Origin of the sequence: Citrobacter sp. CK188 (assembly GCF_030333525.1) — a bacterium.
GTDB classification, from domain to species: Bacteria; Pseudomonadota; Gammaproteobacteria; order Enterobacterales; family Enterobacteriaceae; genus Citrobacter_B; species Citrobacter_B koseri.
In genome coordinates this window covers 1-57,671 of sequence record NZ_JAOWFU010000033.1, presented here as the reverse complement: position 1 = coordinate 57,671, position 57,671 = coordinate 1, and the positions used below count along the sequence as shown (strand labels likewise).

The following is a 57,671-nucleotide window of genomic DNA, read 5'->3' as shown; positions in this document are numbered from 1 at the left end:
TTACCAGCTGCTTGCCGTCAACCTGATAGCTGACGTTTTCCATCTCGAAAACAATCTTGCCGGAGCGGGCCGCTTCTTCGACCTGCATCTTCGCCGTCCCCATCACTTCACGACGTTCGCTGCGCTCGCGGCGCATCGCTTTCAGGGCACGTACGCGACCTTCATTGCGGGTACGGCGCGCTTTAATACCCTGGCGGATCCAGACTTCTTCCTGCGCCAGTTTGCGATCAAACTCGGCATTCTGTAACTCTTCCACGCGCAGGGCTTCTTCTTTCTCCAGCAGATACTGATCGTAATCTCCCGGATAAGAAACCAGTTTGCCGCGATCGAGATCGACGATGCGGGTAGCCATATTGCGGATAAACGAACGGTCGTGGGAAATGAAAATAATCGTCCCGTTGAAAGATTTCAGGAACGTTTCCAGCCAGTCGATCGTTTCAATATCCAGGTGGTTGGTCGGCTCATCCAGCAGCAATACGCGAGGGTTGCTGACCAACGCCCTGCCCAGCGCCGCTTTACGCAGCCAGCCGCCGGAAAGCGAAGAGAGCGCCGCGTTAGGATCGAGCCCAAGCTGCGCCAGCACTTCATTAATACGGTTTTCCAGTTGCCACAGGTTGTGGTGGTCGAGCTGTTCCTGCACTCGCGCCATCTCATTGAGATTTTTATCGCTGGGGTCGGTCATCACCAGGCGGGAAATATCGTGGTAACGTTTCAGGTATTCAGCCTGCTCCTCGATCCCTTCCGCAACGAAATCATAAACGCTGCCTTCGACATTACGCGGCGGATCCTGTTGCAGACGCGCGACGATCAGATCCTGCTCATAAATGATGCGTCCGTCATCCAGTCCCTGTTCGCGGTTGAGGATCTTCATCAGCGTTGACTTCCCGGCGCCATTACGGCCCACCAGGCACACGCGTTCGTTATCCTCGATATGCAGCTCTGCGTTATCGAGAAGCGGCGCGTCGCTAAACGACAGCCATGCGCCATGCATACTGATTAATGACATTTACTTTTCCTTTCAGGCTGCGGTAATCAGCCAGCAGTTGTGGATCTGACGATTACGGGCAAAGTCCTGAGAAAGCGTTTTTTGCGTAATTTCTTGTGCTTTCAGTCCCAGCGCCGCCAGGCCGTCCAGATCCATACGGAATCCGCGTTTGTTGTTGGAGAACATGATCGTGCCGCCTTTGCGCAGCAGACGTTTCAGATCTTTCATTAACACCAGGTGATCGCGCTGCACATCAAACGACTCGTCCATCCGTTTTGAGTTGGAGAACGTCGGCGGATCGATAAAAATCAGATCGAACTGTTCATTCGCCTCACGCAGCCAGCCCAGGCAATCGGCCTGAATCAGGCGGTGCGCACGGCCGCTCAGCCCGTTCAGACGCAGGTTGCGTTCAGCCCACTCCAGATAGGTACGCGACATGTCCACCGTAGTGGTGCTGCGTGCGCCGCCCAGCCCCGCATGTACGCTGGCGCTGCCGGTATAGGAGAACAGGTTAAGGAAATCTTTGCCTTTGCTCATCTGACCCAGCATCCGGCGCGCAATACGGTGATCGAGGAACAGACCGGTATCAAGATAGTCGGTCAGGTTAACCCATAAACGCGCGTTATATTCGCTGACTTCAATGAACTCACCTTTCTCGTTCATCTTTTGATACTGGCTTTTGCCTTTCTGCCGCTCACGGGTTTTTAACACCAGTTTATTCGGCGCAATCTCCAGTACCAACAGCGTGGCGGCGATGATGTCGAACAGACGCTGACGCGCTTTCTGCGCATCAACCGTTTTCGGCGGCGCATATTCCTGAATCACCACCCACTCGCCGTAGCGATCGACCGCCACATTGTATTCCGGCAGATCGGCATCATACAGGCGATAGCATTCGATCCCTTCCTGGCGCGCCCATTTCTCCAGCTTCTTAATATTTTTGCGCAGGCGGTTGGCGTAATCTTCCGCCACCGTCGCAGGCTTGCTGTCTGGCGTTTTTTCCGCCAGATGATAGTTTTTCTGCACGCAGTCCAGCGGGCCGTTTTTGGCTTTGAATTGCTTATCCGCGCGCAGTTGCAGGCAGTTCAGCAGATCCGGCGAGGCGCTGAACAGCGACAGGCTCCAGCCGCCGAACTGATTTTTCATGGTGCGCCCCAGCAGGCTGTGCAGCGCAATCAGCGCCGGTTCGCTGTCCAGACGCTCACCATACGGCGGGTTGCTGATTACCGTACCGTACGGCCCTTTCGGCAGCGGATTGCTCAGTTGGGCGACATCTCTTACCTCGAAGGTAATCAACTCACCGATGCCTGCGCGACGGGCGTTGCTGCGCGCACGTTCAATCACGCGGGCATCGCTGTCAGAACCATAAAAATGCGAGCTATATTCCGCAAGCCCTTTACGGGCGCGGGTTTGCGCTTCTGCTTTGACTTCCTGCCAGATAGCCTCATCATGCTGCGCCCAGCCGCTAAAGCCCCAGTGACCACGATGCAGACCCGGCGCGCGATCGGTCGCCCACATTGCGGCCTCGATCAGCAGCGTACCGGAACCACACATCGGGTCGAGCAGCGGCGTTCCCGGCTGCCAGCCGGAACGCATCACGATGGCCGCCGCCAGCGTCTCTTTAATTGGCGCCAGACCGGTACGATCGCGATAGCCGCGCAGGTGCAGGCCATCGCCGCTCAGATCGAGGGCAATGCTGGCAGTGTCTTTGTTCAGCCAGACGTTAACGCGAATATCTGGAGATTCACGATCGACATTAGGACGCGGCAGGTTTTTACGCGTGAACGCATCAACAATCGCATCCTTTACTTTCATCGCACCATACTGGCTGTTGCGAATGGTGTCGTTCAGCCCACTAAAATGCACGGCAAAGGTGGCATCTGGATTAAAAATCTCTGTCCAGTTGATTGCCTGCACGCCGAGGTACAGGTCTAAATCGCTGTAGACCTTGCACTCTCCCATCGGCAGCATAATGCGCGAGGCCAGGCGGCTCCACATTAAACTCTGGTACACAAGCCGCGTGTCGCCCTGAAAATGGACACCACCCTGAACCACCTGGCAATCCGCAGCGCCCAGGTTTTCAAGTTCAGTTTTTAACAGCTCTTCCAGCCCGCGGGCCGTACTGGCAAACAGAGAATTCATATTGTCACTTTTACTCTAAGAAAATTGCTGCGCATTATACACAAAATCTTTCGCGTTGCCTCGCAGCGACAAGCGTGAAGGATGGGGCTTATATAGCTAATCTGGCGCTCATGTCATAAGATTGAAGGCTTATTTCCGTTCGAGGGCTGTACAGTGGTGACGTTAACCCGGCTTTTTATTCATCCGGTCAAATCGATGCGCGGCATCGGCCTGACGCATGCGCTGGCAGACATCAGTGGCCTGGCTTTCGATCGTATCTTTATGGTTACCGAACCTGATGGCACCTTTATTACCGCCCGCCAGTTTCCGCAAATGGTGCGCTTTACGCCTTCTCCGCTACACGACGGATTACATCTTAGCGCCCCGGATGGCAGCAGCGTGGTGGTGCGCTTTGCTGATTTCGCCGCGCAGGATGCGCCAACCGAAGTCTGGGGAAACCATTTTACTGCCCGTATCGCCCCGGACGCGATAAATCAGTGGTTAAGCGGATTCTTTTCCCGTGACGTGCAATTACGCTGGGTCGGCCCCCAACTTACGCGCAGAGTCAAACGCCGCGACGACGTGCCGTTGTCATTTGCTGATGGTTATCCCTTTCTGCTGGCCAACGAAGCCTCACTGCGCGACTTACAGCAACGTTGCCCGGCTGGCGTGAAAATAGAACAGTTTCGTCCCAATCTGGTCGTTTCCGGCGCGGCGCCCTGGGAAGAAGACACCTGGAAGGTCATTCGTATCGGCGACGTCGTCTTTGATGTCGCAAAACCGTGCAGCCGTTGTATTTTCACCACCGTCAGCCCTGAGAAAGGACAAAAGCACCCAACGGGTGAGCCGCTGGCAACCTTGCAAACCTTTCGCACGGCGCAGGACAACGGCGATGTTGATTTCGGGCAGAACCTGATTGCGCGTAACAGCGGCGTCATTCGCGTAGGCGATGAGGTTGACATTCTCGCAACCGCCCCCGCCAAACCTTATGGCGCCGCAAATTCTGATGATGCGGTGGCGCCGGAAAAACAGCCTGATACGGCAGTCACTATCGACTGGCAGGGGCAAACCTTTCGTGGGAATAACCAACAGGTGCTGCTTGAACAACTGGAGAATCAGGGTATCCGCATCCCTTATTCATGTCGGGCCGGAATCTGCGGCAGTTGCCGGATAACGCTGCTGGAAGGCGAAGTGAGTCCGCTGAAAAAATCAGCGATTAACGATGACGGAACGATTCTTAGCTGTAGCTGCGTGCCAAAAACCGCGCTCAGGCTGGGAAATTAAACCGCTTGTTCAAGGCTGAAGCTGGCGAGTCGCTGTTGCGGCTTCAGTCTGTCGTTCATGATCTTAATCGCATCGCCGAGCTGCATAGTGCGTCCAGCCACGACGACACCGGGCTGGGCCAGCAGGCACAGCGCCGCGTTTTCACCCGGCTCAACCACCAGTAAATTCACCTGTTCTTCGGTGTCGCTAAGCCACACGCAGGCGGCATCACCCACCGTTGGCGTCCAGATCTCGCCGTGTGCGACAAAATGCCAGCTTTTTGGCATCTGTGGTTTCAGATAACGGATCGCCACCAGCGCATTGAGCACCAGTTCCGCTTTTTGTTCTTTCGATAATTCGAGGTCGCGACATTTTTCTTCAAAAGAGAAATAGAGCGCGGCGTCATCGACACAAAAACCAGACGGCGAAAATGCATCCGGCGTGAGCATTTTGCGAGCAAAGCGCGAGCGAAATAACATGCCATTGGCTAAATCGAGCATCATTCGGTCATGCTCTTCATCATAATACCAGCGCCAGTTATCGTCAGGTTTAATTCGCATTGTACTCTCTCCCGTTTCCATCACCCTGTTGCAAAAATGTCCTTTTTCACCGCTTCGTTTATTACCTTAATAAGCAAAGCCTAAAATGTTTAAATAAGCAACAATGAAGGAATATAAAACAACCAGGGCCGGAAATAAAGCCCTGGTTGTCTGATAATGAGAGAAAAGAATCAAATATGGGTAACGATTTCTTTAATCAGTTGCGGGCCTTTAAAAATAAAGCCGGAATAAATTTGTACCAGCGTAGCGCCAGCAGCCATCTTCTCACGCGCCGCGATGACAGAATCTATCCCGCCGACGCCAATAATCGGTAACTGTCCTTTCAATTCCTGGGACAGTCGGCGAATAATTTCTGTACTTTTTAACTGTAATGGTCGACCGCTTAAACCACCCGTTTCATCGCAATTTTTCATTCCCTGAACCAGAGAACGATCGAGCGTCGTATTTGTCGCAATCACACCATCAATATTATGGCGAACTAAACTGTCGGCCACCTGGATCAATTCGTCCTCAGAAAGATCCGGGGCGATCTTTACCGCGATCGGAACATATTTATGGTGGATCGTCTGGAGATCATTTTGCTTATTTTTAATTGCCGTCAGCAAATCATCCAGCGCCTCGCCATATTGTAGCGTACGTAACCCTGGGGTATTTGGCGAAGAGATATTAATGGCGATATAACCGGCATATGCATAGATTTTTTCCATACAAATCAGATAGTCATCTTTGCCATTCTCTACCGGCGTATCTTTATTTTTGCCGATATTAATTCCGAGGATACCGTCGAAATGCGCTTTTTTGACATTCTCTACCAGGTTATCAACGCCCAAATTATTAAAGCCCATCCGGTTGATCAACCCTTCGGCATCAACCAGGCGGAAAAGGCGCGGCTTATCGTTACCTGGCTGAGGGCGCGGCGTCACGGTTCCGATCTCAATCGATCCGAATCCCATTGCGCCCAGAGCGTCGATGCACTCTCCGTCCTTATCCAGACCCGCAGCAAGGCCGAGCGGATTCTTAAATGTCAGCCCCATGCAGCTTACTGGCTTCGCAGGGACTTTCTGTCGGACAAGCGCTTCCAGCGGCGTGCCTGTTACACGGCGTAATTGCTGAAACGTAAATTCATGAGCGCGCTCTGGATCGAGCTGAAAAAGGGCTTTACGAACGAAGGGGTAGTACATGAACTCTCCTGGATTCCCGGTGTGCAGACCGGGGGCGTATTATGTGCGATATCCAGCGAAAAGGGAATTGACTTGCGGCAATAAATAGCAATCGTTTTCCTTGTTGTCCTCTTTTTATTCAATTTCCAACTTTTCTATCCCGCATAAATCATTTCGGTAAACAAAATCTCTCTGTCAGACTGCACAAATTGTTATCAATGTTAATGAAAATCGAATAATTAGTTATAAGGGGAGATTGAGATTATGCGCGTCATCACTCTGGCGGGAAGCCCACGCTTTCCCTCTCGTTCCAGTGCGTTACTGGAATATTCCCGGGAAAAACTGAACAGTCTGGACGTCGAAGTCAGCCACTGGAATTTGCATAACTTTGACCCCGAAGACTTGCTATATGCGCGTTTCGACAGCCCGGCGTTAAAAACATTTATTGAACAATTACAGGATGCAGACGGACTGATCGTCGCAACGCCGGTTTATAAAGCCGCCTATTCCGGGGCGTTAAAAACGTTGCTCGACCTGCTTCCTGAACGAGCGCTGGAAGGCAAAGCCGTATTACCGCTGGCAACCGGCGGTACTGTCGCCCATTTACTGGCCGTTGACTACGCGCTCAAGCCGGTGCTGAGCGCGCTGAAAGCACAAGAGATCCTGCACGGCGTGTTTGCCGACGATTCCCAGGTGATTGATTACCAGCATAAACCGCAGTTCACCCCTAATTTACAACATCGCCTTGACAGCGCGCTTGAAACATTCTGGCAAGCGTTGCACCGCCGCGATGTGCCGGTTCCCGTCATTCATTCACCACGAGGCGTTGCCCATGTTTAAATTTTTCAGACATCGTCCTCAATGGCTGGCGCTGGCCGGATTGCTCTCGCTTTCGGCCTGGTCACACGCGGCAGAGTCAGCGCCTGACGCACTGCGCATCGGCTATCAGAAAGGCAGCATCAGTATGGTGCTGGCGAAAAGCCACCAACTGCTGGAGAAGCGTTACCCGCAAACCAAAATCTCCTGGGTTGAGTTCCCGGCGGGCCCGCAAATGCTGGAGGCATTGAATGTCGGCAGTATCGATCTCGGCAGTACCGGCGATATTCCCCCTATTTTTGCGCAGGCTGCCGGGGCGGACCTGGTTTATGTTGGCGTTGAGCCTCCCAAACCAAAAGCCGAGGTCATTCTCGTCCCTGAAAACAGTCCGATTAAAACCGTCGCGGATCTGAAAGGACACAAAGTCGCCTTCCAGAAAGGTTCCAGTTCGCACAATCTGCTGTTGCGCGCACTGCAACAGGCCGGACTTAAATTTACCGATATCCAGGCCACATACCTGACGCCAGCAGACGCCCGCGCCGCGTTCCAGCAAGGGAATGTCGATGCGTGGGCAATCTGGGACCCTTACTATTCCGCTGCGCTGTTACAGGGTGGCGTTCGCGTTCTGAAAGACGGGACCGACCTGAAACAAACCGGTTCGTTCTATCTGGCGGCGCGCCCTTATGCCGAAAAGAACGGCAGCTTCATTCAGGGCGTTCTGGACACCTTCAGCCAGGCCGATGCGTTAACGATAAGCCAGCGTGAACAAAGTATCGCTCTGCTGGCGAAAACGATGGGATTGCCTGAACCGGTGATTGCCACCTATCTGGATCATCGCCCGCCAACCACCATTACGCCGGTGAGCGCCTCTGTCGCTACCTTGCAGCAGCAAACCGCCGATCTGTTTTACGACAACCGTCTGGTGCCGAAAAAAATTGATATTCGCCAGCGTATCTGGCAGCCCACTCAACAAGAAGGAGCAAAATTATGAGCCTGAATATGTTCTGGTTTTTACCTACTCACGGTGACGGGCATTATCTGGGAACCGAAGCAGGCTCGCGCCCGGTCGATCACGGTTACCTGCAACAAATCGCGCAAACGGCGGACCGCCTGGGCTTTACGGGCGTATTGATCCCAACCGGGCGTTCCTGCGAAGACGCCTGGCTGGTTGCCGCCTCAATGATTCCGGTCACACAGCGACTGAAATTCCTGGTCGCCCTGCGCCCAAGCGTCACGTCGCCAACGGTTGCCGCCCGTCAGGCCGCAACGCTGGACAGACTCTCCAATGGCCGCGCGCTGTTTAATCTGGTTACCGGTAGCGATCCGCAGGAGCTGGCCGGTGACGGCGTCTTCCTTGACCACACCGAACGCTATGAAGCCTCATCCGAGTTTACACAGGTATGGCGACGCCTGCTGCAAGGCGAGACGGTGGACTTCAACGGTAAACATATTCACGTTCGTGGCGCAAAACTGTTCTTCCCTGCCATTCAGCAACCGTATCCACCGCTCTATTTTGGCGGTTCATCGGATGTCGCGCAGGATCTCGCCGCTGAGCAGGTCGATCTCTATCTCACCTGGGGCGAACCGCCTGCGCAGGTAAAAGAGAAAATTGAACAGGTACGCGCCAAAGCAGCGGCTCGCGGGCGTAAAATCCGTTTCGGCATCCGCCTGCACGTTATTGTGCGTGAAACCAATGAAGAGGCCTGGCGTGCGGCCGATCGCCTGATTGCTCACCTGGATGACGATACGATCGCCAAAGCGCAAGCCGCATTCGCCAGAACGGATTCTGTCGGTCAGCACCGGATGGCCGCGCTGCATAACGGTAAGCGTGATCAACTGGAGATCAGCCCTAACTTGTGGGCTGGCGTCGGGCTGGTGCGCGGCGGCGCGGGAACCGCCCTGGTGGGTGATGGCCCGACCGTCGCCGCACGTATTAATGAGTACGCGGCGCTGGGTATCGACAGTTTTGTGCTCTCCGGTTATCCGCATCTGGAAGAGGCCTACAATGTGGGCGAACTGCTGTTCCCGCATCTGGACGTCGCCATCCCGGAAATTCCGCAGCCGCAGCCTCTGCATCAGCAAGGCGAAGCGGTTGCCAATGAATTTATCCCCCGTAAAGCCGCGCAGAGTTAAGGAGTACGCCAATGGCAACGCCCACAAACAAATGGTTATTGCGCGTTGCCCCCTGGTTTTTACCGGTGGGCATCGTGGCGGTCTGGCAAATAGCCTCTTCGATGGGCTGGTTGTCAACCCGCATACTCCCCTCTCCTGAAGGGGTGATCGCGGCATTCTGGACACTCTCCGCAAGCGGCGAACTCTGGCAGCATCTGGCCATTAGTTCGTGGCGCGCTTTCATCGGCTTTTCAATTGGCGGTTCTATCGGGCTGACGCTGGGGCTGATCAGCGGTTTGTCGCGGTGGGGAGAACGTCTGCTGGACACTTCAGTACAAATGCTGCGTAACGTGCCGCACCTGGCGCTGATCCCGCTGGTGATTTTATGGTTCGGGATTGATGAAAGCGCGAAGATTTTTCTCGTGGCGCTGGGAACGCTGTTTCCGATTTATATCAATACCTGGCATGGGATTCGTAATATCGATCGGGGTCTGGTGGAGATGGCTCGCAGCTATGGCTTATCCGGCTTCCCGCTGTTTGTGCATGTGATCCTCCCCGGCGCCCTGCCCTCTATTATGGTTGGCGTCCGTTTTGCGCTCGGGTTGATGTGGCTGACGCTGATTGTGGCGGAAACCATTTCGGCGAACGCCGGGATCGGCTATCTGGCGATGAACGCCAGGGAATTCCTGCAAACGGACATCGTCGTGGTCGCGATTATTTTGTATGCCCTGCTCGGTAAACTCGCCGACGTCAGCGCGCAGCTGTTAGAGCGCGTCTGGCTGCGCTGGAATCCTGCTTATTACACGAAAGAGGCAACCGTATGAATACCGCTCGTCTTAATCAGGGAACGCCGCTACTGCTCAACGCGGTAACCAAACAATATGCTGACAACACGGTGCTGAACCAGTTGGATCTGCATATTCCCGCCGGGCAATTTGTGGCGGTGGTTGGACGCAGCGGTGGCGGGAAAAGTACGCTGCTGCGTCTGCTGGCCGGTCTGGAATCCCCTACGGCTGGCGAATTGCTTGCCGGAACAACGCCGCTGGCCGAGATCCAGGACGACACGCGTATGATGTTCCAGGATGCGCGTCTGCTGCCGTGGAAGTCGGTGATCGATAATGTTGGATTGGGTCTGAAAAGCGGCTGGCGGGATGCGGCGCGTCAGGCGCTGGCGGCGGTCGGTCTCGAAAACCGGGCGACGGAGTGGCCTGCGGCGCTGTCCGGCGGGCAGAAACAACGTGTCGCGCTGGCCCGCGCGCTGATCCACCGGCCGGGATTACTGCTGCTGGATGAACCTCTCGGCGCGCTGGATGCCCTGACCCGGCTGGAAATGCAGGATTTGATCGTCTCGTTATGGCAAGAGCACGGTTTTACAGTGCTGCTGGTCACGCATGACGTCAGCGAGGCCGTGGCGATGGCCGATCGGGTTCTGTTGATCGAGGACGGGAAAATTGGTCTGGACTTGACGGTGGATATCGCGAGGCCGCGCCGTCTGGGGACGGTACGTTTAGCGGAACTGGAAGCGGAAGTGTTGGGTCGGGTGATGCAACGTGGTGAAAATGAGGCTCCGCTACGCAAGCACGGTTAAAAAATGCCGGATGGCGCTGTTGCTTATCCGGCCTACACGTAAATGGTAGGCCGGACGCATCCGGCAATATTATCAGGCTAACGCTTTGGTAATCTTCTCGAACAGATCGCCAGAGAGGTTTTCCAGCCCTTTCAGTTGCTCCAGCGCGGCGCGCATTTTTTCCTGGCGCTTCGCATCGTAACGTTTCAGACGAATCAGCGGTTCAATCAGGCGTGATGCCACCTGTGGGTTACGGCTGTTGAGGTCCGTCAGCATTTCGACCAGGAACTGATAGCCGCTGCCGTCTTCAGCATGAAACGCCGCCGGATTGCTCCCGGCAAATGCGCCAATCAACGAACGAATACGGTTCGGGTTGCTCATACTGAAAGAACGATGCTTCAGGAGGCCACGCACCGTTTCCAGCACGTTATCCGCCGGGCTGGTGGATTGCAGGATAAACCATTTATCCATGACCAGTCCGTCCTGATGCCACTTATCATCATACTCCTGCATCAACGCGTCACGGCACGGCAATTGCGCCGCGACCGCCGCCGACAGCGCCGCCAGCGCATCGGTCATATTATTGGCTTCATGGTACTGCTTGCTCACCAGCGTATCCGCCAGGTGGGTTTCACCAAAGGCCAGGAAGCGCAGGCAGGCATTGCGTAGCGTACGCTTGCCAATGTCGGCGTGTTCAACGCGGTACTCATCAAGATGATTCGCGTTATAGATTGCCAGGAATTCGTCTGCCAGTTCCGCCGCCAGCGTGCGGGTCAACGCTTCGCGGACTTCGGCAATCGCCAGCGGATCGATGATCTCGAACAGTTCCGCGATCTCATTCACCGAAGGCAACGTCAGAATTTCCGCCGCCAGCGCCGGATCGATTTTCTCATCCAGCAGAACCGCCCGGAAGGCATCCGCCACATGTACCGGCAGCGACAGCGGCTGCCCCTGCTGGTGGCGCGCAACGTTCAGCTTAATATACGTCGCCAACAGGCTTTGCGCCGCGTCCCAACGTGAGAAGTCATTGCGCGAATGACGCATCAGGAACGTCAGTTGTTGATCGCTCCATTTGTACTCCAGTTTCACCGGCGCGGAGAATTCGCACAGTAGTGCTGGCACCGGCTGGAAATACACATTGTCAAAGACAAAGGTTTGCTCCGCCTGGGTTACATTCAACACGGAATTGACCGGATGACCGCCCTTCTGCAACGGAATAACGTTGCCTTCGTTGTCGTACAGCTCAATCGCGAACGGAATATGCAGCGCTTGCTTTTCTGCCTGATCCGCCGTCGCAGGCGTACGCTGACTAATGGTCAACGTGTACTGTTCCGTTTCCGGGTTATAGTCGTCCCGTACGCTGACAACCGGCGTGCCGGACTGGCTGTACCAGCGGCGGAAGTGAGACAAATCGACATTCGACGCATCCTCCATCGCCTGCACAAAGTCATCACAGGTAGCGGCGCTGCCGTCATGACGCTCAAAATAAAGCTGCATCCCTTTCTGGAAATTCGTTTCGCCCAGCAGCGTGTGGATCATGCGAATCACTTCCGCGCCCTTCTCGTAGACGGTCAGGGTGTAGAAGTTGTTCATCTCAATGACCTTATCCGGGCGGATAGGATGCGCCATTGGGCTCGCGTCCTCAGCAAATTGCAGACCACGCATGGTGCGCACGTTGCTGATGCGGTTCACCGCGCGGGAGCCGAGATCGGAACTAAATTCCTGGTCGCGGAAAACGGTCAGGCCTTCTTTCAGACTCAACTGGAACCAGTCGCGACAGGTAACGCGGTTACCCGTCCAGTTGTGGAAATATTCGTGACCAATAACACGCTCAATGTCGAGATAATCTTTGTCGGTCGCCGTATCGGTGCGAGCCAGCACATATTTGGAGTTAAAGACGTTCAAACCTTTATTCTCCATCGCGCCCATATTGAAGAAGTCCACCGCCACGATCATGTAGATGTCGAGGTCATACTCCAGGCCGAAACGCTCTTCATCCCATTTCATGGAATTTTTCAGCGAAGTCATCGCCCACGGCGCACGGTCCAGATTGCCGCGATCAACGTACAGTTCCAGCGCCACCTCCCGGCCAGAACGCGTGATGAAGGTATCGCGCAGTACATCGAAATCGCCCGCCACCAGCGCAAACAGGTAGCAGGGTTTCGGGAACGGGTCCTGCCACTGCACCCAGTGACGGCCATTATCCAGTTCACCCTGCGCAATACGGTTGCCGTTGGAAAGCAGGAACGGATATCTGGATTTATCGGCGATGATTTTGGTGGTAAACCGCGCCAGCACATCCGGGCGGTCAAGATACCAGGTTATGTGGCGGAAACCTTCCGCTTCACACTGCGTACACAGCGCGTCGCCTGACTGGTACAGGCCTTCCAGCGCCGTGTTCGCCGCCGGGCTGATCTCATTCACAATGCGCAGAGTAAAGCGCTCGGGCAGGCTGCCGATCACCAGCTCGCCCTCTTCTTCTTTGTAGTCAGTCCACGGCGCATCGTTTACATGGAGGGATACCAGTCGCAGATCTTCACCGCTCAGGCGAAGGGGCGCATCAGATGCGCCATGACGGACAGCCTGACTCAGTGCTGTAACGACGGTTTTCTCAGCATCCAGGTCAAAGGTCAAATCAATGTCAGTAATCTGGTAATCCGGGGCACGGTAGTCGTGACGGTATTTGGCTTGTGGCTGTTGTGTCATAAAAAACCTTTAGCATCTTTTGTAGAGTCCCGACTCCAGTCTATTCCTGTTGTCGAAATCGCGCTATGCAGAATGTTCATCTTTTCAGACACAAACACTCTTTTTGCTACATTTTTATAACATAAAGGCGTCACGTTTAAAATCACGGAGGCCGTTCAGGCGCCCACCAGCCAAATGAAAACGTCACATCGCCAGTACAATGAGAACCACAGGCTTAAATCTCAAAACTTGATTTATGACCAAGCCTCATTTCAAAGGCATTTCTTAGCGTAGTCGTTACCTTTTCAAAATCGTGTAACTTTTCAGTGTCATTAAAACAGGCCTGCGCGGTGCCATTTGACAGCGTCTTGATGGCCTCGTTTATGTTACTGGACGACAAATTGAAATATACTCCACGCCCTTCCGGGTTCTTAGGATTAAAGTTACCGTGGGCCAGTTGCCAGTACCTGAATAAATACTGCGTTAAACATAATGGCTCTCTGAACCTTTTACTTGATGATTTTTTCAACAACTCCTCTTCGGCCTGCCATATCTCAGTGAATGTACTTTTCAGGAATGGCTGGGGAAGATGCTTACCGTAGAAGCCTTCAAAATAACTTGCACGGCGGTTCATAAAATTTTTCAACAGACCTTTTTTATAACGTAAGCTATAGTATTTACGTCGGTTTTCTTTGATTATTGTTTTTTTATTAATATGCGTATTTAAAACACTGACATTAAGAAATTCTGACGACCTCATTATGATCTCGTCTTTATTTTTAGGTGATTGTTTTTTTATGATGAGGAAGTCATTAGGATAGCCATTATCAAAATAAAAATCTTCCCGCAAAGGAGAGGTAATGAACGTATCGTCATTAAATAAAACAAATTTATTACTGAGATCTTTTATCCGATGAAGATTTAGCTCTATCGTATTAGAGTTGAACGTTGGTAAATATTCAGACGGAATAAACTCATCATGAAAGACAATATTTAATTTTTCATGTTCTACATTGATCCATGACGGAATTTGTCCACAGGTAACCAAATGTACTTTTCTTACCCATGGCGCATATTTTTCGACACATCTGAACCAATATTTAAAGATACCCATATCCCTGAACCGCGCAGGGTGGACGGCTCTCTCACCGTGGCTACCTTTTCCTTTGAACTCAGTAAACTTTTCTTGCCAGGCTACATCGGTTGAATCAACCCATAAAACAACAAAATCAATATCACTCATCGTTTTTATCTCAAATAATCATTGCGCTCATAAAATATAACAAGTCCGAAAGGCTATTTTTAACCCCATCAAGGCAAAGGCAAACAAGATGAGCACGGTTAAATTGCCTGACGATGAACCCGCCGGAGCGGTGAGTCGCGCATAAATAATCAGGTAATAAAAGCATCAGCCGGGCACGTTTTCATACCCTTTAAGCCTTTGAGAATAAAGATTCAATATTGATAAGCCCAGGTAATAGAGGGTTTTCCTGGGTTCGAACAGGCTCTGCGATACTTTATCGCGAAAATGATACATGACGGATTCAGATGAAATCAAGGACAGAAGTCATAGAATCGCCCTGTTATCCGGTAATGCAGAATGATTTTTGAAGAAAAAATAAACGATGAGATGATTCTTACACGTCGATATTTCACGATCTGATCAATTTGATTATTGGGGGCGGGATGAACATTGTCTCCACCAGCCCCTCGGGGCGCGGCATCGGGGGCTAACAGTGATTAAATTCAAAGAGTTAATAGCATACATTCTACATTTTTATAACACGCGGCACGAAATGCACTCGACCGCAAAGACAGCTTATGTTGTGATCGGGGTTCAATAAATCGCTAAACAAGGTATACTCCAGCGGTTTTCTTAGTTGTTTATTGTACTAAACGCTCCCGTGAGAGGATGCTACTGCGCACCTATGACACAATTCGCTTCTCCTGTTCTGCACTCGTTGCTGGATACAGACGCTTATAAGTTGCATATGCAGCAAGCCGTTTTTCACCACTACTATGATGTGCATGTAGCGGCTGAATTTCGTTGCCGTGGTGACGACCTGCTCGGTATTTACGCCGACGCTATTCGCGAGCAGGTGAATGCAATGCAACACCTGCAACTTCAGGAGGACGAGTTCCAGTGGCTCTCCGGCCTGCCCTTCTTTAAAGCTGATTATCTCAACTGGTTACGTGACTTCCGCTATAACCCGGAACAGGTCTGCGTGACCAACGATAACGGGAAGCTAAACATCCGCTTAACCGGTCCGTGGCGCGAAGTCATCATGTGGGAAGTCCCGCTGTTGGCGGTGATCAGCGAACTGGTGCACCGTTACCGCTCGCCGGAAATGGGTGTGGCGCAGGCGCTTGATGCGCTGGAGAGTAAACTCGTCGATTTCTCTGCATTAACCGCCGATCTCGATATGTCCCGCTTCCATCTGATGGATTTCGGCACCCGTCGCCGTTTCTCTCGCGAAGTGCAGCAGGCCATCGTCAAACGCCTTCAGCAAGAACCGTGGTTTGTCGGCACCAGTAACTACGATCTCGCCCGTCGGCTATCGCTTACGCCTATGGGCACTCAGGCGCATGAATGGTTCCAGGCGCATCAGCAAATCAGCCCGGATCTGGCAACCAGTCAGCGCGCAGCTCTCGCCGCCTGGCTGAATGAATACCCTAACCAGCTCGGTATCGCGCTGACGGACTGCATCACGATGGATGCTTTCTTACGCGACTTCGGCACCGAATTTGCCACGCGTTATCAGGGTTTACGCCACGATTCTGGCGATCCGGTTGAATGGGGTGAAAAAGCCATCGCCCATTACCAGAAGCTGGGCATTGACCCGCTGAGTAAGACGCTAGTCTTCTCAGATAACCTCGATCTGAAGAAAGCAGTCGATCTCTATCGTCACTTCTCTTCACGCGTGCAGTTGAGCTTTGGTATTGGCACCCGTCTGACCTGCGATATCCCGCAGGTGAAGCCGCTCAATATTGTCATCAAGCTGGTGGAATGTAACGGCAAACCGGTCGCCAAATTGTCAGACAGCCCGGGGAAAACAATCTGTCATGACAAAGCTTTTGTGCGTGCATTACGTAAAGCTTTTGACCTTCCTCATATAAAGAAAGCCAGTTAATCATTGTTGGCCGGATAACGCGCTTGCGCCGCTATCCGGTCGACAGAAAGCGCGTCTTATCGCGACTTTGCTTCCCTTTTCATGTTTATTTCCGAAATCTTTCGCTCCAGCTGCGAATTCTGCTTGTCTGATTGCAGATGCCAGGTAACATAGGTATCCCCCCAAGCAGGGTGGACAAGTGTTTATTTTTTCCGACTATTAACAGAGAGAATATTATGAGCGTTGTGCCTGTAGCCGACGTACTCCAGGGCCGCGTAGCCGTTGACAGCGAAGTCACCGTGCGCGGATGGGTGCGTACCCGCCGAGATTCAAAAGCTGGCATCTCCTTCCTCGCCGTTTATGACGGTTCCTGCTTTGATCCTGTACAGGCTGTCATTAATAATTCTCTGCCCAATTACAATGAAGACGTATTGCGTCTGACAACCGGCTGCTCGGTTATCGTCACGGGTAAAGTCGTTGCGTCTCCAGGACAAGGGCAAAGTTTTGAAATTCAGGCCACCACGGTTGAAGTAACCGGTTGGGTTGAAGATCCTGATACCTATCCGATGGCGGCGAAACGCCACAGTATCGAATATCTGCGTGAAGTCGCGCACCTGCGTCCGCGCACCAATATGATTGGCGCAGTCGCGCGCGTGCGCCATACGCTGGCGCAAGCGCTGCACCGTTTCTTTGACGAGCAGGGTTTCTTCTGGGTTTCGACGCCGCTGATTACCGCCTCCGATACCGAAGGCGCGGGTGAAATGTTCCGTGTATCAACATTGGATCTGGAAAACCTGCCGCGTAACGACCAGGGCAAAGTCGATTTTGATAAAGACTTCTTTGGTAAAGAGTCCTTCCTGACCGTATCCGGCCAGTTGAACGGCGAAACCTATGCGTGCGCCCTGTCCAAAATCTATACCTTTGGCCCTACATTCCGTGCAGAAAACTCCAACACCAGCCGCCACCTGGCTGAGTTCTGGATGCTGGAGCCGGAAGTCGCCTTTGCCAACCTGAATGACGTAGCTGGCCTTGCCGAAGCGATGCTGAAATATGTCTTCAAAGCCGTACTGGATGAACGCGCGGATGATATGAAATTCTTCGCCGAGCGTGTCGATAAAGATGCAATTTCTCGTCTGGAACGTTTTATTGATGCAGACTTTGCCCAGGTTGATTACACCGATGCGGTCACAATTCTGGAAAACTGCGGTAGGAAATTCGAAAACCCGGTTTACTGGGGTGTGGATCTCTCCTCTGAGCACGAACGCTATCTGGCAGAAGAGCACTTTAAAGCGCCAGTGGTAGTGAAAAACTACCCGAAAGACATTAAAGCGTTTTATATGCGCCTTAACGAAGACGGTAAAACCGTGGCGGCAATGGATGTTCTGGCGCCGGGCATTGGTGAAATCATTGGTGGTTCCCAGCGTGAAGAGCGTCTGGACGTACTGGATGCCCGTATGGCGGAAATGGGCCTGAATAAAGAAGATTACTGGTGGTATCGCGATCTGCGCCGCTACGGTACTGTTCCGCATTCAGGTTTCGGTCTCGGCTTCGAACGTCTGATCGCTTATGTCACCGGCGTGCAAAACGTTCGTGATGTGATTCCGTTCCCGCGTACTCCACGTAACGCCAGTTTCTGATTTTAAAAGGCCAGCATTGCTGGCCTTTTTCTCTCTCAGAATGTCAAGTTTTATGGATAAGAAGTAAACAAATCTAAAAACAAGCCCCTCAGTTCTCCCTTCCTGTTACCTGATATTTCATTGCAACATCTCAGTACAAAAAATAATCCCTCCGATCATTGCGGATTAGTTTTTCCTCACCTGATAGCATAATTTTTAATCAATCGCACGGCATTCCAGACGTCTGAAAAAAGTTATCAATCACACCCTCGTTCAATCACATTTGCAGTAAGTGCTATGTTTAGAAAAATTAAACATAAGGAAATCATATAAATAGAAATAAAAATGGGAAATGGTGGCTGAAATTGGCCTGAAATTTGAAGTCGTTCACAAAGCGCCAAAAATAAAATATTTAGTTACACATTTTTTCTTTTTGAAACTAATTCTTTATCTTTGTAGCACTTTCACGGTAGCGAAACGGTGGTTTGAATGGAAAGATGCTTGTCAGACACATAAAGACACCAAACTCTCATCAATAGTTCCGTAAATTTTTATTGACAGAATTTATTGGCGGCAGTGGCAGGTGTCATATAAAAACCAATGAGGGTAATAAATAATGATGAAGCGTAATATCCTGGCAGTGGTAATCCCTGCCCTGCTGGCAGCTGGCGCCGCAAACGCAGCCGAAGTGTACAACAAAGACAGCAACAAGCTGGACATCTACGGTAAAGCGGTAGGGCTGCACTACTTCTCTAAAGACAACGGCAAAAACAGCTACGAAGGTGATGGCGACAAGACCTATGCGCGTCTGGGCTTTAAAGGTGAAACCCAGATCAACGATCAACTGACCGGTTATGGCCAGTGGGAATACCAGTTCCAGGGTAACAACTCTGAAGGCTCTGACGCTCAGTCTGGCAACAAAACCCGTCTGGCATTTGCTGGTCTGAAATTCGGCGATGCGGGTTCTCTGGACTACGGTCGTAACTACGGTATCGTTTACGATGCACTGGGCTACACCGATATGCTGCCAGAGTTTGGTGGTGACACCGCATACAGCGACAACTTCTTCGTTGGCCGTGTTGGCGGTGTGGCAACCTACCGTAACTCCAACTTCTTCGGTCTGGTTGACGGCCTGAACTTCGGCGTTCAGTACCTGGGCAAAAACGAGCGTGACAGCGCCAACCGCTCCAACGGCGACGGCTGGGGTGCATCTCTGAGCTATGAATTCGAAGGCTTTGGTATCGTTGGTGCTTACGGTGCCGCTGACCGTACTAACGCTCAGGAAGCTGCATTCTATGGCAACGGCGAAAAAGCTGAGCAGTGGGCTACTGGCCTGAAATATGACGCCAACAATATCTATCTGGCAGCAAACTATGGCGAAACCCGTAACGCTACCCGTTTCACCAACGGCCTTACTAACAATAGCGGCTTCGCCAACAAAACTCAGGACATCCTGTTAGTTGCTCAGTATCAGTTCGACTTCGGTCTGCGTCCGTCCATCGCTTACACCAAGTCCAAAGCCAAAAACGTTGAAGGCGTGGGTAGCGAAGATCTGGTCAACTACGTAGAAGTTGGCGCGACTTACTACTTCAACAAAAACATGTCCACCTATGTTGACTACATCATCAACCAGATTGATTCTGACAACAAACTGGGCGTAGGCTCTGACGACACGGTTGCTGTAGGTATCGTTTACCAGTTCTAATCAGCAGACCTCTTTGTTAAATGCCTAAAAAACAGGACTTCGGTCCTGTTTTTTTATGTCTGCCAGCAAAATCTGGCGTCTTAAAAAAACACTCAGGCTTTTTGTCACTAACAGTTGGCATTTTGTAAATCTGCCGTTAACCTGATTACGGATTTCCCTTCTGTAACCACAATGGAACCTCGTCATGTTTGAGAACATTACCGCCGCCCCTGCCGACCCTATTCTGGGCCTGGCCGATCTGTTTCGTGTCGATGACCGTCCCGGAAAAATTAACCTTGGTATCGGCGTTTATAAAGATGAGACAGGCAAAACGCCGGTGTTAACCAGCGTTAAAAAAGCCGAGCAGTATTTACTGGAAAATGAAACCACCAAAAACTATCTCGGTATTGATGGTATTCCAGAATTCGGCCGTTGCACGCAGGAATTACTGTTTGGCAAAGGTAGCGCGCTGATCAATGACAAACGCGCTCGCACCGCGCAAACGCCAGGCGGTACTGGCGCGCTCCGTGTTGCCGCGGACTTTCTGGCAAAAAATACGGCGGTAAAACGCGTGTGGGTAAGTAATCCAAGCTGGCCAAACCATAAGGGCGTGTTTAATTCCGCCGGTCTGGAAGTGTGCGAATACGCTTATTACGATGCAGAAAACCACGCGCTTGATTTCGATGCCTTGCTGGCAAGCCTCAATAACGCGCAGGCTGGTGACGTCGTTCTGTTCCATGGCTGCTGCCATAACCCAACCGGTATCGATCCGACGCTGGAACAGTGGCAAACGCTGGCTCAGCTTTCTGTCGAAAAAGGCTGGCTGCCGCTGTTTGACTTCGCCTATCAGGGTTTTGCTCGCGGTCTGGAAGAGGACGCGGAAGGTCTGCGTGCGTTCGCAGCGTTGCATAAAGAGCTGATCGTCGCCAGTTCCTACTCTAAAAACTTTGGCCTGTATAACGAGCGTGTCGGTGCCTGTACGCTGGTTGCCGCAGATGCAGAAACCGTTGACCGCGCATTCAGCCAGATGAAATCCGCCATTCGCGCCAACTACTCTAACCCGCCGGCACACGGCGCATCCGTTGTAGCGACTATCCTGAGCAACGATGCCCTGCGTGCTATCTGGGAACAGGAACTGACCGATATGCGCCAGCGTATTCAGCGCATGCGTCTGTTGTTCGTCAATACGTTGCAGGAAAAAGGCGCAGATCGCGATTTCAGCTTTATCACCAAACAGAATGGCATGTTCTCATTCAGCGGCCTGACGAAAGAGCAGGTACTGCGTCTGCGTGAAGAGTTTGGCGTATATGCGGTGGCTTCTGGTCGCGTCAACGTGGCTGGAATGACGCCGGATAACATGGCTCCGCTGTGCGAAGCCATTGTCGCCGTACTGTAAGTATCATAGCGCCAGGTAGTGCCTGGCGCTTACCCGGCCTACAGTGGTTTCCCATTGCAGACCGGACAGAATTTACCAGACCGGCATTTCATCTTGCAGGAACGGGTTATGCAGCCGCTCATGGCCAAGCGTCGACATCGGCCCATGACCCGAAATAAACGTCACATCATCGCCCAACGGCAATAATTTACGCTTGATCGAATCAATCAGCTGAGCGTGATCGCCACGCGGGAAATCGCTGCGCCCAACGCCGCCTTTGAAGATCACGTCACCGGAAATCAGTAGCCGTGAAGACTCATCAAAGAAGACGATATGGCCCGGCGTATGCCCAGGACAATGCAACACCTGTAAAGTCACATTCCCTACGCTAATACGATCTCCCTCATTCAGCCAACGGTCAGGCGTCAGCGGCTGACACTCTTCCAGACCAAACATGCGACTTTGCGCCGGTAAACCCTGTAGCCAGAACTCATCTTCTTTTTCCGGGCCGATCACTGGCACGCCATAATGCTTCGCCAGTTCCGCCGCCGCGCCAACATGATCGAGATGACCGTGCGTAAGCAGGATCTGCATCAACGTCACGCCGCTGGCGTCCACTTCCTGTTTGATGGTCTGTGCGTCGCCGCCGGGATCGACCAGCGCGGCCAGACGGGTTTGCTCACACCAGATCAATGAACAGTTCTGGGAGAATGCGGTGACCGGAATAATACGATAGTTCATACTGCTCCTGTTTCGTTAAGTCTGCGGATCACCAGTGCCGTGCCGGCCCGGTGTCAATATGCACAAAGTTACTGCGTGGGTAGTATCCTACACCACCTGCGCGCATAGATAACGCAGCTTTGCGAATATTACTTAACGAAACGCCTTCAATATGGAAATCCATCGCCTGCCCTTTCGTGTGGTAGCTTTTTTTCGCCACTCCACGACTGTGCGCACGCAGTTCGTTATTGGTATCCAGTGAGCGGTAACCCGAGATGAGCTGTACGGGCTTACGGGTGCCTAAAAGGCCTTGCAGGCGGAAGAGCTGGTCGAACAATCCTGGGTCGATGGCTTTCACTTTATTCGCGCGAAAATCACGGAAAAAATGGTTTAGTTTTGCTAATTCATCCTGAATATAGGCTCTTCCGTCGAAAAACTCCGCTTTAATTGACTCTCCGGTATGGAGGTTGTTCAGTGTCAAAATACGCGGACGTGGGGTGGAGAGTGTGGCAAATGCTGGCGTAGGCAAGATGGCGGCGCCGAGAGCAACGCCACCAAACGCCAGCAACTTGCGGCGATTAGCGTCAAATTTGTCCATGATAATCAGGTCTACAGGTAAATGTTTTCGTTAATATGCACTTCTGGCGCACGAGGGGCACCTTAACTGGCAAAAAAGCCGACGTCAAGGTGGCCCATCCCCAGCAACGGCGGGGCTTGCAGCGAATCAGCCCTGCCGATGACCAATATTACGACAACAGATTTATCAGAACTTCTTCATTTACCTGATTAATTGTTCTGCTTTTGACACAATTTGTGCGCTGGATCGCGCAGTCAGATCATAATTGTAAATATCTGTACGATACTGAGTGCGTCCGTCTGCTCCCACAAACGCCGTCAGGTAATACAGATTCACCGGAATATTCTGGCGGATGTTGACGTACCGGGTATCACCTTGCTTCAGCGCATCCGAAATCCGCGTATCGTTCCAGCCTGCATCCTGAAGCAGCATATTTGCCAGCTCAGAGGCCTTATTCACACGCACGCAGCCGGAGCTGAGCGCTCGCGTATCTTTCTGGAACAGATTGTGATTCGGCGTATCGTGCAGATAAATCGCGTCTGAACTTGGCATATTAAATTTGTAACGCCCCAGCGAGTTGTGCGCGCCCGGCGCCTGCTGGAAGCGGAACGGCAAGTTCGATGGCGTAATGGTCGACCAGTCCACCTGCCACGGGTTAATCGTCTCTTTGCTGTTCCAGCCGCGCATAACGGTATAACCGTGGCGTTCCAGATACCCCGGATCATTCCAGACTTTGGGCAGAATATCTTTTCGGGCCAGCGTTGGCGGCACATTCCAGGGCGGATTCACCACCACGTTATTAAGCGCGCTGCTCATCATTGGCGTTTTCCGATCGGGGCGGCCAACAATCACCCGGGAAGCCAACACCTGGTTGCCGTTCTGGTAATAAACCAGCGAATAGGCCGGAATATTGACCATAATGCCCGTTGATAATTCTCCTGGCAGTAAACGCAAACGCTGAATATTCAGCGCCAGCACCCCTGCACGTTGCGCAGGCGTCACATTCAGCCATTCGCGCGTCGCCGGGCCAACAGCGCCATCCGCCCCCAGCCCTTGCCAGGTCTGAAAACGTTTCACCGCATCAACAAGCTCACGATCATAAGCCGCACGGACTGCCGGAGCGGGTTGGCTGCGCTGAGTGGATTGCCGGACAACAGGTTTCACGGCAGCAGGCTCCACCGCGACGGCGGAAGGGCTGACAACCACATCAGCCGCCACGTCATCCCCCGGGAGCGCTATCTTAGGCCCGCCTTCCAGCATACCGGTACGCTGTAAAATCTCACGCAGCGCAGGCACATCATTGCTCCACTGACCAGGACGCAACGTCGCGGTACTGGTCAACTGCGGCCAGGGGCGAGCGTCGCTAACCAGCTTTTTCAGTGAATCATGCAGCGCAGCGTATTGCGGATGCTGTGGCGCAAGGCTGGCGACAAACGTCGTCAGTTGACCGTTGTCCAGCGCAACCTGCCACTGGTTGATCACCGAAAGCGGCGGTGTTGCCAGCGCATAAGGTTTGTCGCTGTACAGCCAGCGCGTCCCTTTTACGGGAATATTGGCGATGAAATGGAGATAGCCCATCATGGCGTCGGATAAAACAGCATCTCGCGCCAGACCGGTGACTGACGGGTCGGTCAGCAGCGCGACCCAGGTGGTGAATTGCGGCTGGAACCCGGCGATGGCCACTTCCGCCAACTGCTGCTGAAACGCTTTCACCGCATCGCGATTTTCCCACATTGGTTGCATATCGCGGGCGGCATACAGCAGTTCCAGTTGATTCAGATAAACCGGCGTATAACCAGAAGGAAGTTGCGATTGTAATTCAGCCCGGGCTTTCTCCGCAGAGATCCCCTCCGGCAGCGGCTGAATCCCCGCCATTACCGCTGTCGCAGGCGATTGCGCTTGCGGCTGTGACAACGCGGTGGCTGTTCGCTGACGGTCGCTGAGCTGTCGCCAGGAATCATTTCAGGCTCATCGGCCTGCACACTGAACAGTGGAGCAAATGTTACGGCCAGGCATAAACTGATTGCCGACAGCCGACGACTACAAATTTTGTTAAGCAACATCCCTTGCCCCCTGTTTCTTTATCATACTTTGAATAGCCAGGTTGCCCGCTCACATTGGGTAAAAACCTGAAAACGCCAATACCTTCTGAAGTATGACGAGCAAGCCTGCTTACTCGTCAGGCTTACCTTCAGTATATAAACATCAAAAAGGTTTTGCCTAACCTAATGTAAAGAAGTTTAAAGAAAAAGCACCTGGTGTAAGGTGCTTTTCAGACTTCTGTTTATCGATTTTATGATGAAAAAAGACGGCGCGAAGGCCGTCTTCATCTTACTTACCCGGCGGCCTGCGACGAAGCATCTTCGGTGCCGGTGCCAGGTAGCGTCTCCGGCAGTTGTGGGGCGAAGCCACGCAGTCCGACCACATGAACGTGTTCGGTATTGTGGAAAACCTTACGCACCAGCTTATAGGTGGTGCCTTTCTCAGGGCTGATGTTTTCCGGCGCTGCGATGATAAGCTGCATTTGCAGACGTTCGCACAGTTCGAACAGCGTCGCGATGGAACGCGCATCCAGACGCGCAGCCTCATCAAGGAACAGCAGGCGGCATGGGGAGATATCTTTTCCGCGCAAACGGCGGCCTTCGTCTTCCCAGCTTTGTACTACCATCACCAGAATGGACATCCCGGTACCAATCGCTTCACCGGTAGACAGCGCGCCGGACTCCGCACGCAGCCAGCCGTCTGAACCACGGTTGACCTCGACTTCCATCTCCAGATAGTTACGGTAATCCAGCAGCTCCTCGCCAATGGTCTGCGGCGTACGCTGCCCCATATCAATCTGCGGATTCAGGCGCTGATACAGCTTCGCCAGCGCTTCAGAGAAGGTCAGGCGGTTGCTGTTAAACAGATCCTGATGCTGCTCATGCTGTTCGGAAAGAACATCCAGCAAGGTCGCATGTGTTTCCCGCACGTTAACGTTGAGACGCACGCTGTTCACCTGACCGAACGAGACGTTTTGCAGCCCCTGGTTCAGCATACGAATACGGTTTTGTTCGCGCTGAATCGTCTTACGAATAATGTTCGCCACGCTGCGCGAGCTGATCGCCAGCTTCTGTTCGCGGGAGGTCAACTCTTCCGTCAGGCGACTCAACTCAATTTCCATCTGTTCGATGGCCTCAACCGGGTCATCGGTACGGATGATATCCTGGCGAATACGCTCCCGCAGATGCTGGTAAACCGCCACGAAGAACTGGATCTTACGTTCCGGTCGTTTTGGATCTTCCGACATACGTAATACATCACGCAGGTGTTCGTTATCCGCCACCGCCAGACGCAACGCACCCAACGCCTTATCCGACATGGAGCGAAGTTCATCTGCCGACAGATAAGCCAACTCACGACGATGCAGACGGCGCTCTACCCCGTTATCTTTCACCATCCGCATCACCGCGCACCACCCGGCTTTCGCGGTGACTACCTGCTCGCGCATTTCATGATAATCGCGTTCCAGTTTGCGCAGTCTGCGGGTCAGGTTATCCATCTCCGCTTCACAGAAGGTCAGCGCTTTTTCCAGCTGGTTACGACGTGAGCGGTTATTGCTCAGTTGCGTATGCAGTTCGTCACGGCGGATACGCGCGCGCTCTTCCGAACCGCTGTCGGCGCGCACGCCGATATCCTGTAATTCACGTTGCAGGTCGCCCAGCAGCTCTTTCTTGGTGTCATACGAGCTTTTCAGTGAGGCCAGAACCTGATTGTACTGGCTGAGTTGCGCGGCATGACCGCGTAACGCTTCACGGGCACGGGTACGCTCGGCTTCCGCCTGTTCCAGACGCTGGCGCAGTTTTTCGTTCAGATCGCTGTTGCCGCTCAGCATTTCGGCCGAGTCGGAATAGCTGAAGTGCGCCCGACGCTGTACGACCTCCGTCAGCGCAAAAGCCTGCTGACGCGCATCCCGCTGCGTTTGCTGGGAGTATGCGTAATCTTCTTTCAGTTGCTCAAACTGTTCGGGATCGTTTTGCAGAACCGAGACGATCGGCTCCAGTTTGGCTAACTGATTACCGTGTTGCTGTATAAAACGCGCCGCTTCCTGCGCATCATCCAGACGTTCCTGAATTTCATCCACGCGGTCAGCCAGCGTGTCGTCCGTCAGCAGGTTCAGGCGCGGCAGTAAGCGGTTCAGAGCGGAGACGCCCTCTTTCGCCTGTTCAAACTGAATACGCTGCTGCTGGTTGTCGTTTTCATGCGTAGCCAGCGCGCGTTCCAGTTCAACGCGACGGCCATTCAATTGGCGAATTTCCGCTTCCGGGTCGGCCTCAAACGCGACCGCCAGATGGCTGCCGATAAAACGACTGAACGCCTGATGCAGACGCTGAGTTTTCTGCACGTCGAAGGACAACGTCGCAAAGCGTTCAGACAGCCCTTCGCGCTCAGCATGCAGACTTTCAATACGGTTTTCACGCGCGGCGCGACCAAAGATCGGCACCGTCGGGAAACGGGAATAACGCCACTGACGCTCGGCGGTTTTCACCACCACCGCGTTTTCCAGCTCATCAACGCTGAAGACGCTGTCATCGAACGACTGCGGGTCCCCTTCGATGAAATAGAGATCTTCCGGGCAATCCGTCAGCCCTTCAAGCTGTTCGGCGATCAGCGACAGATCCGGCACCACGATAGCATGACGGGACGGGCCGTACAGCGCGGAGAAGTACGGCGCGTCTTCGAAGCTGACGTCATCATAGATTTCCGACAGCAACACGCCGCCAAAACGCTCCGCCAGCGCGTTCAGACGCGAGTCTTCCGAGCCACCCGGCTGGCTTAAACGTTCAATCTCTTCGTCAACCGCGTTCTTACGCGCGCCAACTTCGTCACGCTCTACAATCGCTTCACGCTCGCGCTCCAGCAACTGTTGCAGATACTCGGTTACATCCTGGCTGGAGGTAAACTCTTCGCCGCTCTGTTCGCACAGCTGATTCAGACTGTTTTGCGCCGCCAGCCAGATCGGGGCGCGCTGCATTAAGTGCTGAATGCGGGACTGGAGTTGCTCCTGCTCCTGACGCAGCGTCATACGCTGTTCATGGGCGTTAGAAACGCTATCCGACAGGGCGGCGATGCGGGCTTCCAGCTCCTGGTGCAGCGCTTCCAGCTCATCAATGTCGAAATGTTTGCCCTGACGTTTACAGAATTCCGCCAGCAGGCGTTCAGCTTCCTGCTGTTCGCGCAAGCGCTGTTCCAGTTCACTCAGACGCATACGCAGCGGCTGAACCTGCTCCGCCAGGTGACGCTGTTCCACGCCTTCGCGCAGCAGGTCGCGCGCCACGCTCCAGGCTTCATTACGCGCCAGCGGGCCATTAATGGCGGCCACCAGCTGATATGCCTGTTCAAACTGACTGTGCGCGGTTTGCGCCACGCTCATTTTCTGTTCCAGCGAAAGCAGTTTTTCCGTTGCTTCCTGCTCTTTCGCCTGGAACGTTTCCAGCCATTCTGCGGCGCTGTCCGCCGTCAGGTCAGGCAGATGACAAAGCGCTTTGGCGCGGTCGAGCGCCTGGATCGCCTGGTTGTACTGAATCGCGCGCGTCTGCTGCACATCCAGCGCCTGCTGATAGTCCGCCAGTTGGCTTTTCAGTTCATCCACTTCCAGCTCGGCGGCTTCCGCACGGGCTTCGTTCTCTTCCTGCATGTCGGCGGCTTCAGCCACCACTTCATTTTGCTCTTCGAGACGAATTTGCAGCTCATCGAGATCCGCTTCATAGCGCTCGATCTTCTCCTGCTGGCGCAGCGCGGTCTGCACCAGGTTCAGGTGGTCGCTGGCGGCCTGGTAATCCGCTTCCAGATCCCCTTCCGCACCGTTGTGCTCGCCCAGTTCACGCGCCATGTCGACGTGTTTGTACTGTTCCGCCGCCAGTTGCTTACGCGATGTGTACAGCTCGCGACGAAACTCCAGCGCTTTATCCAGATGAACCCGGCGTTCGTTGGCGTGGCGCATGTAGTCCGCCGCCACGTAGTTAGTGGCTTCGCTAATCAAATGCTTGAACAGGTCACGATCCGACTGGGTTACGCGGATCGCTTCCAGCGTCATACGGTTTTCACGCAGCGCGGCTTCCATATCCTGGAACGCTTTACGCACGCCGCTATTTTCCGGCAGCAGGTAGTCACGCAGGGAACGGGTAATCGCGCTGGAGATCCCGCCGTACAGCGAGGCTTCAATCAGACGATAGAACTTGCTGCGATCGGACGCAGAACGCAGACGGCGGGCAATGATGCCCAGATCGAACATCAGTGAGTGATAATCGGTGATCGAGTTAAACTGCTTAAACTGCACGCCTTCCATCGCATCGAGCTTCTCTTTCAGCTCCGCGAGGGTCAACACGCGCGCCTGGCGCTCGTTCAGCGTTTCCGTCACCAGCTGCGTCGGCTGCACCGACATCGGCAAGCCCTGAATGGCAAACGGTTTGATATCAACTTTGCGATCGCGTCCGGCGACCTGCTGCAAACGTACGCCCACCACAACACGCTGATGGCGGGAATTGAGGACGTCGAGCATGGAATAACAGACGCCCGCTTTCAGCTTACCGTGCAGGCCTTTATCGCGCGATCCGCTGGTGGCCCCGGCTTCCGTGGTGTTACGGAAATGCAGTAAGGTTAAGTCCGGGATCAGCGCCGTGACGAACGCCGCCATCGTGGTGGATTTACCGGCGCCGTTCCCGCCGGACAGCGTGGTGACCAGCTCATCGAGGTCAAAGGTGCGGGCAAAAAAGCCGTTCCAGTTAATCAGCGTTAGTGAGCGAAATTTACCGCGTTCAATCATTATTCTTCCTCTCCACTGTCCGGCTGATTCTCTTCGGTCTCATCGTTGAGTTGCAGGTGATTTTCAACCGGCATGGCTTCCCCATCGCGGATTAAGCGACGCTGCGCTTCACGCGGATCGTCACCGGTACGCACATCCGCGCCAAAGCGGAACACCGATTCCGTGATACGGAATTTGCTGCTGTCATGGCCCATAAACCACACCATCCCTAAGCGACGCAGACGGTTTAACGACGAGCGCACCTTCTCCTGTAGTTTCTGACGATCCACGTCAGACCCCGTTGAGCGGTTGTTGACCAGTTTCAGCAATTTGGCTTCCTCTGTCAGGGCGAGCAGCTCATCGTACAGTTCCTGCTGGGTAAAAATCCCCTCATTTGCCAACCGCTCCGGGCTGAGATAGAGGTAACAGAGGATTTTACCCACCATCATGTCCAGTTCAGACAAGACGGAGCGCGGGATAATCGTCGTGGAACGCGGGCGCAGGTAGAAAAAACCCTCCGGCGCGCGAATCAGTTCGACGTTATAGCGACTGTAAAACTCTTCCAGATACTCCTGGAAATCCATCAGGAAGGCATGATTATCCAGCTCATCCAGACCGATATGTCTGCCGGAGCGTAATGCGCTATCCAGCGCCGGAAATAACGGGTTTGCCAGCGCCTGCGCCAGCTTAACCGGCATCACTTGTTCAATATTTGTCAATGACATGCGCCTGTACCTTGGCTCCGTAATCATTAATCGGCTGCCATTTGGCTGGCAGTCCGGTGAAGTCTGCTTGCGCTACGCCAAGACGTACCGCCTGATCGATAACAATACGCGCCACGTCGAAGTGACGCGCTCGTGGGTATTGCGCCAGATATTCGCGCACTACCAGGCCGAGATCCAGTGGGGCTTGTCTGGATTTATAGATAGCCAACTGTTCTTCGATGATCGCCGCCAGTTGTTCGCGGATCTCGTTAAATTCTTCATATTCCAGGTCCGGCGGCAGTTCGCCGGTCACCTCTTCATCGCGCAGCGCCATCTCTTCATCGCGCATATCCAGCAGACGATCGGCGTTGGCATAGGTCAGCGCCCACGGCTCATCAAAATAGCCCTGGATGGACTGGCGCAGTCGCTGGGCAAAGACGCGGTTTTTATCCATATCAATCGCAGTACGGATAAATTTGTGTACGTGTCGGTCATAGCCAATCCACAGGTCGATGGATTGCTGACCCCAGCTAATAATGCGGTCGAGTTTGCTTTGCAGATCGAACACCAGACGATCCACAAAATGCAGGTCGTCATGCGCCATCGTGGCGTCCTGGATGCGTAACAGATTGGCCTGCAATTTATCGCCAGCCGCTTCGAGCGTATCCTGTAACTCACGCAGCGTGCCGGATGTTTCAGAAAGCAGCAGTTCGCAACTCGAAATCGCCGCGCGCCAGTCTTTGTTCAGCAACTGCGCAATGTCGTCTTTTACCTGCTGCTGCTGCTCATCCATGATGCGCTGGGTCAGGTCGATGCTGTCGAAAATTTCCGCGACCGAATATTTCAGCGGCGCATAAACGTTGCGATGCCAGTGAAACTCGTCGCCGCCCTCATCTGCCGCATCCGCCGCCCGCTTCAGTTCACCCGCGACAATGGATAGCTGCATGGAAAGGCGCAACGTGGAAAACTCACGCTGGCGGATGTAGTAATCGGTAATGCCAATCCCGAGCGGCGTCAGGCGATAAATGGCGTTGCCTTCCGCTTGCTCGCTGGTAAAGCGGTTCAGCAGACGTTGACGTACCATATCGTTGATCGCGTTGTTGGCGCGCACGCCGATGGTTTCGCTGGTTTGCTCAAACGCATCACTGACATGGCGGAACGCATCCACCAGTTCGCCTTCACTCATCTCCCCGTCCAGGCGCTCGCCGTTCAGCGTGGCTACCGCCAGCAGGAACGAAAGTCGGTCTACCGGCAGAGAGATGGAAAAGTCATTTTTTCTGGCCCAGGCAACCAGTTCGGGGACTGTCTGGGAAAATTCACTCATAAGTTATCCTTGCATCTGCGGTTTGCGCGCGGTGACATGAATGTAGCGGCCAAGGCTAATATACGGCTCCTGGCGGCAATAACGCGTTTCTAATTCAACTAACATCTCATAGCAGTCACGCTGTTGATGCTTCTCACGCAGATAATCATGAAATACGCGTACGCCGGTCTTACCGGTAATCTGCCAGCCAATATCTTCCAGCCACTGATAAACCTGCTCGGGTTTACGTGGATAGTCTGGCGAAAGCGTACGCTTTTTGCGTTTTGGCATCCCCACCTGCACATAGTCAAAGTTCCCTGCCACCATGTTATGCATCAACAGGCCGTTAGCATTGTAGAACATTAACGACAGTGCTCCGCCGGGGCGCAAAACTGACCAAAGCGTCTCTAACACGCCGACCGGTTCCGCCACCCACTCCAGCACAGCATGAAACAATATCAGATCAGCGGAGGTTTCCAAATGCGAAGCGACATCCTGAACGGCGCATTGTATAAAATGCATGTTTCCGCTCACACCTTTTGCTTCTGCCGCCTGCTGCGCACGCGCGATCATCTCGCCGGACAGATCGCACAATGTAACCTGATGCCCACGCTCCGCCATTTTGATGGCCGTTTGCCCCTCTCCGCCGCCAGCATCCAGGATGTGCAGTTTTCGCTCGCCGAATTCCGCCAGCAACTGATCAAGATCCTGCCACAGAATCGCCTGTCGCAGCTGTCCTTTAGTGGTTCCGTAGATGTTACGGGAAAACTTTTCAGCAATGTCATCAAAATTGCGGTCCCGCATCGGACTCTCCACAAGCTGGCTCAGGTGTGCTTTTAAAAAGAAGCTATTTTGTCATAGTCGCGGCGATATTTAACCTGTCTGGTGTAATATCCCTGCTGATCCCCTGCTGTATGGTCAAAAAAGGAACCAAAAAGGATGCTTTTTACTCTGAAGAAAGTGACTGGCGGTCTGTTGCTGCCGCTTCCCTTTATGCTGCTCATCATGGGCGTGGGGCTGGCGCTGGTATGGTTTAGCCGCTTTCAGAAAACCGGGAAGGCGTTTATCAGCCTGGGATGGCTGGCAATATTTCTGTTAAGCCTGCAACCTGTTGCTGACCGTTTACTCAAACCGATTGAAAACAGTTACCCCACCTGGCAGGGAACGCAAAAAGTAGACTATATCGTGGTGCTGGGCGGCGGCTACACCTGGAACCCCCAGTGGGCGCCCAGTTCAAATCTGATCAATAACAGCCTCCCACGTCTGAACGAAGGCGTACGCCTCTGGCTGGCCAATCCGGGATCGAAACTGATCTTTACGGGCGCGGCGGCAAAAACCAATCGCGTGAGTACGGCAGAAGCGGGCGCAAGAGTGGCACAATCGCTGGGTGTGCCACGCAGCGACATCATTACGCTGGATCAGCCAAAAGATACCGAAGAAGAGGCGGAAGCGGTGAAACAGGCCATCGGCGATGCCCCTTTCCTGCTGGTCACTTCCGCCTCCCACTTACCGCGCGCCATGATCTTCTTCCAGCATGTTGGGTTACATCCGCTGCCTGCACCCGCCAATCAACTGGCGATAGATTCACCGTTAAATCCGTGGGAGCGAGCAATTCCCTCCCCGGTATGGTTGATGCATAGCGATCGCGCCGGTTATGAAACGCTGGGGCGCATCTGGCAGTGGCTGAAAGGCGCGTCAGGCGAGCCAGGGCAGCAGTGATTTTGTTGCGAGGTCAAAGTTGGAGCGGCTAAAACGCCCGGTATTGACCAGCTGCGCGACTTCGTCCCATAACACATAAAGCCAGCGCCGCCAGATGAACGATTCCGCCACTGGCGCGTGTTGCAGATAATGCCAGAGCAGCCCTTCCGCCAGCGCATTGTCCATCAGCCGGAACAGTTCATACTCTCGTGGCGCCCACAGCATAACGCCAGGCCCCACCATCGCCAGAAGCTGATCGCTGCGGGCATCTTTCAGCATACTGCGCAGGCTAAAATTGCCGTGGATGAGCACGCAATTATCATTAAATCCTTCAAACAGCGCAGGCAGGCACTCCCGGGTACGAAACAGAATGCGTTTATCCTGCATGGTTAACCCGGTGTTGTTGAACTGGTTTAACGTCGTCCATAGCACTTCAACACGCTGGCGATACCAGGACGGCCAGATATTTTCCTGCGTATGATCCACCGCGCCCACGCAACCCCGGCTGTCCTGTCGATGCCAGGCTAACAACCCTTCTACAATCTGATCCTTCAACTGCTCCCAGCGCTCAGGCGTGCGGGCGGGCGCTTCCACAGAGACGCCACGCAGACGCTCCAGCAGCAGGACATCAGGCCCGGGGTGTTCCTCATGCGTCATCACGCCATAGACAACCGGCATGCGTACCGTGCCGCTACGCGCCAGCATGGTCGTTTTCCATGCCAGTTGCTGCGCCACGCCAGGGGTCGTAAAACTTCTCGCCATTAGCGGCATCGGGTTTCCCTGACTGTCGTACAGCGACCACAAGGCCGTATCCGCCTTTTCACTCACGCACTCTATACGGCTGAGTTTTTCGCCCAGCAGATGACTCAGTTCGGCTCGCAGCTGTTCCATTTCAGATTGCCCTCATAAACGCCACTGCTTTTATAATGAGCGCCGTATGGACAGATGTCACCCGGATGAGATCAATTGATGAAAAGAAAAATGAAGGGAAAATCGTAACGATACGACACTCCTCCCATTTGTGAGAGGAGTGCGATAGCGGATATCAGCGCATTTCGGCGCGAACGCGCTCAAGATCTTCGGCTGTATCAACGCCCGTTCCCGGGACTTCTTTGGCGACGGCAACATGGATTTTTTCGCCATACCACAGCACACGAAGCTGCTCCAGCATCTCAATATGCTCAAGCGGGCTGGGCTGCCAGTTCACGTAGCGGCGAATAAACCCGGCGCGATAGCCGTAAATTCCCAGATGGCGCAGGAACGTGTCGCCCACGGTCTCAAGGCTTTTCGCAAAACGATCGCGATCCCAGGGGATCGTCGCACGCGAGAAATAAAGCGCATAGCCTTCAGCGTCCAGCACAACTTTCACTGCATTAGGATTAAAGGCTTCTTCAGCACCGTGAATCGGCGCCGCCAGCGTCGCCATACCAACCTGGCGCTGCGCCAGGTTTTCCGCCACCTGACGAATAATCACCGCCGGGATCATCGGTTCATCGCCCTGCACGTTCACAATAACGGTATCGTCGCTAAAACCGCATTTTTCAACGACTTCCGCCAGACGCTCCGTCCCGGACTGATGGTCAGCGCGCGTCATGCAGACTTCCCCACCCGCCGCTTCTACCGCGCGAGCGACATCTTCATGATCCGTCGCGACAATAATGCGTTCAGCGCCAGATTCGCGCGCGCGTTCCAGAACATGCACGATCATCGGTTTGCCGTTGATATCCAGTAAAGGCTTACCGGGCAGACGCGTGGACGAAAAACGAGCGGGAATAATGACCACAAAACTCATGATTTACTCTCATCAGCAGTAATGGAACGCGCTTCCGTTTCCAGCAATACCGGAATGCCATCGCGCAATGGGAAAGCCAGGTTATCCAGTTTGCAAATCAGTTCTTGTTTTTCCTGGTTATACCAGAGTTTGCCGTTGCATACCGGGCAGGCAATGATTTCAAGTAGACGATGATCCATAGTTCCTCCAGATGGACCGGATTGTGAATCCATCAATATTAACATAATCGTTTATGAGACCGCGTCTATTTCCCAGCCATGACGATTTTCTGCAAACAAGCCGGATGGGCAGTTCCCTAGCGTGACGCGGCTGGCCTGTTGCCAGCGAGCAAACGCATTAATCGCCTGTAACAACCCTTTTTGCAGCGTCGGGCCCGGTTTAACCCCCTCCTGCAACCAGAGCGAGATGACTTCCAGCACGCCCGTTTTGCGATGCATTTTGGCATCCATACGCCCAACCAACTGCCCCCGATGCAGCAGCGGCAAAACAAAATAGCCGTACTGGCGTTTAGGCGCCGGGGTATAGCACTCCAGGCGGTAGCTAAAATCGAACAACTGCTCTGCCCGTTTCCGGTCCCAGACGACGGGATCAAAAGGGGATAAAACCGCGCTATGCGTAGCGGTGAGCTTATTGTTCAGCGCCTGCTCCAGTAGCGGCAACAGATCGGCGTGTAGCCACATTGCCCCCAGCCTGTCGGCCTGAACGGGAACCAGTTGCCCCTGTTCAACGCGGATATCACGCCACGTTTTCACTTCAGGTCGCCGCAGGCGATAGTAATCCGCCAGCCACTGCTCGCGAAAAATCCCCAGACTGCGCGCGCTATTATCCAGCATGGCGATTTCTGCTTCTGCCTGCGACAGTAAATCGCGTTTATCGTCCCAGTGCGGCATCACGCGTTGCGTCAGGTCATACACGCGCTGAAAGTTGCGCCGTTCTACAACCATGACTTTCCCGGCAGTGAACAATCCTTCAAGATGGCGCTTATGCGGCTTCCATTCCCACCATCCACTGGCGCCTTTGCGCGGATGCGCAAAATCCGCTGAGCGCACAGGGCCGTTATGGTGAATATGCTGGATCAACTGCGCGATCTCATCGGCATGTTCCTGCATCCACGATGCTTTGTACTTCCAGCCCATCTTCTCAGGCGCCAGCATACGGTGACGAATTAGCGTAAAGTCGCTACGCGGTAAGAAACAGGCCTCATGCGCCCAGTATTCCATGAGTTCGCCACGCGACAACGAGTCGTCCAGCCACTGTTGCGGGTAGTGGCCCAGACGGCTAAACAGCACCAGATAGGGGCTGCGCGCCACAACGTTGATCGTATCGATTTGCAATAAAGACATGCGCGAAATCGTTGCGAGAATATCCGCAGGCAATGCCTGACGGCGGGGCTTTTTCAGCAAACCTTGCGCAGCAAGATGGAGATGACGAACATCCGTAAGAGAGAGATGCGGCAACGACATGTATAACTCCGGGAATCGTTCGCTGCCGCCACATCAATTTGTGCTAGCGAGCCAGCGAGATGAGTTGTTCAAGCAGTGCGTCAGGTTGTTCACCCGACAAACGCGCGTCTACAGGTAAATACCACCAGTTGTCCTCGGCAAATCCCCGGCATTTAACGGCATCTTTTTCCGTCATGACCAGCGTTTGCCCGTCGGTTACTAACGCCTTCACATCGTTAAAGGCGAGAGACTGATGATCGGCCAACGGAACGCATTTCTGTAGCGACGCCCCACACGCTTCGAGCGTAGCAAAGAAACGTGGAGGATGGCCAATCCCCGCCATCGCGACAATGTTGCTTAACTCCGCGACATGACGGCGCTCACCGGTGCATAAATTGACCGCCAGCCCTGGCGCCAGCTGCATCGGAATTTCTCCTGGTCTGGCAACGCCGCCGTTGACGATCACCGCATCTACCGATTTAAGCCGGCTGGCGCGCTCACGCATCGGCCCTGCGGGCAACCACCAGCCATTGCCAAACCGACGCACGCCGTCGATGACAACGATTTCAATATCTCGCGCCAGACGATAATGCTGTAGCCCGTCATCCGTCACGATAATTTGTACATCGTGACGCGCGAGAATCGCTTTTACTGCGTCTGAGCGAACCGGCGAGACAGCAACAGGTGCGCCGGTTCGTTGATAGATCAGTACCGGCTCATCGCCCGCTTCCGCAGAGGACGTTTGTGGAGTAAGCAACAGCGGATAAGACGCCGCTTTACCGCCATACCCCCGCGAAACAACCCCAACGCGAATGCCGCGCTGTTGCAGTTGCTCGACCAGCCAGATAACGACCGGCGTTTTTCCGTTGCCCCCCGCCGTAAGGTTCCCGACGACAACGACCGGCACCGGCGCACGCCAGGCGCGTTTAATTCCCAGCCGGTAGCACAAGCGAATCCCCCCACTCACCAGGCCATACAGCCAGGAGAGTGGGAGCAAAAGACGCCACAGGGGCGATTCACCAGACCAGATGCGGGCGATCATTGGCCAAATTGCATTTTATGCAGTTGCGAATACACACCGCGCTGCTCCAGCAATTCGCGATGGGTTCCACGCTCAACAATAATCCCGTCTTCCACCACGACAATTTCATCAGCTTGTTCAATCGTTGAGAGGCGGTGCGCGATAACCAGCGAAGTACGGTTTTTCTGCAACTCATCCAGTGCGGACTGAATCGCGCGTTCGGATTCGGTGTCCAGCGCAGAGGTGGCTTCATCCAGAATCAGGATTGGGCTGTCACGCAGCAACGCACGGGCAATCGCGATACGCTGACGCTGGCCACCAGAAAGCAGTACGCCGTTCTCGCCGATAACCGTATCCAGACCGTCATCCATCTTGCTGATAAAGTCCATGGCATACGCCATACGCGCCGCTTCTTCAATTTGCTCGCGGCTGTACTCTTCAGTACGCGCATAGGCGATGTTGTTCGCAACCGTATCGTTAAACAGGTGCACATTCTGCGAAACCAGCGCGACCTGATTACGCAATGAAGACAGGGTATATTCACGCAGATCGTGTCCATCCATCAGGATATTCCCTTCATTGATGTCGTAGAAGCGCGTGATCAGACTGGCAATGGTTGATTTACCTGAACCGGAACGCCCGACCAGTGCAACCGTCTTACCCGCCGGAATATGCAGATTGATATTGCGCAGCGCAGGCGTTTCACGCCCCGGATAGGTAAAGGTCACATTGCGGAATTCCAGATCGCCCGTCGAACGTTCAATTACGCGTTTGCCTTCGTCTTTCTCTTGCTCGCTATCCAGAATAGCAAACAGCGTCTGGCATGCCGCCATACCACGCTGGAACTGCGCATTGACGTTGGTCAGCGATTTCAGAGGACGCATCAGGGCAATCATTGATGAGAATACGACGGTAATCGTACCCGCAGTCAGGCTGTCCATTACGCTCGGGAAGCTAGCCGCATAGAGAACAAAGGCCAGCGCCAGAGACGCGATCAGCTGAATGATCGGATCAGAGATGGATGATGCAGACACCATTTTCATCCCTTGCAGACGCATTTTATTGCTGACTTTGTCAAAACGCTTCGTTTCAACTTCCTGACCGCCAAAGATAAGCACTTCTTTGTGGCCTTTCAGCATCTGCTCTGCACTGGTGGTCACCTGCCCCATCGTGTTTTGCATGTTTTTACTGATGCTACGGAAACGCTTCGATACCACGCGAATCGCAATAGACACAACAGGCGCCAAAATGACCAGAATGATCGACAGTTGCCAGCTGTTATAGAACATCATGATAAACAAAGCGATGATCGATGCACCTTCACGCACGACCGTAATCAACGCCCCGGAAGACGATGACGCAACCTGTTCTGAGTCATAGGTAATACGAGAAAGCAGTGTCCCCGTTGATTGTTTATCAAAGAATGCAACAGGCATCCCCATCATATGACCAAACAGACGACGGCGCATGGTCATCACCACTTTGCCCGATACCCATGAAATACAATAGCTGGAAATATAGCTGGTGATACCACGTAATATCATCAGGCCAATAACCACCAGCGGCATCCAAAGCAGCACCGATCGATCTGTTTTACCAAAACCATCGTCCAGCAATGGTTTGAGGAGCGATAACATAAAAGCATCGCTGGCCGCATTGAGGATCAACGCGACACCCGCCACGATCAGCCCAGTTTTGAAAGGCGCAATGGTAGGCCACAGTCGGCGGAACGTCTGCCACGTAGAGAGATCTTTATCGTTATGCATTCAAAAAACCAGCATTTGTTGAAATAGCCGCATATTCTACCCGTTATCCTCTGACACGCCAAACCACTGATGATACCAACGAGGTAAAATTTGCTCCCGTAAACCTCGTATGCGCCAGCCTTGCGGGGAAAAATCCACCGAAATTTGCCCCTGATGCGGGGTATCCAGCCACTGATAACCTTGTTGTTGATAGCGCTGTTGTACCTTCCAGGAAGGCAGATGCCAGGCGTTGTAGCGCGATGCCGACGCCAGCGCGGCCAGGCCCTCAACCCGTTGAATTAACGCTAATGACGACGATGTATTACTGCCATGATGCGGAACCTGAATGATTGTCGCCTGCAAATGCCGCCAATAACGACTTAGCATTTTTTGTTCAGCCGGAGATTCAATATCGCCCGTCAGCAAAATACTCTGCTTTCCGTCATCCACTTTAACCACGCAGGAATGGTTGTTGCCCTTTTCCCTGTTTCCTTTAATCGGCCAGTGTGCGCTGAAGGATAGCCCCTGCCACGTCCACTGCTCCGCACGAAAGCACGGCAGATGGCCCTTCCAGCCTAATGGACTTCGTATCCAGAGCGAAGGCCACGCCTTCTGTAATGATGACAGGCCACCCCGATGATCCAGATGTTCATGGCTCAGGATAATCCCCTCAGGTTCCAGATTGTGCCAGCGTAGCCAGGGAATGATGAGCTGCTGTGCGCTATCGCCATCCGGCCAGGCGCGTCCCGTATCATAAAGTATCGCTTTCCCGTTATGCGCAATAACCATCGCCAGCCCCTGTCCGACATCCAGCATATGAACCTGCCACGCCTCCGTGCGCGGCGTACGCCATAACGGCCAGCTCAACAGCAACACGCCAGACAAACAGATCACCGGGTAAGTTCGCCAGGCATTCAATCGCCACGCCATAAGCGTTAACCAGGGAGCCAAAGACAAGTATTGCCAGCGATAATCAATATTAATCCACCCTTCCGGCAGACTTTTCAGCGCCCGGAACAACACGTCCAGAGAGGCGTCAGCCAGCGCCCAGAGGCCTTCTTCAGCCATCAGCGGCCCGGTCAAATGGCCGATCATTCCCGCCAGTATCAGTGGTACAGAGATAAATGTAACCAAAGGAACAGCAAACAGATTCGCCAGCAAAGAGGTCACACTTACGCCATGAAAAAGCGCTATTTGCACAGGTAAGAGCAGAAGCGTAATGCCCAACTGTAAGTGAACGAGGTCCAACACGACTTTCCCTGCCCGAGGCAACGCCCAGGCTGGTACAGGAAACCACTGATACCAGAAAATAAGCGCAGCGACGGCAAAGGCCGAAAGCCACAGACTTTGCGACAGAACGGCAATCGGATCGGCAATCACTATTGCCGCCAGACAGCAGAACCAGACTTCCCAACCGCTCCATTGCCGACCGCTCAGCTTCAGTAATCCCCACGCTGCCAGCGCCACAACCGTACGCAACCCGGGGGGTTGTAACCCCGTGAGCCAGGCGTAAAACGTCGCGCACACAATCCCTCCCACTAACGGCGTTTGCCAGTGAATCCACCGGGCGGGAAGTAAAAATTGCGCGCCACGAATCAATCCTCCGGCCAGCAGTGCGGCAAAGGCGATATGCAACCCTGAAATGGCCATCAGGTGCGCCGTACCAGTATCGCGCATAATATTTTTGACCTCTTGCGATACTGATAAACGCTCGCCCATGCCTAATGCCAGGATAACCTGCTGCCAGGAGTAGTGCGCCAGCGTGGTATTGAGGGAAGCAAGATAACGCGCGCGTAAACTACATGACGATTCGATGACCGTCGCATGCAGAAACCGGCCGCTCAGAGGCTGATGTTGCGTGAGCGCATAACGCTGGCTATCAAATCCCCCCTCATTAAGCTGACCATGCACGGCACGGACTTTTAGTTTCATCGCCCAACGTTGACCTGCACACACCTCGCCGGGCAAATATTGTCCATAAAGAACAACGCCCACCGAGGGAAACAGGCGTTTCCCCTGTACATGGGTAATTTGCCCGTAATGTGTGGTGGCATGATCGGTCGCCGTAATTTGCACCACGGTTTCTTGTGTTGCGCCAGGCAAGGTATTACCCGGCCAGACAGCTTGCTTTGCAGCAAGTATTCCCCAGAGAAAAAACAGCAGGGTCAAGCTGGCGTACTGCGTATATTTATATGGAACAAAGGACAGCGCGCAGGCAAAACAAAATATGCCAATGAGACACAACGAACCGGGAAGTACAGGTAAGAGTATTAGCGGAAGAATTCCGCATAATGCACACACGCTGACCGTTGTTATTTTCATAGACGCCTCCCTGTTACAGGAAGTGTGCAGATTTAGCTAACGTTTGTCTGGCGACAATTTGTGGTTATTCGGCGTAAATTCCGTGGTTTTCGCGTTGGGAATGCAAGATGCACATAAAAATGCGAGAGGCTTTCCAGTTACGCCTACGAGAAAGCATCTGTAGATCTGATGAGTGTAGCGCCATCAGGCGCTGCTTTGTGCCAGATGGCGACGCAAAGCGTCTTATCCGGCCTACGGAGTCACGGGAGCATACCTGTAGGCCTGATAAGCGTAGCGCCATCAGGCGCTGCTTTATGCCGGATGGCGACGCAAAGCGTCTTATCCGGCCTACGGAGTCACAGGTACATATCTGTAGGCCTGATAAGCGTAGCGCCATCAGGCGTAGGTTTATGCCAGATGGTGGCGTTAAAGTCTCTTTTCCTGTCGGAATACAGAAATGAAAAAAGCACCTTTCAGGTGCTTTTTTCTGGATCAAGTTTTTCGTTAAAACTTAACCGTAAATATTGGCGCGATCGCGCAGTTCTTTACCCGGCTTAAAGTGCGGAACATACTTTCCTTCCAGTTCTACTTTATCGCCAGTCTTCGGGTTACGTCCGGTACGAGGTGCGCGGTAGTGCAAAGAAAAGCTGCCGAAACCGCGGATTTCAATACGCTCGCCCTGCGCAAGAGTCGAGGCCATATGTTCCAGCATCTCTTTTACTGCATCTTCAACCGCTTTCGCGGGAATGTGAGATTGCTGGGTTGCAAGTCTTTCAATCAATTCTGACTTGGTCATGATTCCTCCGGTTCCTGTAAGCAAATTGGCTGCTGCTGTTATTGCATTGATTAAGGGCGGCCGCAGCCGCCCTTAGTGCTTGATTACAGGACGAATCTTGTAATCTGTCAAGTAAACTCATCAAACTTCGGGATAAAACACCCGAAGTTTCAGAGAATTACTCGCCTTTAGCTGCTTTGAAAGCTTCAGCCATTGCGTTGTTGGAGAAGTTTGCATCTTCCTGTTTGTTAACAGTTGCGATTGCATCTTTCTCGTCAGCTTCGTCTTTCGCACGAACAGACAGGCTGATTGCGCGGTTTTTACGATCAACGCCGGTGAATTTAGCTTCAACTTCGTCGCCAACGCTCAGAACCAGAGTCGCATCTTCAACGCGGTCACGGGATGCTTCAGAAGCACGCAGGTAACCTTCAACGCCGTCAGCCAGTTCTACGGTTGCGCCTTTAGCGTCAACAGCAGTAACTTTACCGGTTACGATAGCGCCTTTCTTGTTCAGAGCAACCCAGTTGTTGAACGGATCTTCTGCGAGCTGTTTAACGCCCAGGGAGATACGCTCACGCTCTGCGTCAACTTGCAGAACAACTGCTGCGATTTCGTCGCCTTTTTTGTATTCACGAACTGCTTCTTCGCCTGCAACGTTCCAGGAGATGTCAGACAGGTGAACCAGGCCGTCGATGCCGCCGTCCAGGCCGATGAAGATACCGAAGTCAGTGATAGACTTGATTTTACCTTCAACACGGTCGCCCTTGTTGTGGGTTTCCGCAAACTGCTGCCACGGGTTGGATTTGCACTGTTTCAGACCCAGGGAGATACGACGACGTTCTTCGTCGATATCCAGAACCATAACTTCCACTACATCGCCAACGTTAACAACTTTGGACGGGTGGATGTTTTTGTTGGTCCAATCCATTTCGGAAACGTGAACCAGGCCTTCAACGCCTTCTTCGATTTCAACGAAGCAGCCGTAGTCGGTCAGGTTGGTCACGCGACCAGTCAGTTTGGTACCTTCTGGATAACGCTTAGCGATAGCTACCCACGGATCTTCGCCCAGCTGTTTCAGGCCCAGAGATACACGAGTACGCTCGCGGTCGAACTTCAGCACTTTAACAGTGATTTCGTCGCCAACGTTTACGATTTCGCTCGGATGCTTAACGCGTTTCCATGCCATGTCGGTGATGTGCAGCAGGCCGTCAACGCCACCCAGATCAACGAATGCACCGTAGTCAGTGAGGTTCTTGACGATACCTTTAACTTCCATGCCTTCTTGCAGGTTTTCCAGCAGCTGATCGCGTTCTGCGCTGTTTTCGGATTCGATAACGGCACGACGGGAAACCACAACGTTGTTGCGCTTCTGATCCAGCTTGATGACTTTGAATTCAAGCTCTTTGCCTTCCAGGTGCAGCGTGTCGCGCACCGGACGAACGTCTACCAGGGAACCTGGCAGGAACGCACGAATACCGTTCAGCTCAACAGTGAAGCCGCCCTTAACTTTGCCGTTGATAACACCGGTAACAGTTTCAGCATCTTCGTAAGCTTTTTCCAGCGTGATCCAGGCTTCGTGACGTTTCGCTTTTTCACGGGACAGCAGGGTTTCGCCGAAGCCGTCTTCTACTGCATCCAGAGCAACGTCAACTTCGTCGCCAACCTGGATTTCCAGTTCGCCCTGGGCGTTTTTGAACTGCTCAGCCGGAATGGCGGATTCAGATTTCAGACCAGCGTCAACCAGTACGATATCTTTATCAATAGCAACAACAACGCCGCGAACGATGGAACCCGGGCGGGTTTCGATTTCTTTTAAGGACTCTTCAAAGAGTTGAGCAAAAGATTCAGTCATGTTTAATCTTCAGGTTTCATATTTAACGTCCACCTGGCTCCATGCCGGATGGGGTTGTTTCACATACCCACTGTCAATCCATTGCAGCGGGGGTACTACAAATTCGGTCGCACTTAAGCGAGTGCCAGTTTTTGGCGCGCGTATTGTAACGCTTTTTCAATCACTTGCTCAATGCTTAATCGGGTAGAATCCAGAACTAAAGCATCGGCAGCAGGAACCAGCGGCGCGACAGCGCGATTACGATCGCGGTCGTCACGTTCCTTTATCTCGGCCAAAAGGCGTTCAAAGTTAACACTAAAGCCCTTCTCCTGCAACTGTAGCATACGGCGGTGAGCACGTTCTTCAGAAGACGCATCCAGGAAAATTTTTACTGGCGCATCAGGGAATACCACCGTTCCCATGTCGCGGCCATCGGCAATCAACCCTGGCGCATCGCGAAACGCACGCTGGCGGCGCAAAAGCGCTTCGCGCACGCGCGGGAACGCAGCGACCTGAGATGCCGCGTTCGCGACTTCTTGCGTGCGGATTTCCCCGCTCACATCTTCCCCTTCCAGAATGACTTCCAGATTGCCATTGGTTGAGACAAAACGAACATCCAGATGAGACGCAAGCGGTACAAGAGCGTCTTCAGAGGTGACATCAACATGATGATGTAAGGCCGCCAGCGCCAGTACACGATAAATCGCGCCCGAGTCCAGCAGATGCCATTGCAATGCTTCCGCCATTGCCTTGCACAAGGTGCCTTTACCTGCACCGCTTGGGCCATCAATGGTAATTACCGGGGCAATTGCCGTCATCTTTTTCTCCTTAAACAGGCATACCGTTAACGTGAACGCCGCGCATTATACGCGCCAACGCTCACAATCGTTATCTTTGTATGCAAAAACCCATTTTGTCTGTCATCAGATGAGGAAGATTTGCGCAATTATAGCGGGCTGGCGAAGAGCCAGCCCAAAAGATGACAATGTTTTACTTTTATCAGGCAGGCGTACTAATACGCGCCAGTTGTTCGAAGTAATCCGGGAAGGTTTTAGCGGTACATTTCGGATCGAGAATCGTCACTGGCGTATCCGACAACGCGACCAGCGAGAAACACATCGCCATACGGTGATCGTTATAGGTGCCGATTTCGGCGAACTGCAACTGAGCCGGTGGCGTGATACGAATGAAATCATGCCCCTCTTCCACTTCAGCGCCGACTTTACGCAGTTCCGTCGCCATCGCAAACAGGCGGTCAGTCTCTTTCACACGCCAGTTATAGATATTACGCAGCGTGGTGGTGCCTTTAGCAAACAACGCCGCCGTGGCGATGGTCATCGCCGCATCCGGGATATGGTTCATGTCCATATCCACAGCGTTCAGTTCACCGCGCGTACAGGCAATGAAGTCATCGCCCCAGGTGATGGTGGCGCCCATCTTCTCCAGTACGTCGGCAAAGCGGATATCGCCCTGCATACTGTTGCGGCCAATCCCCGTCACTTTTACCGTTCCGCCTTTAATGGCGCCAGCGGCAAGGAAATAAGAAGCGGATGACGCGTCGCCTTCCACCAGATATTGACCCGGTGAACGATACTGCTGCACCCCTTTCACCACAAAACGCTGGTAATTCTGGTTCTCAACCTCAACGCCGAATGTTTTCATCAGGTTCAGCGTGATGTCGATATACGGTTTGGACACCAGATCGCCTTTAATTGCGATCGTCGTATCCTGCGGCGCAAGCGGCGCGGTCATCAGCAGCGCGGTGAGGAACTGACTGGAGACGCTGCCATCAACCTCAACGTGACCGCCGCTAAAACCGCCGCGCAGACGCAGAGGCGGATAGTTTTCCTGCTCCAGATAATCAATCTTCGCACCGCCCTGACGCAGCGCATCGACCAGATGACCGATCGGGCGCTCTTTCATGCGAGGCTCACCGGTCAGCACGATATCATTTGCCCCCAGGCACAGCGCGGCGGCAAGCGGACGCATCGCCGTTCCCGCATTGCCCAGGAACAGTTCCAGCGCGCCTTCGGCATGTAATACGCCGCCCTGCCCGGTAATTTCACAGCGGGTACGGTCGGCGGAAAGGGTATAACTGACCCCCAACGCACTCAGCGCGTTCAGCATATGGCGAACATCATCGCTGTCCAGCAGGTTTGTCAGAACAGTGGTGCCGCTTGCTAATGCCGCCAGTAACAAAGCGCGATTCGAAACACTCTTGGAGCCAGGCAGATTGATGGTGCCATCGACCCGCGCGATGGGTTGTAACGTCAGGGATTCCATGAAACTCAACTCTCAAAAACAGAAATAAAAACCCCACAGGCTGGCTGTGGGGATGAAAAAAGAAAACGAATTAGCCGTGGCGACGCTCGAAATCGACCATGAAATCCGTCAACGCCTTCACGCCTTCAAGCGGCATTGCGTTATAGATAGAGGCGCGCATTCCGCCCACCACGCGATGACCTTTCAGCGCATGCAGACCCGCAGCGAAAGATTCCTCCAGGAAGACTTTATCAAGCGCGCTGTCCGCTAGCTGGAAAGGCACGTTCATACGTGAACGATTCGATTTCGCCACATCGTTACGGTAGAAATCACTGTTATCAATCACGCCATACAGCAGTTCCGCTTTTTGCTGATTGATTTTGTTCATCGCCGCAACGCCGCCCTGCGCTTTCAGCCATTTGAACACCAGGCCAGAAAGATACCAGGCAAAGGTCGGCGGGGTATTGAACATCGAGTCGTTGTCGTTCAGCACGGTGTAATCAAGGATAGACGGGCAAGCGATGTTCGCTTTACCTAACAGATCTTCACGCACGATCACAATTGTCAGCCCCGCCGGGCCGATGTTTTTCTGCGCCCCGGCGTAGATCACGCCATAACGCGACACATCCAGCGGCGCGGAAAGAATTGTGGATGAGAAATCCGCAGCCACAACGACATCCGAACCAAAATTCGGCGTTTCATCAATTGCGATGCCGTCGATAGTCTCGTTCGGGCAATAATGAACGTAAGCGGCGTTATCAGAAAGCTGCCACTCGCTCATCGGTTTGACCGCACGCAGACCGTCAACCGTGACTTTGGCGTCAATCACGTTTGGCGAACAGTATTTTTTCGCTTCTTTGATGGCGCTGGCCGCCCAGTAACCGGCATCAACGTAATCCGCCGACGTTTTATCGCCCAGAATATTTAACGGAATTGCCGCAAACTGCCCACGGCCGCCGCCGTGGCAGAACAATACTTTGTAGTTGGAGGGGATGCTGAGGAGATCGCGAAAATCCTGTTCCGCTTCCTCTGCGACCTGGATAAATTCTTTGCCGCGGTGGCTAATTTCCATTACTGACGTACCAAGACCGTGCCAGTCACGCAGATCCTGTTGAGCCAGTTTAAGCACTTCCGCCGGTAGCATTGCCGGACCTGAACTAAAATTGAAGACCTGAGCCATTTCCCCTCACCACGTTGCGTTATTATCCCCTCAATACCCGGACGTCTGCGCAAGGCAGGACGACGGATATTGGGTATAAGTTATTCCTGTGGATATCGGTTTTATCATTCAGTGACACGCGCCGCAATGGGTAAAACTCATCAGGCCAAAAATGCGCGCTACGTCACACAACAGAATCTATCGGATTGACGACATAAAACCGATAGATTCGCTGTCAGGTAGCCCGTTTTACCCGGCTGGCCTTCGACCATTCTGGATTTGCGCCGCGCGGGCGTCATTGACGATCCCCGGCATTCACAGGAACGACGCTACTACGCACTTTTATTTACGCTGCCGGGGCGGCGGCGATAGCGCCGTCAACATAAAACCCGTATCATTGCGCGCTTTCCGTACGACAAAAGTGATTTTCATGACGCAAACATTTATCCCCGGCAAAGACGCCGCCCTGGAAGATTCCATCGCTCGCTTCCAGCAAAAACTGCTCGACCTCGGTTTTCATATTGAAGAGGCCTCCTGGCTGAATCCGGTGCCTAACGTCTGGTCTGTGCATATTCGCGACAAAGAGTGCGCGTTGTGCTTTACCAACGGCAAAGGCGCAACCAAAAAAGCCGCGCTGGCTTCCGCGCTGGGTGAATATTTTGAGCGTCTGTCCACCAACTATTTCTTCGCCGATTTCTGGCTGGGTGAAACCATCGCCAATGGCCCGTTCGTGCATTATCCGAATGAAAAATGGTTCCCGCTAACCGATGACGACGCCCTGCCGGAAGGGTTACTGGATGACCGTCTGCGCGCGTTCTACGACCCGGAAAACGAGCTGGCCGGAAGCATGCTTATCGATCTGCAATCCGGTAACGAAGATCGCGGTATCTGCGGCCTGCCGTTTACCCGCCAGTCTGATAATCACACCGTGTATATTCCGATGAACATTATCGGCAACCTGTACGTTTCCAACGGGATGTCGGCCGGTAACACCCGCAACGAAGCGCGCGTGCAGGGTTTGTCTGAAGTGTTCGAACGTCATGTTAAAAACCACATCATCGCCGAAAGCATTAGCCTGCCGGAAATTCCAGCCGATGTGCTGGCACGCTACCCGGCAGTGGTAGAGGCCATCGCTAAGCTGGAGGCGGAAGGTTTCCCAATCTTCGCTTATGACGGCTCGCTGGGCGGTCAGTATCCGGTTATCTGCGTCGTCCTGTTCAACCCGGCCAACGGCACCTGCTTCGCCTCCTTCGGCGCGCATCCTGATTTCGGCGTTGCGCTGGAGCGTACCGTCACCGAGCTGTTGCAGGGCCGTGGACTGAAAGATCTTGATGTCTTTACCCCGCCAACGTTCGACGACGAAGAAGTGGCTGAACATACTAACCTTGAGACGCACTTCATTGACTCCAGCGGTTTGATCTCCTGGGATCTGTTCAAGCAGGATGCCGACTATCCGTTTGCTGACTGGAGTTTCTCCGGCACCACGGAAGAAGAGTTCGCCACGCTGATGGCAATCTTCAATGCGGAAGATAAAGAGGTCTATATTGCCGACTATGAGCACCTCGGCGTTTATGCCTGCCGCATTATTGTACCGGGCATGTCTGATATTTATCCGGCAGAAGATCTGTGGCTCGCCAACAACAGCATGGGAAGCCATCTGCGCGAAACCCTCCTTGCCCTGCCGGGCAGCGCATGGGAGAAAGAGGCTTACCTCAATCTGATTGAACAATTAGATGAAGAAGGCTTTGATGACTTTACCCGCGTGCGCGAGTTACTTGGCCTGGCGACAGGCCCGGATAATGGCTGGTATACCCTGCGCATCGGTGAGCTTAAAGCCATGCTGGCGCTGGCTGGCGGCGATCTGGAGCAGGCGCTGATCTGGACAGAGTGGACGATGGAATTCAACGCCTCCATCTTTAGCGCTGAACGTGCGAACTACTACCGCTGTCTGCAAACGCTGCTGCTTCTGGCGCAGGAAGAAGACCGCGAACCGCTGCAATACCTGAATGCTTTCGTTCGGATGTATGGCGCCGAAGCTGTTGAAGCGGCCAGCGCGGCACTGAGCGGCGAAGCGGCATTTTATGGGCTGCAAGCGGTTGATAGCGATCTGCATGCTTTCGCATCACATCAGTCTCTGCTGAAAGCCTATGAGAAATTGCAGCGCGCCAAGGCCGCTCACTGGTCAAAATAGAAGCGAATAACCTACTGTAGGTAGGTTTAAACAATCGACTGAGCTATATTACGGGGCGCTTTATGCGCCCTGTTTTTTTATTTTTTTGGCAAACGAAAATAAATGTAATAACAAGGTTAAATATTGGTAGTTGATATTACAGATATTAATGTGCTGGTGTTACTTTATTTGCCAATTACTCCATTTTAATTAACTGCCACCGGGGAGGCTCAGCGAAAAATTCAACTCACTTTATAATTTTTAAAATTTATTTTTATTTGGATAATCAAATATTTACACCGCAATCGCGTAAAAACCACGCATCTTGCGGGCCTATAAGCCAGGCGAGATATGATCTATATCAAATTCTCATCTATAATGCTTTGTTAGTATCTCGTCGCCGACTTAATAAAGAGAGAGTTAGTGTGAAAGCTGACAACCCTTTTGATCTATTACTCCCTGCTGCAATGGCCAAAGTGGCCGAAGAGGCAGGTGTCTATAAAGCAACGAAACATCCGCTGAAGACTTTCTATCTGGCGATTACCGCGGGTGTGTTCATTTCCATTGCCTTTGTTTTCTATATCACCGCCACAACCGGTACAGGCACAATGCCTTTTGGTATGGCGAAACTGGTTGGAGGCATCTGCTTCTCGCTGGGGCTGATTCTCTGTGTTATCTGCGGCGCAGATCTTTTCACATCAACAGTGCTGATTGTTGTCGCGAAAGCGAGCGGCCGAATCACATGGGGCCAACTGGCAAAAAACTGGCTCAACGTTTATTTTGGTAACCTGATCGGTTGTCTGCTCTTTGTGTTGTTGATGTGGCTTTCCGGCGAGTATATGACCGCCAACGGCGGATGGGGGCTTAACGTCCTGCAAACCGCCGACCACAAGATGCATCATACTTTTATTGAAGCTGTCTGCCTGGGTATCCTGGCTAACCTGATGGTTTGCCTGGCCGTGTGGATGAGCTACTCGGGTCGTAGCCTGATGGACAAAGCGTTTATCATGGTATTGCCCGTCGCCATGTTTGTTGCCAGCGGTTTTGAGCACAGCATCGCAAACATGTTTATGATTCCGATGGGGATTGTAATCCGTGACTTCGCCACACCGGAATTCTGGGCCGCAGTGGGCTCCAGTCCGGAAAGTTTTTCTCACCTGACCGTGATGAATTTCATCACCGATAACCTGATTCCGGTCACAATCGGTAACATTATCGGCGGCGGTTTATTGGTCGGGTTGACATACTGGGTCATTTACCTGCGTGGCGACGATCATCATTGCTGATGAGCGTTATACGCAGTAAATAAAAAATCCACTTAAGAAGGTAGGTGTTACATGTCCGAGCTTAATGAAAAGTTAGCCACAGCCTGGGAAGGTTTTACCAAAGGTGACTGGCAGAATGAAGTAAACGTCCGTGACTTCATTCAGAAAAACTACACTCCGTACGAGGGTGATGAGTCCTTCCTGGCTGGCGCGACGAATGCGACCACTGCACTGTGGGACAGCGTAATGGAAGGCGTTAAACAGGAAAACCGCACTCACGCGCCTGTTGACTTTGACACCTCCGTTGCTTCTACCATCACTTCTCACGACGCTGGCTACATCAATAAAGCGCTTGAGAAAATCGTTGGTCTGCAAACTGAAGCTCCGCTGAAACGTGCGATCATCCCGTTCGGTGGTATCAAAATGGTTGAAGGTTCCTGCAAAGCGTACAATCGCGAGCTGGACCCAATGCTGAAAAAAATCTTCACCGAATACCGCAAAACCCACAACCAGGGCGTATTCGATGTTTATACCAAAGACATTCTGAACTGCCGTAAATCCGGTGTTCTGACTGGTCTGCCGGATGCGTATGGCCGTGGCCGTATCATCGGTGACTACCGTCGCGTTGCGCTGTACGGTATCGACTTCCTGCTGAAAGACAAATACGCCCAGTTCGTCTCTTTGCAGTCTGACCTGGAAAACGGCGTAAACCTGGAAGCGACTATCCGTCTGCGTGAAGAAATTGCTGAACAGCACCGCGCGCTGGGTCAGATCAAAGAGATGGCGGCTAAATATGGCTGCGATATCTCTGGTCCGGCTACCAACGCTCAGGAAGCTATCCAGTGGACCTACTTCGGCTACCTGGCCGCTGTTAAGTCTCAGAACGGCGCAGCAATGTCCTTCGGTCGCGTATCCACCTTCCTGGATGCGTACATCGAACGTGATATCAAAGCAGGCAAAATCACCGAACAAGACGCACAGGAAATGATTGACCACCTGGTCATGAAACTGCGTATGGTTCGCTTCCTGCGTACGCCGGAATACGATGAACTGTTCTCTGGCGACCCGATTTGGGCAACTGAATCTATCGGCGGTATGGGCGTTGACGGCCGTACTCTGGTCACCAAAAACAGCTTCCGCTTCCTGAACACCCTGTACACCATGGGTCCGTCTCCTGAGCCGAACATCACCGTTCTGTGGTCTGAAAAACTGCCGCTGAACTTCAAGAAATTCGCCGCTAAAGTGTCCATCGACACCTCTTCTCTGCAATACGAGAACGATGACCTGATGCGCCCAGACTTCAACAACGATGACTACGCTATCGCTTGCTGCGTAAGCCCGATGGTTGTTGGTAAACAAATGCAGTTCTTCGGTGCGCGTGCAAACCTGGCGAAAACCATGCTGTACGCAATCAACGGCGGCGTTGATGAAAAACTGAAAATGCAGGTTGGTCCTAAATCTGAACCGATCAAAGGCGACGTTCTGAACTTCGACGAAGTGATGGACCGCATGGATCACTTCATGGACTGGCTGGCTAAACAGTATGTCACCGCGCTGAACGTGATCCACTACATGCACGACAAGTACAGCTACGAAGCCTCTCTGATGGCGCTGCACGACCGTGACGTTATCCGCACCATGGCGTGTGGTATCGCAGGTCTGTCCGTTGCTGCTGACTCCCTGTCTGCAATCAAATATGCGAAAGTTAAACCGATTCGTGACGAAGACGGCCTGGCTGTAGACTTCGAAATCGAAGGCGAATACCCGCAGTTTGGTAACAACGACTCTCGCGTTGATGACATGGCGGTTGACCTGGTAGAACGTTTCATGAAGAAAATTCAGAAACTGACCACTTACCGTGGCGCTATCCCGACTCAGTCTGTTCTGACCATCACTTCTAACGTTGTGTATGGTAAGAAAACCGGTAACACCCCAGACGGTCGTCGTGCTGGCGCGCCGTTCGGACCAGGTGCTAACCCAATGCACGGCCGTGACCAGAAAGGTGCTGTTGCCTCTCTGACCTCCGTTGCAAAACTGCCGTTTGCTTACGCTAAAGATGGTATCTCTTACACCTTCTCTATCGTTCCGAACGCTCTGGGTAAAGACGACGAAGTACGTAAAACCAACCTGGCGGGTCTGATGGATGGTTACTTCCACCACGAAGCGTCCATCGAAGGTGGTCAGCACCTGAACGTGAACGTGATGAACCGTGAAATGCTGCTGGACGCGATGGAACACCCGGAAAAATATCCGCAGCTGACCATCCGTGTATCAGGTTACGCAGTACGTTTTAACTCCCTGACTAAAGAACAACAGCAGGACGTTATTACTCGTACCTTCACTCAGACCATGTAATTGGGTTTTGACTGAAATCGTACTGTAAAAAGCGTACAATAAAGGCTCCACGTAAGTGGGGCCTTTTTAACAACTAAGTCTCTTTCGCCAGCTATCTATACTCAATGGATGACTGCCAAAACAGACTCGACACAGTTAATAACTGTGCACTAACACGGCCCCGGATGGGCCACATCTGGAGAAACACCGCAATGTCAGTTATTGGTCGCATTCACTCCTTTGAATCCTGTGGCACCGTTGACGGCCCGGGCATCCGCTTTATTACGTTCTTCCAGGGCTGTCTGATGCGCTGCCTGTATTGCCATAACCGCGACACCTGGGATACGCATGGCGGCAAAGAAGTTACCGTTGAAGATCTGATGAAAGAGGTCGTCACCTACCGCCACTTTATGAACGCATCCGGCGGCGGCGTAACGGCTTCCGGCGGCGAAGCGATCTTACAGGCTGAGTTTGTTCGCGACTGGTTCCGCGCCTGTAAGAAAGAAAGCATCCATACCTGTCTTGATACCAACGGCTTTGTTCGCCGCTACGATCCGGTCATCGATGAACTGCTGGAAGTCACCGACCTGGTGATGCTTGACCTGAAGCAGATGAATGACGAGATTCATCAGAATCTGGTTGGCGTATCCAACCATCGCACGCTGGAGTTCGCCAAATACATCTCCGCAAAGGGCATTAAGACCTGGATTCGCTACGTTGTGGTGCCGGGCTGGTCTGACGATGACGACTCAGCACACCGTCTGGGCGAATTCACCCGCGATATGGGCAACGTTGAAAAAATCGAACTGCTGCCCTATCACGAGTTAGGCAAACACAAATGGGTCGCAATGGGCGAAGAATACAAGCTTGATGGCGTTAAACCGCCGAAGAAAGAAACCATGGAGCGCGTAAAAGGTATTCTTGAGCAGTACGGTCATAAAGTGATGTACTGAGTTATTTTATCGGTATCGCCGGATGGCGACGCGAAAGCGTCTTATCCGGCCTACAGACTTCATACCTGATCATATAAATTAAACGTGCGCCACAGGGGTCGGTGTATGTCCTGCGTTGCGCAGCAGCATGAGCAAATAAACAAACGAGACGCTGGCAATCATAATAAACAACAGATTATCAGAGTAATTCTGCATCAGCATCGCGGTAAATGACGGCCCCAGCAGGCTGCCTACGGTATAGCTGAGCAGCAACGCCTGGTTCATCGCCACAAGCTGATGACGTTCTACCTTTTCACAAGCCCAGGCCATCGCGACGGGATAGAGCGTAAAACCTGCCGCCCCCAGAATGAATAAGGCGGGCGCCATCGCAGCCTGAGTCAGCATGGCAATACTGCCGAGGATCACCACAAAGACCTGTACACGCAGCACCAGAAGACGACCAAACTTATCGGCCAGACGACCAATCGGCCATTGGCCTAAAATACCGGCGCTCACCAGCACGGCCATCCAGAAACCGATGCTCGCATTGCTAATCCCCTGATGATTAAGGTACAGCGGCATCAGGCCATACAGCGATCCCAGTACAATCCCGGAAATAATGCACCCGTTTACACCTAACCGCGCCTGACGCAGTCTCAGCATTGACGTAATCGGCGTCGTATCGTGTTCTTCCGACTGCTGGTTCAGGATACGGGTAAAGAGCAGCGGCAGAATGCCCGCCAGAATCATGCCGGTTACCCACGGCAGAACGCTCATTAATTCTGTCGAAACTTTACTGACCAGCAGTTGCCCCAAAAACGTTCCCACGTAATAGACCATCATGTACGCAGCCAGCAACCGCCCACGATTACGGGATGTTCCGCTGCACATCAAAGCGCTTTCCACCACGACCCAAATCATGGCGCAGCCCACGCCGGCAACAAAGCGCCAGGCCAGCCAGCTCCAGAAACCAATCATCATGCCCAGCCCTACGCAACCCGCCGCAAAAATGAGCGAGGCAATATAGTAACTGCGGTTAAAGCCCAGGCGCTTGATTAAATACCCGGTAAGCAACGTCCCAACCAGATTCCCGGTAAAGTAGGACGAACTGACCATACCGACCTGCCAGGTTGCCAGGCTTTCCTGGGCAAGCCACAAGGGGACGAGCGTGTTTAATACTGCGATCGCCAGAGTCAACAAAAGCAGGCCGCACAGCAAAAGCATGACGGGCCGGGTATAGATGGACATGGATAAAAACCGTGAGGAAGTTCAAATTTCATGCGCATCATGCCACCAACAAAAACATTGTCAATCTACCCGAATCGCGGCATCACGCGCTTTCCCGCCCTTCGATTTGAAATACTGATTCATGGCATGAAAGAGCAGCGTCCGATAAACATCATGTTATTGTTTTAATTGACCTAAAACAAAACTGCCGCGTTTCGTTCAGTCGAAAAATTTCATGGTTCCTGCAACATCATTTTTCCGGTCTATGCTTTTGGGGAAGACAACACACCGGAATGGCTTTTGATGTAACGCTAACTCTCATCAGGAGAAGATAATGACTAAGCCTTACGTTCGTCTCGATAAAAATGATGCTGCGGTTCTTTTAGTTGATCACCAGGCGGGGCTGCTGTCTCTTGTACGAGACATCGATCCTGACAAATTCAAAAATAACGTTCTCGCACTTGGCGATTTAGCCAAATACTTCAACCTCCCCACCATCCTTACCACCAGTTTCGAAACGGGACCAAACGGGCCGTTGGTGCCGGAATTGAAAGCACAGTTCCCCGATGCCCCCTACATTGCACGCCCCGGAAACATCAACGCGTGGGACAATGAAGATTTCGTGAAAGCCGTTAAGGCGACAGGTAAGAAGCAGCTCATCATTGCGGGGGTTGTCACGGAAGTGTGCGTGGCCTTCCCCGCCCTCTCTGCGATTGAAGAAGGGTTCGATGTGTTTGTCGTGACCGATGCATCAGGCACCTTTAATGAAATTACCCGTCACTCCGCCTGGGATCGCATGTCGCAGGCTGGCGCGCAATTAATGACATGGTTTGGCGTGGCGTGTGAGTTACACCGCGACTGGCGTAATGATATCGAAGGTCTGGCGACGCTGTTCTCTAATCACATTCCTGATTATCGCAATCTGATGACCAGCTACGACACGTTAACTAAGCAGAAGTAAAAGACCAGGGACATATTGTCTGATGGCGCTTCGCTTATCAGGCCTACACGATCCGTAGGCCTGATAAGGCGCGAGCCGCCATCCGGCATATTATGGATTAACTCGCCACCGCCATTCCCACGGTCATATGGAGCCCGTAGAATACGCCGCGACCAATCAGTTCCCCCACCAGCAGCAGGATAAACGCCACCGACAGCAGCGGAACCGCAGGTTGATAACCTTTCAACTGCGGCACAATCCAGCAGCACAGTGCCACGACCAGCACCACAATACGCCAGGCCATCAGCGAACCATAATCCGGTACGAGCGCAGAAGCCTGCTGGATGGAGCTATGAATCGTCGCCAGCTCCGCTCCCTGCATCACTGACATAATGGCGCTGACCACCAGTGCGAGAACCGAAATTACGGGCAGCAGACGCATCGCCCAGCCATCGACGCCCGCAATACGCAGCAGCAGATAACCCAGCAGCGGCCCCCCCATAAACAGCGTCAGGAAGAAGCCCAGCGGCGTCCAGATGCTGTACCAGGTCGGTACGGTATCAATGCTGTTATACACGCGCACCATCATCCAGACAAAGATAACGCCCAGCACGATCGTCACAACCAGCCAGAGATTACGCAGCGCCGGAGAGAGCTTTTTCAGCACCGCCAGTAACCAGCCGATCCCGCCGACGGCAAAAAAGAGCGAGCCGCTGGCAATTTCATTACTCAATGCCGACGAGCCCACGCGGTTCAGCGAATTGAAGGCGCGCATTGGCGACCCCAGATGCAGCATAGACGCGATGAAGCCAATTCCCATTAGCACCCACAGAGCAAACATGCCGGTCAGCACTCGCTGTTGAGATTCGGTACGCAACTCGCCTTTCATCAGCGCCAGAGCCAGAACGATAAAACCGCCGACCACGCACTGACCAAAAACCGTGAAGATCATCAGCGGCCATTCATGCCATCCACTTCCCATCTTACACCTCCTTCGGATTTGCCAGATAACCCGTGGTATCCCCGGTCGGGCGGCTGTTGGCGTTGGGTTTAATCACAATGTTCGGTCTGGTGAAGTGCGCGCCCGGCAGCGGCGCAACGGCCGCCAGCGTGCCATGTTTCTTCCGCAGCTCTTCTATCGGGCCAAAGTCCAGCGCGCGCAGCGGGCAGGACTCGACGCAGATCGGCTTTTTGCCGTCGGCAACGCGGTCATGACAGCCGTCGCATTTGGTCATGTGGCCTTTGGCGGCGTTGTACTGCGGCGCACCGTACGGGCAGGCCATATGGCAGTAGCGACAGCCGATGCAGACATCCTCATCCACCACCACAAAACCGTCCTCGCGTTTGTGCATCGCGCCGCTCGGGCACACTTTCGTGCAGGCCGGGTCTTCGCAGTGGTTGCAGGAGATGGAAAGATAGTAGGCAAAGACATTCTGGTGCCAGACGCCGTTATCCTCCTGCCAGTCGCCGCCCGCATATTCATAGATGCGGCGGAAGCTGACGTCCGGGGTTAAATCTTTGTAGTCTTTGCAGGCCAGTTCGCAGGTTTTGCAACCGGTGCAACGACTGGAGTCAATAAAAAATCCATATTGGGTTGTCATCGGTTACTCCTTATACCTTCTCAACCTGAACGAG

General features: G+C 53.1%; 43 protein-coding genes and 1 pseudogene (1 of these 44 running past the window's edge). 16 read left to right on the top strand and 28 right to left on the bottom strand.

Translation table 11 applies throughout. The features are described from left to right. Positions 1 to 1,006, bottom strand: the 5' portion of a protein-coding gene (locus OGV67_RS11780) for an ABC transporter ATP-binding protein (protein ID WP_115614882.1). The gene continues 902 nt to the left of window position 1, outside the view; only the first 1,006 of its 1,908 coding nucleotides appear in the window; the start codon lies at positions 1,004 to 1,006; its stop codon lies off the left edge, out of view. 12 nt (positions 1,007 to 1,018) lie between these two features. Next, a complete protein-coding gene (gene rlmKL, locus OGV67_RS11775) occupies positions 1,019 to 3,127 on the bottom strand; it encodes a bifunctional 23S rRNA (guanine(2069)-N(7))-methyltransferase RlmK/23S rRNA (guanine(2445)-N(2))-methyltransferase RlmL (RefSeq protein WP_047457726.1) in 2,109 nt (702 codons plus the stop codon). A gap of 153 nt (positions 3,128 to 3,280) precedes the next feature. On the opposite strand from rlmKL, the gene OGV67_RS11770 reads away from it, so the two are divergent. Further along, a complete protein-coding gene (locus tag OGV67_RS11770) occupies positions 3,281 to 4,390 on the top strand; it encodes a YcbX family protein (protein WP_115614884.1) in 1,110 nt (369 codons plus the stop codon). Here OGV67_RS11770 and zapC read toward each other — a convergent pair. Then, complete coding sequence (gene zapC, locus OGV67_RS11765; RefSeq protein WP_024130474.1) at positions 4,387 to 4,929, bottom strand: cell division protein ZapC; 543 nt, start codon at positions 4,927 to 4,929, stop codon at positions 4,387 to 4,389. The genes OGV67_RS11770 and zapC overlap by 4 nt on opposite strands. A gap of 170 nt (positions 4,930 to 5,099) precedes the next feature. Further along, entirely contained in the window at positions 5,100 to 6,110 is a 1,011-nt protein-coding gene (pyrD, locus tag OGV67_RS11760; RefSeq protein WP_049009865.1) for a quinone-dependent dihydroorotate dehydrogenase, read from the bottom strand. 243 nt (positions 6,111 to 6,353) lie between these two features. Between pyrD and ssuE the strand changes: the two genes are divergently transcribed. From ssuE to ssuB, 5 genes are read left to right on the top strand one after another with little or no spacing between them, the layout of a single operon-like run. Further along, positions 6,354 to 6,929 carry an NADPH-dependent FMN reductase gene (ssuE, locus tag OGV67_RS11755; protein ID WP_012132980.1) on the top strand — a complete coding sequence of 192 codons (576 nt, stop codon included), beginning with the start codon at positions 6,354 to 6,356 and terminating at the stop codon, positions 6,927 to 6,929. Further along, positions 6,922 to 7,896, top strand: coding sequence for a sulfonate ABC transporter substrate-binding protein (locus tag OGV67_RS11750; RefSeq protein WP_115614885.1), 975 nt, complete (start codon positions 6,922 to 6,924; stop codon positions 7,894 to 7,896). Before ssuE ends, OGV67_RS11750 begins: the two co-directional genes overlap by 8 nt. Next, on the top strand, positions 7,893 to 9,038 hold the full coding sequence (ssuD, locus tag OGV67_RS11745) for an FMNH2-dependent alkanesulfonate monooxygenase (protein ID WP_012132982.1): 1,146 nt from the start codon (positions 7,893 to 7,895) through the stop codon (positions 9,036 to 9,038). The genes OGV67_RS11750 and ssuD overlap by 4 nt, the downstream gene beginning before the upstream one ends. An 11-nt stretch (positions 9,039 to 9,049) precedes the next feature. Further along, on the top strand, positions 9,050 to 9,841 hold the full coding sequence (ssuC, locus tag OGV67_RS11740) for an aliphatic sulfonate ABC transporter permease SsuC (RefSeq protein WP_012132983.1): 792 nt from the start codon (positions 9,050 to 9,052) through the stop codon (positions 9,839 to 9,841). Then, entirely contained in the window at positions 9,838 to 10,605 is a 768-nt protein-coding gene (gene ssuB, locus OGV67_RS11735) for an aliphatic sulfonates ABC transporter ATP-binding protein (RefSeq protein WP_115614886.1), read from the top strand. The genes ssuC and ssuB overlap by 4 nt, the downstream gene beginning before the upstream one ends. 72 nt (positions 10,606 to 10,677) lie before the next feature. Here the strand turns inward: ssuB and pepN are convergent, their stop codons facing one another. Together pepN and OGV67_RS11725 are read right to left on the bottom strand one after the other, a co-directional pair. Then, positions 10,678 to 13,290 carry an aminopeptidase N gene (gene pepN, locus OGV67_RS11730; RefSeq protein ID WP_058668969.1) on the bottom strand — a complete coding sequence of 871 codons (2,613 nt, stop codon included), beginning with the start codon at positions 13,288 to 13,290 and terminating at the stop codon, positions 10,678 to 10,680. Positions 13,291 to 13,504: 214 nt separating this feature from the next. After that, positions 13,505 to 14,512 carry a stealth family protein gene (locus OGV67_RS11725; RefSeq protein WP_012132987.1) on the bottom strand — a complete coding sequence of 336 codons (1,008 nt, stop codon included), beginning with the start codon at positions 14,510 to 14,512 and terminating at the stop codon, positions 13,505 to 13,507. Between the two features lie 685 nt (positions 14,513 to 15,197). On the opposite strand from OGV67_RS11725, the gene pncB reads away from it, so the two are divergent. From pncB to aspC, 4 genes are all read left to right on the top strand, one after another. Then, positions 15,198 to 16,400, top strand: coding sequence for a nicotinate phosphoribosyltransferase (gene pncB, locus OGV67_RS11720; protein WP_071258278.1), 1,203 nt, complete (start codon positions 15,198 to 15,200; stop codon positions 16,398 to 16,400). A gap of 215 nt (positions 16,401 to 16,615) precedes the next feature. After that, positions 16,616 to 18,016 (top strand): asparagine--tRNA ligase, encoded by a 1,401-nt coding sequence (gene asnS / locus OGV67_RS11715; RefSeq protein ID WP_024130475.1) that lies wholly within the window; start codon positions 16,616 to 16,618, stop codon positions 18,014 to 18,016. A 595-nt stretch (positions 18,017 to 18,611) separates the two neighbouring features. Next, on the top strand, positions 18,612 to 19,700 hold the full coding sequence (gene ompF, locus OGV67_RS11710) for a porin OmpF (protein ID WP_012132994.1): 1,089 nt from the start codon (positions 18,612 to 18,614) through the stop codon (positions 19,698 to 19,700). Between the two features lie 184 nt (positions 19,701 to 19,884). Continuing rightward, positions 19,885 to 21,075, top strand: a complete 1,191-nt coding sequence (gene aspC, locus OGV67_RS11705) for an aspartate transaminase (protein ID WP_047457753.1) — start codon at positions 19,885 to 19,887, stop codon at positions 21,073 to 21,075. 72 nt (positions 21,076 to 21,147) lie between these two features. Here the strand turns inward: aspC and OGV67_RS11700 are convergent, their stop codons facing one another. From OGV67_RS11700 to cmoM, 7 genes and pseudogenes are all read right to left on the bottom strand, one after another. Further along, complete coding sequence (locus OGV67_RS11700; RefSeq protein ID WP_012132997.1) at positions 21,148 to 21,795, bottom strand: MBL fold metallo-hydrolase; 648 nt, start codon at positions 21,793 to 21,795, stop codon at positions 21,148 to 21,150. A 28-nt stretch (positions 21,796 to 21,823) separates the two neighbouring features. Continuing rightward, the gene (gene mepK, locus OGV67_RS11695; RefSeq protein ID WP_012132998.1) at positions 21,824 to 22,372 is read right to left on the bottom strand and encodes a peptidoglycan L,D-endopeptidase MepK; all 549 of its coding nucleotides are present in this window, start codon (positions 22,370 to 22,372) and stop codon (positions 21,824 to 21,826) included. Positions 22,373 to 22,552: 180 nt separating this feature from the next. Beyond that, positions 22,553 to 24,414: pseudogene (ldtD, locus tag OGV67_RS11690) on the bottom strand (L,D-transpeptidase). Positions 24,415 to 24,686: 272 nt separating this feature from the next. Continuing rightward, entirely contained in the window at positions 24,687 to 29,156 is a 4,470-nt protein-coding gene (gene mukB, locus OGV67_RS11685; protein ID WP_115614889.1) for a chromosome partition protein MukB, read from the bottom strand. Further along, a complete protein-coding gene (mukE, locus tag OGV67_RS11680; protein WP_115614890.1) occupies positions 29,156 to 29,860 on the bottom strand; it encodes a chromosome partition protein MukE in 705 nt (234 codons plus the stop codon). The genes mukB and mukE overlap by 1 nt, the downstream gene beginning before the upstream one ends. Then, positions 29,841 to 31,163 (bottom strand): chromosome partition protein MukF, encoded by a 1,323-nt coding sequence (gene mukF / locus OGV67_RS11675; protein WP_012133002.1) that lies wholly within the window; start codon positions 31,161 to 31,163, stop codon positions 29,841 to 29,843. The genes mukE and mukF overlap by 20 nt, the downstream gene beginning before the upstream one ends. 3 nt (positions 31,164 to 31,166) lie before the next feature. Beyond that, positions 31,167 to 31,946, bottom strand: coding sequence for a tRNA uridine 5-oxyacetic acid(34) methyltransferase CmoM (gene cmoM / locus OGV67_RS11670; RefSeq protein WP_115614891.1), 780 nt, complete (start codon positions 31,944 to 31,946; stop codon positions 31,167 to 31,169). Positions 31,947 to 32,081: 135 nt separating this feature from the next. Here cmoM and elyC point away from each other — a divergent pair, with 135 nt between their 5' ends. Continuing rightward, the gene (gene elyC / locus OGV67_RS11665; RefSeq protein WP_286465566.1) at positions 32,082 to 32,861 is read left to right on the top strand and encodes an envelope biogenesis factor ElyC; all 780 of its coding nucleotides are present in this window, start codon (positions 32,082 to 32,084) and stop codon (positions 32,859 to 32,861) included. Here the strand turns inward: elyC and OGV67_RS11660 are convergent. The 12 genes from OGV67_RS11660 to serC form a co-directional block, all read right to left on the bottom strand. After that, entirely contained in the window at positions 32,838 to 33,731 is an 894-nt protein-coding gene (locus tag OGV67_RS11660; protein WP_012133006.1) for a YcbJ family phosphotransferase, read from the bottom strand. The two genes, elyC and OGV67_RS11660, sit on opposite strands and share 24 nt — an antisense overlap. Positions 33,732 to 33,885: 154 nt before the next feature. Then, positions 33,886 to 34,632 (bottom strand): 3-deoxy-manno-octulosonate cytidylyltransferase, encoded by a 747-nt coding sequence (gene kdsB, locus OGV67_RS11655; RefSeq protein WP_012133008.1) that lies wholly within the window; start codon positions 34,630 to 34,632, stop codon positions 33,886 to 33,888. After that, the gene (gene ycaR / locus OGV67_RS11650; protein WP_012133009.1) at positions 34,629 to 34,811 is read right to left on the bottom strand and encodes a protein YcaR; all 183 of its coding nucleotides are present in this window, start codon (positions 34,809 to 34,811) and stop codon (positions 34,629 to 34,631) included. The genes kdsB and ycaR overlap by 4 nt, the downstream gene beginning before the upstream one ends. Positions 34,812 to 34,862: 51 nt before the next feature. Continuing rightward, positions 34,863 to 36,095, bottom strand: coding sequence for a winged helix-turn-helix domain-containing protein (locus OGV67_RS11645; protein ID WP_115614893.1), 1,233 nt, complete (start codon positions 36,093 to 36,095; stop codon positions 34,863 to 34,865). Between the two features lie 43 nt (positions 36,096 to 36,138). Then, on the bottom strand, positions 36,139 to 37,116 hold the full coding sequence (gene lpxK, locus OGV67_RS11640) for a tetraacyldisaccharide 4'-kinase (protein WP_012133011.1): 978 nt from the start codon (positions 37,114 to 37,116) through the stop codon (positions 36,139 to 36,141). Further along, positions 37,113 to 38,861, bottom strand: coding sequence for a lipid A ABC transporter ATP-binding protein/permease MsbA (gene msbA, locus OGV67_RS11635; RefSeq protein WP_012133012.1), 1,749 nt, complete (start codon positions 38,859 to 38,861; stop codon positions 37,113 to 37,115). Before msbA ends, lpxK begins: the two co-directional genes overlap by 4 nt. Before the next feature lie 36 nt (positions 38,862 to 38,897). Then, the gene (locus OGV67_RS11630) at positions 38,898 to 41,162 is read right to left on the bottom strand and encodes a ComEC family protein (RefSeq protein WP_115614894.1); all 2,265 of its coding nucleotides are present in this window, start codon (positions 41,160 to 41,162) and stop codon (positions 38,898 to 38,900) included. Between the two features lie 490 nt (positions 41,163 to 41,652). Next, the gene (gene ihfB / locus OGV67_RS11625; protein ID WP_000167332.1) at positions 41,653 to 41,937 is read right to left on the bottom strand and encodes an integration host factor subunit beta; all 285 of its coding nucleotides are present in this window, start codon (positions 41,935 to 41,937) and stop codon (positions 41,653 to 41,655) included. Between the two features lie 157 nt (positions 41,938 to 42,094). Next, entirely contained in the window at positions 42,095 to 43,768 is a 1,674-nt protein-coding gene (gene rpsA / locus OGV67_RS11620; RefSeq protein WP_012133016.1) for a 30S ribosomal protein S1, read from the bottom strand. Between the two features lie 113 nt (positions 43,769 to 43,881). Next, complete coding sequence (gene cmk / locus OGV67_RS11615; RefSeq protein WP_012133018.1) at positions 43,882 to 44,565, bottom strand: (d)CMP kinase; 684 nt, start codon at positions 44,563 to 44,565, stop codon at positions 43,882 to 43,884. A gap of 181 nt (positions 44,566 to 44,746) precedes the next feature. Next, positions 44,747 to 46,030, bottom strand: a complete 1,284-nt coding sequence (gene aroA / locus OGV67_RS11610) for a 3-phosphoshikimate 1-carboxyvinyltransferase (RefSeq protein WP_115614895.1) — start codon at positions 46,028 to 46,030, stop codon at positions 44,747 to 44,749. Positions 46,031 to 46,100: 70 nt separating this feature from the next. Beyond that, complete coding sequence (serC, locus tag OGV67_RS11605; protein ID WP_012133020.1) at positions 46,101 to 47,189, bottom strand: 3-phosphoserine/phosphohydroxythreonine transaminase; 1,089 nt, start codon at positions 47,187 to 47,189, stop codon at positions 46,101 to 46,103. Between the two features lie 409 nt (positions 47,190 to 47,598). Between serC and ycaO the strand changes: the two genes are divergently transcribed. The 4 genes from ycaO to pflA all read left to right on the top strand — a co-directional run bounded on the left by ycaO (position 47,599) and on the right by pflA (position 53,890). Next, complete coding sequence (ycaO, locus tag OGV67_RS11600; protein WP_115615341.1) at positions 47,599 to 49,359, top strand: 30S ribosomal protein S12 methylthiotransferase accessory factor YcaO; 1,761 nt, start codon at positions 47,599 to 47,601, stop codon at positions 49,357 to 49,359. Between the two features lie 404 nt (positions 49,360 to 49,763). Further along, positions 49,764 to 50,624, top strand: coding sequence for a formate transporter FocA (focA, locus tag OGV67_RS11595; protein WP_024130478.1), 861 nt, complete (start codon positions 49,764 to 49,766; stop codon positions 50,622 to 50,624). Positions 50,625 to 50,675: 51 nt separating this feature from the next. Further along, the gene (gene pflB, locus OGV67_RS11590; RefSeq protein ID WP_110494424.1) at positions 50,676 to 52,958 is read left to right on the top strand and encodes a formate C-acetyltransferase; all 2,283 of its coding nucleotides are present in this window, start codon (positions 50,676 to 50,678) and stop codon (positions 52,956 to 52,958) included. Positions 52,959 to 53,149: 191 nt separating this feature from the next. Further along, positions 53,150 to 53,890, top strand: a complete 741-nt coding sequence (gene pflA / locus OGV67_RS11585) for a pyruvate formate lyase 1-activating protein (protein ID WP_024130479.1) — start codon at positions 53,150 to 53,152, stop codon at positions 53,888 to 53,890. A gap of 78 nt (positions 53,891 to 53,968) precedes the next feature. On the opposite strand, the gene OGV67_RS11580 is transcribed toward pflA, so the two are convergent. Further along, a complete protein-coding gene (locus OGV67_RS11580) occupies positions 53,969 to 55,117 on the bottom strand; it encodes an MFS transporter (RefSeq protein WP_110494425.1) in 1,149 nt (382 codons plus the stop codon). A 313-nt stretch (positions 55,118 to 55,430) separates the two neighbouring features. Between OGV67_RS11580 and ycaC the strand changes: the two genes are divergently transcribed. Then, positions 55,431 to 56,057: an isochorismate family cysteine hydrolase YcaC gene (ycaC, locus tag OGV67_RS11575; protein ID WP_012133028.1), complete on the top strand. Its 627-nt coding sequence runs from the start codon at positions 55,431 to 55,433 to the stop codon at positions 56,055 to 56,057. Between the two features lie 97 nt (positions 56,058 to 56,154). On the opposite strand, the gene OGV67_RS11570 is transcribed toward ycaC, so the two are convergent. Together OGV67_RS11570 and dmsB are read right to left on the bottom strand one after the other, a co-directional pair. Further along, positions 56,155 to 57,018: a dimethyl sulfoxide reductase anchor subunit family protein gene (locus OGV67_RS11570; protein ID WP_104868844.1), complete on the bottom strand. Its 864-nt coding sequence runs from the start codon at positions 57,016 to 57,018 to the stop codon at positions 56,155 to 56,157. A 1-nt stretch (position 57,019) separates the two neighbouring features. Further along, positions 57,020 to 57,637: a dimethylsulfoxide reductase iron-sulfur subunit DmsB gene (gene dmsB / locus OGV67_RS11565; RefSeq protein ID WP_012132456.1), complete on the bottom strand. Its 618-nt coding sequence runs from the start codon at positions 57,635 to 57,637 to the stop codon at positions 57,020 to 57,022. Positions 57,638 to 57,671: the final 34 nt, after the last annotated feature.

Coding starts and splice junctions, on each gene's coding strand:
- rlmKL (WP_047457726.1), bottom strand. CDS start 3,127: ATGAATTCTCTGTTTGCCAGTACGGCCCGCGGGCTGGAAGAGCTGTTA.
- zapC (WP_024130474.1), bottom strand. CDS start 4,929: ATGCGAATTAAACCTGACGATAACTGGCGCTGGTATTATGATGAAGAG.
- pyrD (WP_049009865.1), bottom strand. CDS start 6,110: ATGTACTACCCCTTCGTTCGTAAAGCCCTTTTTCAGCTCGATCCAGAG.
- ssuE (WP_012132980.1), top strand. CDS start 6,354: ATGCGCGTCATCACTCTGGCGGGAAGCCCACGCTTTCCCTCTCGTTCC.
- OGV67_RS11750 (WP_115614885.1), top strand. CDS start 6,922: ATGTTTAAATTTTTCAGACATCGTCCTCAATGGCTGGCGCTGGCCGGA.
- ssuD (WP_012132982.1), top strand. CDS start 7,893: ATGAGCCTGAATATGTTCTGGTTTTTACCTACTCACGGTGACGGGCAT.
- ssuC (WP_012132983.1), top strand. CDS start 9,050: ATGGCAACGCCCACAAACAAATGGTTATTGCGCGTTGCCCCCTGGTTT.
- ssuB (WP_115614886.1), top strand. CDS start 9,838: ATGAATACCGCTCGTCTTAATCAGGGAACGCCGCTACTGCTCAACGCG.
- pepN (WP_058668969.1), bottom strand. CDS start 13,290: ATGACACAACAGCCACAAGCCAAATACCGTCACGACTACCGTGCCCCG.
- OGV67_RS11725 (WP_012132987.1), bottom strand. CDS start 14,512: ATGAGTGATATTGATTTTGTTGTTTTATGGGTTGATTCAACCGATGTA.
- pncB (WP_071258278.1), top strand. CDS start 15,198: ATGACACAATTCGCTTCTCCTGTTCTGCACTCGTTGCTGGATACAGAC.
- asnS (WP_024130475.1), top strand. CDS start 16,616: ATGAGCGTTGTGCCTGTAGCCGACGTACTCCAGGGCCGCGTAGCCGTT.
- ompF (WP_012132994.1), top strand. CDS start 18,612: ATGATGAAGCGTAATATCCTGGCAGTGGTAATCCCTGCCCTGCTGGCA.
- aspC (WP_047457753.1), top strand. CDS start 19,885: ATGTTTGAGAACATTACCGCCGCCCCTGCCGACCCTATTCTGGGCCTG.
- OGV67_RS11700 (WP_012132997.1), bottom strand. CDS start 21,795: ATGAACTATCGTATTATTCCGGTCACCGCATTCTCCCAGAACTGTTCA.
- mepK (WP_012132998.1), bottom strand. CDS start 22,372: ATGGACAAATTTGACGCTAATCGCCGCAAGTTGCTGGCGTTTGGTGGC.
- mukB (WP_115614889.1), bottom strand. CDS start 29,156: ATGATTGAACGCGGTAAATTTCGCTCACTAACGCTGATTAACTGGAAC.
- mukE (WP_115614890.1), bottom strand. CDS start 29,860: ATGTCATTGACAAATATTGAACAAGTGATGCCGGTTAAGCTGGCGCAG.
- mukF (WP_012133002.1), bottom strand. CDS start 31,163: ATGAGTGAATTTTCCCAGACAGTCCCCGAACTGGTTGCCTGGGCCAGA.
- cmoM (WP_115614891.1), bottom strand. CDS start 31,946: ATGCGGGACCGCAATTTTGATGACATTGCTGAAAAGTTTTCCCGTAAC.
- elyC (WP_286465566.1), top strand. CDS start 32,082: ATGCTTTTTACTCTGAAGAAAGTGACTGGCGGTCTGTTGCTGCCGCTT.
- OGV67_RS11660 (WP_012133006.1), bottom strand. CDS start 33,731: ATGGAACAGCTGCGAGCCGAACTGAGTCATCTGCTGGGCGAAAAACTC.
- kdsB (WP_012133008.1), bottom strand. CDS start 34,632: ATGAGTTTTGTGGTCATTATTCCCGCTCGTTTTTCGTCCACGCGTCTG.
- ycaR (WP_012133009.1), bottom strand. CDS start 34,811: ATGGATCATCGTCTACTTGAAATCATTGCCTGCCCGGTATGCAACGGC.
- OGV67_RS11645 (WP_115614893.1), bottom strand. CDS start 36,095: ATGTCGTTGCCGCATCTCTCTCTTACGGATGTTCGTCATCTCCATCTT.
- lpxK (WP_012133011.1), bottom strand. CDS start 37,116: ATGATCGCCCGCATCTGGTCTGGTGAATCGCCCCTGTGGCGTCTTTTG.
- msbA (WP_012133012.1), bottom strand. CDS start 38,861: ATGCATAACGATAAAGATCTCTCTACGTGGCAGACGTTCCGCCGACTG.
- OGV67_RS11630 (WP_115614894.1), bottom strand. CDS start 41,162: ATGAAAATAACAACGGTCAGCGTGTGTGCATTATGCGGAATTCTTCCG.
- ihfB (WP_000167332.1), bottom strand. CDS start 41,937: ATGACCAAGTCAGAATTGATTGAAAGACTTGCAACCCAGCAATCTCAC.
- rpsA (WP_012133016.1), bottom strand. CDS start 43,768: ATGACTGAATCTTTTGCTCAACTCTTTGAAGAGTCCTTAAAAGAAATC.
- cmk (WP_012133018.1), bottom strand. CDS start 44,565: ATGACGGCAATTGCCCCGGTAATTACCATTGATGGCCCAAGCGGTGCA.
- aroA (WP_115614895.1), bottom strand. CDS start 46,030: ATGGAATCCCTGACGTTACAACCCATCGCGCGGGTCGATGGCACCATC.
- serC (WP_012133020.1), bottom strand. CDS start 47,189: ATGGCTCAGGTCTTCAATTTTAGTTCAGGTCCGGCAATGCTACCGGCG.
- ycaO (WP_115615341.1), top strand. CDS start 47,599: ATGACGCAAACATTTATCCCCGGCAAAGACGCCGCCCTGGAAGATTCC.
- pflB (WP_110494424.1), top strand. CDS start 50,676: ATGTCCGAGCTTAATGAAAAGTTAGCCACAGCCTGGGAAGGTTTTACC.
- pflA (WP_024130479.1), top strand. CDS start 53,150: ATGTCAGTTATTGGTCGCATTCACTCCTTTGAATCCTGTGGCACCGTT.
- OGV67_RS11580 (WP_110494425.1), bottom strand. CDS start 55,117: ATGTCCATCTATACCCGGCCCGTCATGCTTTTGCTGTGCGGCCTGCTT.
- ycaC (WP_012133028.1), top strand. CDS start 55,431: ATGACTAAGCCTTACGTTCGTCTCGATAAAAATGATGCTGCGGTTCTT.
- OGV67_RS11570 (WP_104868844.1), bottom strand. CDS start 57,018: ATGGGAAGTGGATGGCATGAATGGCCGCTGATGATCTTCACGGTTTTT.
- dmsB (WP_012132456.1), bottom strand. CDS start 57,637: ATGACAACCCAATATGGATTTTTTATTGACTCCAGTCGTTGCACCGGT.